The sequence below is a fragment of the Permianibacter fluminis genome (assembly GCF_013179735.1).
GTDB classification, from domain to species: domain Bacteria; phylum Pseudomonadota; class Gammaproteobacteria; order Enterobacterales; family Permianibacteraceae; genus Permianibacter; species Permianibacter fluminis.
This window is the reverse complement of the sequence record NZ_JABMEG010000001.1, coordinates 344,690-402,360: the sequence shown is the minus strand read 5'-3', so window position 1 is coordinate 402,360 and position 57,671 is coordinate 344,690. Positions and strand designations below refer to the sequence as shown.

The 57,671-nt window shown below is 59.8% G+C and carries 42 protein-coding genes, 1 tRNA gene and 2 pseudogenes (2 of these 45 running past the window's edge); 20 read left to right on the top strand and 25 right to left on the bottom strand.

What is annotated here, in order from left to right; translation table 11 throughout:
• Positions 1-85, bottom strand: the 5' end (the start) of a protein-coding gene (locus HPT27_RS01720) for a hypothetical protein (protein ID WP_172238044.1). Its footprint begins 662 nt before the window's first position; the window shows 85 of its 747 coding nt (coding positions 1-85); it begins with the start codon at positions 83-85; the stop codon falls past the left edge of the window.
• Positions 86-428: 343 nt separating this feature from the next.
• Between HPT27_RS01720 and HPT27_RS01715 the strand changes: the two genes are divergently transcribed.
• Positions 429-1,412 (top strand): tetratricopeptide repeat protein, encoded by a 984-nt coding sequence (locus HPT27_RS01715; RefSeq protein WP_172238041.1) that lies wholly within the window; start codon positions 429-431, stop codon positions 1,410-1,412.
• Between the two features lie 95 nt (positions 1,413-1,507).
• Complete coding sequence (locus HPT27_RS01710) at positions 1,508-2,374, top strand: substrate-binding periplasmic protein (protein WP_172238038.1); 867 nt, start codon at positions 1,508-1,510, stop codon at positions 2,372-2,374.
• Between the two features lie 60 nt (positions 2,375-2,434).
• Here the strand turns inward: HPT27_RS01710 and HPT27_RS01705 are convergent, their stop codons facing one another.
• The 7 genes and pseudogenes from HPT27_RS01705 to trxA form a co-directional block, all read right to left on the bottom strand.
• Entirely contained in the window at positions 2,435-3,475 is a 1,041-nt protein-coding gene (locus HPT27_RS01705; RefSeq protein WP_172238035.1) for a 2Fe-2S iron-sulfur cluster-binding protein, read from the bottom strand.
• A gap of 1 nt (position 3,476) precedes the next feature.
• Complete coding sequence (ubiD, locus tag HPT27_RS01700) at positions 3,477-4,943, bottom strand: 4-hydroxy-3-polyprenylbenzoate decarboxylase (protein WP_172238032.1); 1,467 nt, start codon at positions 4,941-4,943, stop codon at positions 3,477-3,479.
• Positions 4,944-5,041: 98 nt separating this feature from the next.
• Positions 5,042-6,592, bottom strand: coding sequence for a sodium:solute symporter family transporter (locus tag HPT27_RS01695; protein WP_172238029.1), 1,551 nt, complete (start codon positions 6,590-6,592; stop codon positions 5,042-5,044).
• Between the two features lie 37 nt (positions 6,593-6,629).
• Positions 6,630-6,713: pseudogene (locus HPT27_RS19685) on the bottom strand (SEC-C metal-binding domain-containing protein); the annotation flags it as partial.
• Between the two features lie 39 nt (positions 6,714-6,752).
• Positions 6,753-7,337, bottom strand: a pseudogene (locus HPT27_RS19200) (UPF0149 family protein); the annotation flags it as partial.
• A 120-nt stretch (positions 7,338-7,457) separates the two neighbouring features.
• The gene (gene rho / locus HPT27_RS01685) at positions 7,458-8,717 is read right to left on the bottom strand and encodes a transcription termination factor Rho (protein ID WP_172238026.1); all 1,260 of its coding nucleotides are present in this window, start codon (positions 8,715-8,717) and stop codon (positions 7,458-7,460) included.
• Between the two features lie 218 nt (positions 8,718-8,935).
• Positions 8,936-9,265, bottom strand: a complete 330-nt coding sequence (gene trxA / locus HPT27_RS01680) for a thioredoxin TrxA (protein WP_172238024.1) — start codon at positions 9,263-9,265, stop codon at positions 8,936-8,938.
• A 148-nt stretch (positions 9,266-9,413) separates the two neighbouring features.
• Here trxA and rhlB point away from each other — a divergent pair, with 148 nt between their 5' ends.
• The gene (gene rhlB / locus HPT27_RS01675; protein WP_172238021.1) at positions 9,414-10,700 is read left to right on the top strand and encodes an ATP-dependent RNA helicase RhlB; all 1,287 of its coding nucleotides are present in this window, start codon (positions 9,414-9,416) and stop codon (positions 10,698-10,700) included.
• A 15-nt stretch (positions 10,701-10,715) separates the two neighbouring features.
• The gene (gene ppx, locus HPT27_RS01670; protein ID WP_172238018.1) at positions 10,716-12,227 is read left to right on the top strand and encodes an exopolyphosphatase; all 1,512 of its coding nucleotides are present in this window, start codon (positions 10,716-10,718) and stop codon (positions 12,225-12,227) included.
• A 59-nt stretch (positions 12,228-12,286) separates the two neighbouring features.
• Here the strand turns inward: ppx and HPT27_RS01665 are convergent, their stop codons facing one another.
• The 4 genes from HPT27_RS01665 to HPT27_RS01650 form a co-directional block, all read right to left on the bottom strand.
• Positions 12,287-12,814, bottom strand: coding sequence for a hypothetical protein (locus HPT27_RS01665; protein ID WP_172238015.1), 528 nt, complete (start codon positions 12,812-12,814; stop codon positions 12,287-12,289).
• Positions 12,815-12,885: 71 nt separating this feature from the next.
• Positions 12,886-15,459 (bottom strand): bifunctional lysylphosphatidylglycerol flippase/synthetase MprF, encoded by a 2,574-nt coding sequence (gene mprF / locus HPT27_RS01660; protein WP_172238012.1) that lies wholly within the window; start codon positions 15,457-15,459, stop codon positions 12,886-12,888.
• A gap of 57 nt (positions 15,460-15,516) precedes the next feature.
• Complete coding sequence (locus tag HPT27_RS01655) at positions 15,517-16,143, bottom strand: SRPBCC family protein (protein ID WP_172238009.1); 627 nt, start codon at positions 16,141-16,143, stop codon at positions 15,517-15,519.
• Between the two features lie 205 nt (positions 16,144-16,348).
• Entirely contained in the window at positions 16,349-17,107 is a 759-nt protein-coding gene (locus HPT27_RS01650) for a tRNA1(Val) (adenine(37)-N6)-methyltransferase (protein WP_172238006.1), read from the bottom strand.
• 129 nt (positions 17,108-17,236) lie between these two features.
• Between HPT27_RS01650 and rmuC the strand changes: the two genes are divergently transcribed.
• From rmuC to HPT27_RS01630, 4 genes are all read left to right on the top strand, one after another.
• A complete protein-coding gene (gene rmuC / locus HPT27_RS01645) occupies positions 17,237-18,712 on the top strand; it encodes a DNA recombination protein RmuC (RefSeq protein ID WP_172238003.1) in 1,476 nt (491 codons plus the stop codon).
• Between the two features lie 364 nt (positions 18,713-19,076).
• Complete coding sequence (locus HPT27_RS01640; protein ID WP_172238000.1) at positions 19,077-19,760, top strand: queuosine precursor transporter; 684 nt, start codon at positions 19,077-19,079, stop codon at positions 19,758-19,760.
• Between the two features lie 105 nt (positions 19,761-19,865).
• Positions 19,866-22,601, top strand: a complete 2,736-nt coding sequence (locus HPT27_RS01635; protein WP_172237997.1) for a M1 family metallopeptidase — start codon at positions 19,866-19,868, stop codon at positions 22,599-22,601.
• A 191-nt stretch (positions 22,602-22,792) separates the two neighbouring features.
• Positions 22,793-22,984: a hypothetical protein gene (locus tag HPT27_RS01630; protein WP_172237994.1), complete on the top strand. Its 192-nt coding sequence runs from the start codon at positions 22,793-22,795 to the stop codon at positions 22,982-22,984.
• 248 nt (positions 22,985-23,232) lie between these two features.
• On the opposite strand, the gene HPT27_RS01625 is transcribed toward HPT27_RS01630, so the two are convergent.
• The 3 genes from HPT27_RS01625 to HPT27_RS19555 all read right to left on the bottom strand — a co-directional run bounded on the left by HPT27_RS01625 (position 23,233) and on the right by HPT27_RS19555 (position 29,896).
• On the bottom strand, positions 23,233-23,718 hold the full coding sequence (locus HPT27_RS01625) for a hypothetical protein (RefSeq protein WP_172237991.1): 486 nt from the start codon (positions 23,716-23,718) through the stop codon (positions 23,233-23,235).
• A gap of 87 nt (positions 23,719-23,805) precedes the next feature.
• Positions 23,806-24,303, bottom strand: a complete 498-nt coding sequence (locus HPT27_RS01620) for a DUF4279 domain-containing protein (protein ID WP_211197812.1) — start codon at positions 24,301-24,303, stop codon at positions 23,806-23,808.
• A 439-nt stretch (positions 24,304-24,742) separates the two neighbouring features.
• Positions 24,743-29,896: a S8 family peptidase gene (locus HPT27_RS19555; protein WP_172237988.1), complete on the bottom strand. Its 5,154-nt coding sequence runs from the start codon at positions 29,894-29,896 to the stop codon at positions 24,743-24,745.
• A 266-nt stretch (positions 29,897-30,162) separates the two neighbouring features.
• Between HPT27_RS19555 and HPT27_RS01610 the strand changes: the two genes are divergently transcribed.
• From HPT27_RS01610 to HPT27_RS01585, 6 genes are all read left to right on the top strand, one after another.
• Positions 30,163-31,227: a MipA/OmpV family protein gene (locus tag HPT27_RS01610; RefSeq protein WP_172237985.1), complete on the top strand. Its 1,065-nt coding sequence runs from the start codon at positions 30,163-30,165 to the stop codon at positions 31,225-31,227.
• On the top strand, positions 31,217-31,663 hold the full coding sequence (locus HPT27_RS01605; protein ID WP_172237982.1) for a DUF3019 domain-containing protein: 447 nt from the start codon (positions 31,217-31,219) through the stop codon (positions 31,661-31,663). The genes HPT27_RS01610 and HPT27_RS01605 overlap by 11 nt, the downstream gene beginning before the upstream one ends.
• Positions 31,663-32,538 carry a MipA/OmpV family protein gene (locus tag HPT27_RS01600; protein WP_172237979.1) on the top strand — a complete coding sequence of 292 codons (876 nt, stop codon included), beginning with the start codon at positions 31,663-31,665 and terminating at the stop codon, positions 32,536-32,538. Before HPT27_RS01605 ends, HPT27_RS01600 begins: the two co-directional genes overlap by 1 nt.
• Before the next feature lie 184 nt (positions 32,539-32,722).
• Positions 32,723-33,097, top strand: a complete 375-nt coding sequence (locus tag HPT27_RS01595) for a DUF3019 domain-containing protein (RefSeq protein WP_172237976.1) — start codon at positions 32,723-32,725, stop codon at positions 33,095-33,097.
• Positions 33,094-33,813 carry a response regulator transcription factor gene (locus HPT27_RS01590; protein WP_211197811.1) on the top strand — a complete coding sequence of 240 codons (720 nt, stop codon included), beginning with the start codon at positions 33,094-33,096 and terminating at the stop codon, positions 33,811-33,813. Before HPT27_RS01595 ends, HPT27_RS01590 begins: the two co-directional genes overlap by 4 nt.
• Before the next feature lie 233 nt (positions 33,814-34,046).
• A complete protein-coding gene (locus HPT27_RS01585; RefSeq protein ID WP_172237973.1) occupies positions 34,047-35,261 on the top strand; it encodes an ATP-binding protein in 1,215 nt (404 codons plus the stop codon).
• Here HPT27_RS01585 and rrtA read toward each other — a convergent pair.
• From rrtA to HPT27_RS01570, 3 genes are all read right to left on the bottom strand, one after another.
• Positions 35,258-35,917: a rhombosortase gene (gene rrtA / locus HPT27_RS01580; RefSeq protein WP_172237970.1), complete on the bottom strand. Its 660-nt coding sequence runs from the start codon at positions 35,915-35,917 to the stop codon at positions 35,258-35,260. The two genes, HPT27_RS01585 and rrtA, sit on opposite strands and share 4 nt — an antisense overlap.
• Positions 35,918-35,938: 21 nt before the next feature.
• Positions 35,939-38,077 carry a VIT and vWA domain-containing protein gene (locus HPT27_RS01575; protein ID WP_211197810.1) on the bottom strand — a complete coding sequence of 713 codons (2,139 nt, stop codon included), beginning with the start codon at positions 38,075-38,077 and terminating at the stop codon, positions 35,939-35,941.
• A gap of 465 nt (positions 38,078-38,542) precedes the next feature.
• Positions 38,543-38,619, bottom strand: a tRNA-Arg gene (locus HPT27_RS01570).
• 378 nt (positions 38,620-38,997) lie between these two features.
• Between HPT27_RS01570 and HPT27_RS01565 the strand changes: the two genes are divergently transcribed.
• Both HPT27_RS01565 and HPT27_RS01560 read left to right on the top strand, forming a co-directional pair.
• The gene (locus tag HPT27_RS01565) at positions 38,998-40,041 is read left to right on the top strand and encodes an efflux RND transporter periplasmic adaptor subunit (RefSeq protein ID WP_172237967.1); all 1,044 of its coding nucleotides are present in this window, start codon (positions 38,998-39,000) and stop codon (positions 40,039-40,041) included.
• Between the two features lie 275 nt (positions 40,042-40,316).
• Entirely contained in the window at positions 40,317-43,382 is a 3,066-nt protein-coding gene (locus tag HPT27_RS01560; RefSeq protein WP_172237964.1) for an efflux RND transporter permease subunit, read from the top strand.
• 157 nt (positions 43,383-43,539) lie between these two features.
• Here HPT27_RS01560 and HPT27_RS01555 read toward each other — a convergent pair whose 3' ends face one another.
• Entirely contained in the window at positions 43,540-47,019 is a 3,480-nt protein-coding gene (locus tag HPT27_RS01555; protein WP_211197809.1) for an efflux RND transporter permease subunit, read from the bottom strand.
• Between the two features lie 3 nt (positions 47,020-47,022).
• Complete coding sequence (locus HPT27_RS01550) at positions 47,023-48,180, bottom strand: efflux RND transporter periplasmic adaptor subunit (RefSeq protein WP_211197808.1); 1,158 nt, start codon at positions 48,178-48,180, stop codon at positions 47,023-47,025.
• A gap of 334 nt (positions 48,181-48,514) precedes the next feature.
• Between HPT27_RS01550 and HPT27_RS01545 the strand changes: the two genes are divergently transcribed.
• Positions 48,515-48,970: a c-type cytochrome gene (locus tag HPT27_RS01545; protein WP_235950837.1), complete on the top strand. Its 456-nt coding sequence runs from the start codon at positions 48,515-48,517 to the stop codon at positions 48,968-48,970.
• A gap of 176 nt (positions 48,971-49,146) precedes the next feature.
• Here HPT27_RS01545 and HPT27_RS01540 read toward each other — a convergent pair whose 3' ends face one another.
• A complete protein-coding gene (locus HPT27_RS01540; protein ID WP_172237961.1) occupies positions 49,147-50,472 on the bottom strand; it encodes an NAD(P)/FAD-dependent oxidoreductase in 1,326 nt (441 codons plus the stop codon).
• Between the two features lie 161 nt (positions 50,473-50,633).
• Between HPT27_RS01540 and HPT27_RS01535 the strand changes: the two genes are divergently transcribed.
• Positions 50,634-52,052, top strand: a complete 1,419-nt coding sequence (locus HPT27_RS01535) for a pyridoxal phosphate-dependent decarboxylase family protein (RefSeq protein ID WP_172237958.1) — start codon at positions 50,634-50,636, stop codon at positions 52,050-52,052.
• Between the two features lie 622 nt (positions 52,053-52,674).
• Here the strand turns inward: HPT27_RS01535 and HPT27_RS01530 are convergent.
• The 4 genes from HPT27_RS01530 to HPT27_RS01515 form a co-directional block, all read right to left on the bottom strand.
• Positions 52,675-53,742, bottom strand: coding sequence for a TIGR00266 family protein (locus HPT27_RS01530; protein ID WP_211197807.1), 1,068 nt, complete (start codon positions 53,740-53,742; stop codon positions 52,675-52,677).
• A gap of 84 nt (positions 53,743-53,826) precedes the next feature.
• Entirely contained in the window at positions 53,827-54,507 is a 681-nt protein-coding gene (locus HPT27_RS01525) for a TIGR00266 family protein (RefSeq protein WP_172237952.1), read from the bottom strand.
• Positions 54,508-54,518: 11 nt separating this feature from the next.
• A complete protein-coding gene (locus HPT27_RS01520) occupies positions 54,519-55,181 on the bottom strand; it encodes a TIGR00266 family protein (RefSeq protein ID WP_172237949.1) in 663 nt (220 codons plus the stop codon).
• A gap of 92 nt (positions 55,182-55,273) precedes the next feature.
• A complete protein-coding gene (locus tag HPT27_RS01515; RefSeq protein ID WP_172237946.1) occupies positions 55,274-56,506 on the bottom strand; it encodes a M48 family metallopeptidase in 1,233 nt (410 codons plus the stop codon).
• Between the two features lie 148 nt (positions 56,507-56,654).
• Here HPT27_RS01515 and HPT27_RS01510 point away from each other — a divergent pair, with 148 nt between their 5' ends.
• Both HPT27_RS01510 and HPT27_RS01505 read left to right on the top strand, forming a co-directional pair.
• Positions 56,655-57,353 carry a penicillin-insensitive murein endopeptidase gene (locus tag HPT27_RS01510; RefSeq protein WP_211197806.1) on the top strand — a complete coding sequence of 233 codons (699 nt, stop codon included), beginning with the start codon at positions 56,655-56,657 and terminating at the stop codon, positions 57,351-57,353.
• A 36-nt stretch (positions 57,354-57,389) separates the two neighbouring features.
• On the top strand, positions 57,390-57,671 hold the 5' portion of the coding sequence (locus tag HPT27_RS01505) for a GNAT family N-acetyltransferase (RefSeq protein WP_172237943.1). The gene runs 246 nt beyond the window's last position; the window shows 282 of its 528 coding nt (coding positions 1-282); it begins with the start codon at positions 57,390-57,392; the stop codon falls past the right edge of the window.

Here is a 57,671-nt window from a genome sequence, read left to right as displayed (position 1 = left end):
CGACGCGACTGCCCCAGCGGGCGCCCGCCAGACTGATCAGCAAAATCAGCGTGGGTACCAGCGTCAGTTTCAGCAGCAGCAACATCAGACTGTCCGGGCGAGAAAAGCGGGCCGCAGTCTAGCCGATGTTTGCCGCTGCCAGACTGACGGAATATGAGGACCGGAAACAATTGCTTACGGCGGCCGTGACTTGTGGCACTAGGATGCCGCCGCGCATTCAGACAGGATTCATGCTGTCCGGGCAGTATGCAGCGGCACCGATGCGCGTGACCGACGCTGCAGACAACCGCAGCGATTGCGCCATTCCAATGAACGGCGCAAATGAACAGCACCGATGAACCGTACCAATGAAAAACACCGATAAACGAAACCACTGGCAATTACCGCCACTGACGAACAACGCCACTGATTCAACAAAGGAAAAGCAAATGAAACGGAACCGGTTAGCTGCGATGACCGTATTGGCAACCCTGATTGGCACCGCCAGTGCCGCCGAAACCCTGAGCAATCGCTTTGCCGGCACCAGCTATCCCGGCGCCGAAGCGGCCAGCAAAATGTTGCTGCAGCCGGATTTGAACGAGAAGGAAGTGTCGTTCTGGTTCGGTCGGCTGGCGGAGCGTCACGATGATCTCGAGACCGCGGTCGATACGCTGGAAGATATCGTTGATGACAAGCCGGACAACGTCATCGCCTTGCTGCGTTTCGCTCAGGCCAGCTGCATGCTGGCGGGTCATCCCGACACCGGCATGTTGAGCAAGGCTGGACTCGCCGGCGATTGCCGCGATTCTTACGAGAAAGTCACCCAGCTCGATCCGAAACAATTGCCGGCCTGGCAAGGCTTGTTCGATTTTTATCGCATGGCGCCCGGCATTGTCGGCGGCGGTGTCGACAAGGCGGAAAAAGTGATTGGCAAAATCGCCGCGCTGGATCCGGCCGAAGGCGAGCTGGCACAGGCCAGTCTGGCCTTGCAGCAGGAGCAGATTGCCGCGATGCGCGACCACTTCAACAAAGCGGCGAGCCTGAACCCGGCCAAGGCCGACAAGTACCGCAGGCAGGAAGCGCTGGCACTCATGAACGCCGAGCAATTTCCGGCGGCTTACGAACTGCTGCTGAAGCTGCGCGACAGCAATGACGATCCGGCGCAGGTGCAATACCAGCTTGGCCGCATTGCGGTATTGGCCAAGCAGGCGGACTGGTATGTCGATGCCGAGCAACAGCTGCAGGCCTATCTGGCCCGCACCGATTTGACCAGTGAACACCCGACCAAGGCCTGGGCCTCGTTCCGACTCGGCCAGCTGTACGAATTGATGGGCAAGGCCGAGCAGGCCAAGGCGAGCTTTCAGGCCGCCGCCCGCCAGCAACCGGATGACCGCCTGAAAGGTGAGCTGAAGAAAAAGGCGATAAAGGTCTAAGCCGCAACGGCCTAAAAATAGGAACGCATGCACCAGAAGAGCGGCAGGGTTTGGACTACGCTTGAGCCACGTCCAAGCCCGCCGAGGCCTGCGTCATGATTGCCCGAACCCTCGCTCTTCGATCACTCCTCCCCAGTTTGCTGCTGCTGCTCGCCGCCTGTTCCGGCGAAGCGCCGCCGGACAAGGCGCCGGTTGGCGCCGAGCCGGCCGGCGATGACGCGGTTGCTCAAGCCGAGTCGACCCCGGCGGTGACCGGCGACTGCCAGCTGGTCATGGGCTGGGACCCGTATGAGCCGTATCAATATGCCGATCAGGACGGCACGGTGCGTGGCCTCGATGTCGAGCTGGTCAGTGAAATGGCCAAGCAGGCCGGTTGCTCGCTCAGTTTCGTCCAGAAGGATTGGTCGGGGCTTATCAGCGATCTGCGGGCCGGCACCGTCAGTGTGCTGGCCGGCGCCTCGAAAGTGGCCGAACGGGAAAGCTTTGCCCTGTTCTCGCAGCCCTACCGGCAGGAAATGTTTGCGCTGTATGTGCGCGCGGGCGAGCAGGACAAGTGGCAGGGCGATTCGCTGGCCGAGTTGGTTGGCCCGGCGAAGAAAATGCGTATCGGCATTACCGACGGTTACGTCTACGGCCCGGACATTGACCAGCTGCTGGACGATGCCGCTCTCGGCAAGCAATTTGTGTCGGCGCCATTCAGCGAGGCGCATGCCGCCAATCTGCTGGACCGGAAAATCGACGGCATGCTGGAAGACCCCTTTGTCGCCACCGCGATGATCCGGCGCAAGAGTTTGTCTGATGACATCAACCGTGCCGATCTGCAAATCAAGACCGGCGATGTCAGTCTGATGTTCAGCAAGGCCAGTGTGGCGCCGGATACGGTCAAGGCGTTTGATGCCGCGCTGGCGGCCATGCGTGCCGACGGTCGCTATCAGCAGATATTGAAACGCTATTTGCCGTGAGCCGACAGGCTTGCGTAGTGAACAAGAAAAAGCCCGCTCAACGCGGGCTTTTTCTTTTGCTCAAAGTGCGCCCTGACCGCGCAGCAAATCGATCCAGTCGCAGTGAAACTGCGCTTCCGGCACGCCGCGCAGCAGGTAGTTCTGGTAGATGGCTCGTGCCATGGCTTCGGAACCGCTGACGAACACTTCAAACGCGTTCAGATCCGGGTGCTCCGCAGCGGCGAGCAGATGCGGGAAGCCGGTCGCGCCGGTCCAGTCGGCATCGGGGTGGCTGAGCACCGGCGTGTACCGCAGCTGCGGATGTTGTGCCGCCAAATTGAGCAATTGCCGATGCCAGTACAAACCGGTGGTGGTTTGCGCGCCCCAATACAGATGCAGTGCCCGCGTTTCGGCGCGCGCCAGTGACGACTCAATCAGCGCCTTCATTGGCGCAAAACCGGTGCCGCCGGCCAGCAGCAGCAAGGGCTTGTCATTGTTCGGCAACCGGCACTGACCAAACGGCAATTCAATGGTGACCACGCTGCGGGTTTGCAGATGGCGTATCACTTCGCGGGCTGAGGTGTGCTCGGCAACCGCGCGGATATGCAGCTCGAGCTGATCGGTCTGCTCCGGCGCGCTGGCAATGGAAAATGCCCGCGCCGTCGTACCCGAACCGGTCGGCTCCGGCATATGCAATTGCAAATACTGGCCGGCATGAAAATCGACCCGCGTGTGTGCCGGCAATTGCAACAGCACCCGCCAGGTATCATCGGTCAGCGCCGTCAACGACTGCACCGCACAACTGATTTTTTTCACGGCAAATTCACCGGGGGCGCGGACATCGTGCCATTCCACGTGGGCGTCACTGGTCGGAATGGCCTGACAGAGCAGGACATAGCCGTCGGCAATTTCCTGCTCAAACAGACCATAAGGTTTTACGTCGTCTTCGTAGATCAGCGTGCCGCTCAGCACGCGACCGCGACATATGCCACAAGCGGCTTGCTGGCAGGCAAACGGTGCGTCATAGCCGAGCCGCAGCGCGGCAGCGAGCACGCTCTCACCGGGCTGCACCGCCAGAACATGGCCGCTCGGCTGCAAGGTGACGCGAAAATGTGTGCTCACCTTATTCAAGACCGAGCTGTGCCCACAGGGCGTCGACTTTTTGTTTCACGTCGGTCGACATCGCAATCGGTGCGCCCCATTCACGGCTGGTTTCGCCCGGCAGTTTGTTGGTCGCATCAATACCCATCTTTGAACCAAGGCCGGACACCGGTGAAGCGAAATCGAGGTAATCGATAGGCGTGTTGTCGACCAGCAAGGTATCGCGACTCGGATCGACCCGGGTGGTCAGCGCCCAGATGACGTCGTTCCAGTCGCGGGCGTTGACATCGTCATCGGTGACGATGATGAATTTGGTGTACATGAATTGGCGCAGGAAACTCCACACGCCCATCATCACCCGCTTGGCGTGGCCGGGATATTGTTTCTTCATCGTCACCACAGCGAGCCGATATGAACAGCCTTCCGGTGGCAGATAGAAGTCGGTGATTTCCGGAAATTGTTTGCGCAGAATCGGCACGAACACTTCGTTCAACGCGACGCCGAGCACGGCCGGCTCATCCGGCGGCCGACCGGTGTAGGTTGAGTGGTAGATCGGATCCTTGCGCATCGTGATCCGCTCAATGGTGAACACCGGAAAACTTTCCACTTCGTTGTAATAACCGGTGTGATCGCCGAACGGGCCTTCCGGCGCCATGTCGTTGTGATAGATAAAACCTTCCAGGACAATCTCGGCCGACGCGGGCACCTGCAATTCACTGCCGAGCGCTTTCACCACTTCGGTTTTCGAGCCGCGCAGCAAACCGGCAAAACCGTATTCACTGAGATTGTCCGGCACCGGTGTGACGGCGCCGAGTATGGTTGCCGGATCGGCGCCGAGTGCGACGCAAACCGGAAACGGTTGGCCCGGATTGGCTTTCTGAAATTCGAGCAGATCAAGCGCGCCGCCGCGATGAGCCAGCCAACGCATGATGACGCGATTCTTGCCAATGACTTGCTGGCGATAAATACCGAGATTCTGCCGCGGCTTGTTCGGGCCGCGAGTGATCACCAGGCCCCAGGTGATCAACGGACCGGCATCTCCGGGCCAGCAGGTTTGCACCGGAATCTTGCTCAGGTCGACCTCATCGCCTTGCCAGACAAGATCCTGACAGGGCGCGCTGCGCACTTCTTTCGGTGCCAGATTCAGCACCTGCTTCCAGACCGGCAGTTGCTCCCAGGCATCGCGCAGGCCTTTCGGTGGTTCCGGCTGGCGCAGAAACGCCAGTGTCTCGCCGACGTCGCGCAGCGCGCTGACGCTGTCCTGACCCATGCCCAGCGCGACCCGTTCTGGTGTGCCAAACAAATTGGTCAGCACCGGCATCCGGTAACCTTTGACGTTTTCGAACAACAGCGCCGGGCCGCCGGCGCGCAGCACCCGATCGCTGATCTCGGTCATTTCCAGGTAGGGATCGACTTCGGTTCGAATGCGCTTGAGCTGGCCTTTCTGTTCCAGCAGATTCAGGAAATCACGCAAATCGCGATACGCCATGGCCACTCCGCCATTCACTACGGTTCAGGGTTTGTCGGCAACGGTTTACGCACCGTTCGGCTTTGCGCCAAGTATACGTGCTGACTGGCGGCGCCGGCTCAGCGAGTCCAGACGGTCAGCCCGGCCAGTTCGCGTTCGCGCCGAGGCTGGCGGCTGGCGACTAGAAAGCTGACGACAAACATCAGGAAATTGGCCAGCAGCATCGTGTAATAGCTGTCGAATGGCGTCCGCCAGTCCGCGCCGAGCCAGCCGCGACTGGAGGCGACGGTCCAGGCGGTAAACGTCAGCGTGCAACCAATGCCAAACCAGGCCGCGCGGGCATCGCCGCGAGTGGTGAAAAAACCGAGCAGATACAGGCTGAGCAGGCCGCCGCCGAGCAGCGAGATCAGCACGGTCGAGGTGTCCTGCAAGGTTTTGGTGGTGGAGCTGTACAAGGCAATGGCGCCGACTATCATCAGCGCCGCCGCGACGACCGAGGTGATTTTGGCGACCCGCAGATGTTCCTGGTCAGTTGCCTGTGGCCGCAGATGGCGCTTGTAGAAATCGACCGAAAACACCGCCGAGATCGCATTGATGCTGGCATCGAGCGAGGACATGGCGGCGGCCAGCGCACAGGCCAGTACCAGACCGATCAAGCCGACCGGTAAATGCTGGGTGATGAACAGCGGCATGATCTGTTCGGCCTTGCGGCTGCCGTCGAGCATTGCCGCAGCGGCCGGATCCGGAAACACCTGATAGAACGCAAACAGCGCAGTGCCGAGGAACATGTAGAACGCCCAAATCGGCAGGCTCGACAGCACACAGACCAGCATGCCGATGCGGGCATCGCGCTCGGATTTGGCGGCGGCAAAACGTTGCACGGTGTTCTGGTTGCCGGTGTATTCGGTCAGCCAGGTGGCGAGCCCAAGCAGCAACAACATGCTGCCGGTTTTCTCACTCAAACTGAGCGACCAGCCGGTCGGTTGCAGGCTGCCGTTTTTCAGATCGGCAATGGCGAGCTTGCCGTGCTCATTGGCAATGGCAAGGATTTGATCGAGTCCGCCGGGCATCTGGTTGATGATGACCGTGAGGCAAATCACGCCTCCAAACGCCAACAACGTGGTCTGGACCACGTCGGTCCAGATCACCGCGTCGATGCCGCCCTGCACGGTGTAAGCGCCGACAAACACGCCGGTGATGATCACACACCAGACCGGATCGATGCCGGTGATTTGCTGCACCAGCAACGCCAGCAGATACAGGATCGTGCTGAGCCGAACCAGCTGCGCCAGAATGAACGTGATGGCGCCGTAGCTGCGTACCGACGGTCCGTAACGCTGCTCCAGATATTCGTAGGCAGTCAGGGTTTTGCCGCGGCGAAAAAAAGGCAACACCACATAAGCGGCGAACAGCACGGCAATCGGCAACATCAGGTTTGGCAGGTAACGCAGCCAGGCCGTTTTGTAGGCATCGGCCGGGTAGGCGACAAAGGTCACCGAACTGATCGAGGCGCCAACCATCGACAAACCAAGAATCCAGCCACGAAAACTGCGACCACCGACGAAATACTCTTCAGTGGTCGTGTTGCGCTTGGAAAAGTACCAGCCCATGGCCTGCATGCCGAGCAGGTAGGCGACGATGATGGCTGCATCGAGCCAGTGCAGGTGCATCGAAAGACTCCGTGATTAAGCGGTTGCCGATGAGCGCTCAGGCGCCGCAGCACTTCTTGTATTTTTTACCGGAGCCGCACGGGCAGGGATCATTGCGACCGATTTTCTCGACCCGGATCGGCTGCTTGCGCCAGCTCGACGGATGTTCGGCAAAATAGTCGCTGGCAGCCTGCAGTTGCATCGGCAAGGACTCGGTAATGACTTTGCGCTGGTCATAACGCAGCGGCGATTCATCCGGATTGTCGCTGCGCAGATCCTTGCCATGACCGAGCGAGAAAATCGCCAACAGCAAATCCTCGATGCCTTCGTTGCTGTCGCCGGCTTTTTCGTAATCGGCAGCCAGGAACTCGACGCCAGCGCTGAAGCCTTCGGCCCAACCGGCGCCATAGCTGGCTTCCAGTTGTTGCTGCATCTCTGCATTCCAGGCTTCGTCGTCACCGGCTTCCATCAGAATCGGCGTGTACAGATATTCGCTGTCACCCCAGAACTGGTTATTGATATCGATCCAGCGCCGCAGCAGCAGATGGAAATACCGTTCGCCGACTGTCTTGTCGGCAAATTCCGGCAGGGCGCCGCCGAAAATCAGCGGCAGAAAATCGCTCGGATCGAGCCGGGCGGCTGCCAGCGCCAGCGCGCACATCAGGCCATCAGTCGCTTCGATGGTCATGCCGTTTTCCGGATAGTGCTCGGAAAAGGTCAGCTGTTCGAGTTCGGCCAGTTCTTCATCGGTAAACGGGGCCAGCATGGCTTCAGTGGTGGTGGTCATCGCAGTCGCTCACACGAAAAATCAGAAAACGGAAACGGGTGGTTCGGCGTCACAAATGCAACAGGCCCCGCAGGGCCTGTGATGCAAAAATAAACGCGCTTACTGACGCTTCATCATGTCGAAGAATTCGTCGTTGGTCTTGGTCAGGCCGAGCTTGTCAGCGAGGAATTCCATGGCGTCGATGTCCTGCATCGGCGCCATGATCTTGCGCAGAATCCACATCTTCTGCAGCTCGACTGGATTGGTGATGAGTTCTTCCCGACGGGTGCCCGAACGGTTGAAGTTGATCGCCGGCCAGATGCGCCGTTCGGCGATCTTGCGGTCGAGATGCAACTCCATGTTGCCAGTGCCTTTGAATTCTTCGTAGATCACTTCGTCCATCTTCGAACCGGTATCAACCAGCGCGGTGGCGATGATGGTCAGGCTGCCACCTTCTTCGATGTTGCGGGCGGCACCGAAGAAACGCTTCGGTTTTTGCAGCGCGTTGGCATCGACACCACCGGTCAGGACTTTGCCGGACGATGGAATGACGGTGTTGTAGGCGCGAGCCAGACGGGTGATCGAGTCGAGCAGAATGACCACGTCTTTTTTGTGCTCGGCGAGCCGCTTGGCTTTTTCGATGACCATTTCAGCGACCTGAACGTGGCGGGTGGCCGGTTCGTCGAAGGTCGAGGCGACCACTTCACCGCGCACGCTGCGCTGCATTTCGGTGACTTCTTCCGGCCGTTCGTCGATCAGCAGCACGATCAGCGTCACTTCCGGATGGTTGGCGGTGATGGCGTGGGCGATGTTCTGCAGCATCATCGTTTTACCGGCTTTCGGCGGCGCGACGATCAGGCCGCGCTGACCTTTGCCGATCGGCGCGCACAAATCGATGATGCGCGCGGTCATGTCTTCGGTGGAGCCGTTGCCGCGCTCCAGCCGCAGCCGCTGGTTCGGGTGCAGCGGCGTCAGGTTCTCAAACAGGATTTTGTTCTTGGCGTTTTCCGGTTTGTCGTAGTTGATGTGGTCAACTTTCAGCAGCGCGAAATAGCGTTCGCCTTCTTTCGGCGAGCGGATTTGGCCAAAAATGGTGTCGCCGGTGTGCAGATTGAAGCGGCGGATTTGGCTTGGCGAAACGTAAATGTCGTCAGGGCCGGCCAGGTAGGAACCGTCAGCGGAGCGCAGAAAACCGAAGCCGTCCGGCAGGATTTCCAGCACGCCATCGCCGTAAATGGCCTCGCCGTTCTTGGCGTGGTTCTTCAGGATGGCGAAGATGATGTCTTGTTTGCGCTGTCGCGCCGTGCCTTCGAGGTTGAAGGTCATGGCGATGTCGCTGAGTTCTTGGGCAGATTTTTTCTTGAGTTCGGTCAGATTCATGGGCGGGCGCTGTTTTCACAGATCGGGGGCGTCGTGCTGACTACGGTGTGCGATGCAAGAAATGATCGGCTACCGGCAGCGAGGCCGAGAAGGTTTCAGTGCGGGATTGTTGTCGTATGGGCGGTGGCTGAAAGTGCCACCGGTGCTCAAAATAGCATCGAACCGGTGGCGCGTCCAGCGCGGAAAACAGCAGTGACGGCCGTGGCCGGCCGTCAGGTTCAGGCCAGATTGCTGTCGAGGAAGGCGGTCAGCTGTGACTTGGACAGCGCGCCGACCTTGGTCGCATGGACCTGGCCGTTCTTGAACAGCATCAGGGTCGGGATGCCGCGGATGCCATACTTCGGCGGTGTCGCGGCATTCTCGTCGATGTTAAGCTTGGCGACCTTGAGCCGACCGGCGTAATCGGTCGAGATCTCGTCCAGGATGGGCGCGATCATGCGGCACGGGCCACACCATTCGGCCCAATAGTCGACCAACACCGGGGTATCCGACTTGAGTACTTCGGCTTCAAAGCTGGCGTCGCTCAGATAGACAATATTCTGGCTCATGGGAAAAACTCTCCTAATCAAGTCGGGAAGTGACCGAATCAATACGTGACAAGGTTGGCGGATCATCCGTCGAAACCCTGTTTTTTGGCAACTGCCACACTGCAATCGACGGCCGCGCAAGCCGCGCCCGTCAGCTAATTTGGATAGTATGAGCACACATCTTACCGATATTCATTTTTCCTCGCTTGGCCTGCACCCTGCCCTGCTGAAAGCCCTGGACGACATGGGCTACGACCGTTGCACCCCCATCCAGGCCGCGACCCTGCCCAAGCTGCTGGCTGGCCACGACATTGCCGGCCAGGCCCAGACCGGCACCGGCAAGACCGCGGCCTTCCTGCTGGCAACCTTCAACGACCTGCTGACGCTGCCGGAAATCCAGGGCCGCCGCCGCAACGAGCCGCGCGCGCTGATCATGGCGCCGACCCGGGAGCTGGCCATCCAGATCTACAACGACGGCCTGAAGCTGGCCGCCCAGACCGAGCTGCGGTTGACCGTGGTCTATGGCGGCGCCGGCTATGAAGAGCAGCGCAAGAGCATCGAGAACGGCGTCGACGTGCTGATTGGCACCACCGGCCGGTTGATCGACTACTACAAGCAGGGCGTCTACGGCCTCGAAGCCATCGACGTGGTCGTGCTCGACGAAGCCGACCGCATGTTTGATCTGGGTTTCATCGCCGACATCCGTTACCTGCTGCGGAAAATGCCGCCACCGGCCGACCGGCTCAACATGCTGTTCTCGGCCACGCTGTCGCAACGGGTGCTGGAGCTCGGTTACGAGCACATGAATGATGCCGAGCACATTCAGGTCGAACGCGATCTGGTGGCCGCCGGCAATATCCGCGAAATGCTCTACTACCCGTCCAACGAAGAGCGCATTCCGCTGTTGCTCGGCCTATTCGATACGCTGACCCCGGACCGGGCGATCGTGTTCACCAATACCCGCCGGGCTGGCGAAGAAGTCTGGGCCTATCTGGCCGCATATGGCTTGAATGCCGGTTTGCTGACCGGTGATGTGCCGCAGAAAAAACGCATCGCCCTGCTCGACGAATTGAAAGACGGCAAGCTGGCCGTGTTGGTCTGCACCGATGTGGCCGGTCGCGGCCTGCACATCGAAGGCGTCAGCCACGTGTTCAATTACGATCTGCCGGACGATCCGGAAGATTACGTCCACCGCATCGGCCGTACCGCCCGCGCTGGCGCCGAAGGCGATGCCATCAGCTTTGCCAGCGAAGAAACGGCGATCAATCTGCCGGCCATTGAAAACTACATCGAGCACAAATTGCCGACCAGCGCGATCACCGCCGATCTGCTGCGCGAGCCGGTCTCGCCGCAACACATGATCCGGATGAGCCCGGCGCATCGCGAAAACAAACCGCATCGACGCGGTGGTCCGCGCGGCGCCCGGCCGAGTGGCAGCCGCCACGGTCGTCGCTGAGCGTTGCGCCGTTAAATGCCGCGCAGCAGTCTGAAGGATGATCCGCCGCGCTTTGATGTGGTTGCGGCGGTCGATCTCGGCTCCAACAGTTTTCACATGAGTGTCGCCCGCGTGGTCGACGGTGGTCTGCAGACCATCGGCCGGATCAAGGAGCGAGTGCAGCTGGCGGCCGGTCTGTACGATGGCAAGCAACTGTCCGAAGATGCCATCCAGCGTGGCGTCGATTGCCTGAAAGTGTTTGGCCAGCGTCTGCACGGCATGCATCCGGAGGCGGTGCGCGCGGTCGGCACCAACACGCTGCGGTTGGCGAAAAACGCCCCGGAATTTCTCCAGCGCGCCGAAGAAGTGCTCGGCTTCCCGATTGAAGTGATCGCCGGCAAAGAAGAAGCCCGGCTGATTTACGCCGGTGTGGCTCACACCCGCGCTGACAAGGAACGGCGGCTGGTGATCGATATCGGTGGCGGTTCCACCGAAATCATCATCGGCACCGGCTTCAACGCCCAGTTGCTTGACTCACTGCAAATGGGCTGCGTGTCGTTTGAGCGCAAATTCTTCCCCGGCGGCGAACTCAGCAAGGCCAAATTCAAGGCGGCCCAGACCCAGTGCTATCTCGAGCTGCAAACCATCGAGCAGCGTTACCGCAAACTCGGTTGGCAGCTGGCCATCGGCAGTTCCGGCACCATCATCAGCATTGCCGAGATCCTGCGCAGCCGGCACGATGACGAATACATCACGCTGTCGCGTCTGCATGCATTGCGCGATGAAATCCTCGAGGCCGGCAGCGTCGAGCGGATCAAATTGCCCGGCCTGAGCGACGATCGCCGGGCGATCTTCGCGCCGGGTCTGGCCATCCTGCTGTCCTGCTTTGAAATTCTCGGTATCGAAAAAATGCAGGCCACCGAAGCGGCCTTGCGCGAAGGCTTGCTTTACGAGCTGGTCGGCCGGTTCAGTCATCTCGATGTGCGCGAGCGCAGCATTTACGGCCTGGTGCACCGCCACCAGCTGGATCGCGAACAAGCCGAACGGGTTCGTGACACCGCCTTGTCGTTATACAAACAGGTCGCCAGCGATTGGCACTTGGACGAGCCGGAATTGCAGGCGCTGTTTGGCTGGGCGGCAATCGTTCACGAAATCGGTTTGATGATCAGCTATGGCCAGATGCACAAGCACGGCGCCTATGTGCTGACCCACAGCGATATCGACGGTTTTTCCCAGCAAGAGAAGCAGTTGCTGGCGCTGCTGGTGCGCGCCCACCGACGCAAATTCCCGGATGAGGAATTTGCCTCTGTTCCGAAATACTGGCGGGTTAAAGCACGCCGGCTGGCGCGGCTGCTACGGTTGGCTGCGCTCTTGCATCACCGCCGTACCGACGAGCCGCTGCCAAAAATCAAACTGGACGTGGAACGGGAAATCCTGCGACTGCAATTTCCGAAAGGCTGGCTGGATACCCATACGCTGATGCGCGCCGATCTGGAACAGGAAAAGATCTACAGCGACGAGGCGAAATTGCCGTTTGAGTTTGGTTGACGCCGATAAACCGAAAAAAAAAATCGCGCCCATGGGCGCGATTTTTTTTGATGTTGCGTTCAGTCGACGATGCTGACGACCTTGCCGTCCTGGAACTGGACGAGCTTGGTGTTGAACTTGTTGTGCCAGTATTTCCAGCTATCGCTGTCGGTATTGAGTGTGCCGATACCCGGCGGGTAACCGCGCGCCACCAACACTTCGGCCTTGGTCATGCCTGGCTTGACGTCACCGAGCTTGATGCCTTGCTGGCCCAGCGCACTGAATTTGCTCAGATCAACCGGGCTGGCACCAAGCAGCCGGCGCTTGATTTCAGCCATCGGTTGCTTGGAATGCTTCTCGATGTTGACGACGGTAAACTTGACATTGCCATCCAGCAAGGTCAGTTCCAGTTCATCGCTGTCTTCATCATCAATCCGGACTTTGCTGTTGACCGGCACCAGCAAGTCAACCGCGTAGTTTGTGGTCGCACTCTTGCCTTTGAACAACCAGATATTGTGCTGGGTGTAGTAAACCGTGTCATCGGCGCTGACCAATGCCGATGCAAAGAGCGTCAGTACGGCGACCATGCTGTTACGTAAGAAATCCATATCCACCTCTGCTAAATGAATGCCGGCCGCGAGCATAACGAGTTTCGGTTGGCAACGGCAATACTGGCCGGCTATTCCACCCGCTGGGCATCCCGCAGCATCAAATCGCTGACATCAGACAGCACCTGTGACAGTGGCACGCTGCCCGGCGCCATCAAATAACGCTCTTCCCAGTGCGGTTCGAATTGCTGTTTGAAGTGACGCACTTCTTCCGGCTTTTCGACACTGCGGCTATGCAGGAACAGGGTCCGGCCGATGCGGCTCCACAGCGCGGCCAGCGGGTGATCGGTCCAATCCTGGACCGGCACCAGACCGAGGCAGAACCGGCGATAGTTTTGCTGTTTGGCCCACTGCATCAATTCGACATACAGCCAGGTGACCCAGTCAGCCGGCAAGTCGCTGCGATGACGCAGCAGATCAATGGCGAGTTCGTTGTGCTGGCCGCTGCACAGCAAGGACGCGAAGGCCACGAGTTGCTCGCCACGACCCGGCTCGCTACGGCCAGGCTCTGTGCGGAAAACCAGCGCGTGCGGCAGTTGCATCAGGTAATTGGCGTCGAAGTGACCGACCGCAAAACCGCGCTCGCCGGTGGCACGGCTGGCCAGCCATTCGTCCGACACTTCTTTCATTTGCGGCAGCCAGGCCGCGACTTCGCGCGCACTCAATACCTGCACCCGCAGGCCACTGCTGGCAACGCTGTGATGCAATGCGGTCACGGCCGGATTCAGGTGCCGACTGTCGTCCAGATTCAGCACGGCCTCTTCGCCGAGTTTGTGCGGAATGAGACCGAGATCAAAATAACGCGGTAGCGCATCCGGCCGGGCCATGAACACCACTGGTCGTGCCCGGTGCTGATCGCAGAGTTCGCGGAATTGCCAGAGTAATTCTTCGTATTCGTCGTCAGCGCCCATCGGGTCGCCGAGCGCAACCAGGCTGCGATCCTGAGCAACGTACATCAGCAGCGCGCTGCGATCGGTGCTGACCACAAAACGCTTGTCGCCGAGCAGCGCCAATTGCGACAGCGCCTGGGCGCTGCCATGCACGATGGCGCGGATCTGTTCGGCGGTGGCGGCGGCAATGGGCACGCGCCGCGCCGGTCGGAACACCCGCGCCAATGCCAGCAGAACAAAACCGAGCGGTATCGTCAGCAGTGCCCGCAGGCTGCGCGCCTGTTCGTTTTGCAAGGCGACTTGCCACCACGGCTCCAGATCGGTCGGGATGTGTCGGTACGAGAAATAGGTCAGCCAGATGCTGATCGCAATGACGCTGCCAATGGCGACCAGCCAGGCATTGCCAAACGGCGAGCGCGAAACCGAACGGCGACGGGTGAAGTGAATGCCGGAAGGCAGCAGCGCCAGCCAAATCAGCAACAGGAAAATCGCCACTTCATATTGCAAACCTTTGGCGACGGCGAGTATGGCAGCGAGCGGCAAAATCTTGGTTGCCAGTTCGAAGCCGTTGCGGCTGTGCCGGAGCAGGCTGCGCGCCAGCAGCAGCAACGATACCGCCGCCAGCGCGGCGAGAAAGTGAGTGGCTTCGAGCAGCCACAGCGGCAACAGCTCGGTCAAGGTCAGCAGCCGCTTGGCACCGGTCGGGGTCGCGCCGGAGAACAGCAAAATGGCGCCGCCGAGAAACACCGCCAGCGCCAGAATGGACGCCATCAAACTGCGCGAGGCCGGCTGCAGACCTTCGCCGGCGCGCTTCAGCACCCGGAACACTTCATGACCACCGAACAGCAGCAGCGCGGTGACAAACGGCAGCAGATAATAGGTGACGCGATAGGCGACCAACGCGCCGAGCAATTGCGGCGTCGGCACGATCGGGCTCAGCAGCGCGGTGACCACCGCCTCGAACACGCCGATACCGCCCGGCACATGCAGCATGACGCCGAGAATATTGCCGGCCATGAAAATGGTCAGCACATGCAGAAAATCCGGCCGGGTATCGGGCGGCAACAAGGCATACAGCACGCTGCAGGCGAGCACCCAGTCGATTCCGGCAATCAGCAGCTGGCCGAGTGACAAACCAAAACCGGGAAAGCGGATTTCGACACCACGGATCAGCAGCGGCCGCCGCCAGAACAGCGGAATCGCCAGATACGCCAGTGCGCAGCCAATGCCAATCCATGCCATCACTTCAAACAGCGCATCACCCAGCTGAGCCGCCCAGGCGTGTTCGGCCAGCATTTCGGCCGGCAGCGTTGGCGGCGCGTACAGCAGCGCGATGCCGCCCATGGCAAACAGGCCGAGAAAAAACGTGATGCTGCAGAACATCACCAGCTGGGCGATTTCGGCCGGCTTCAAGCCCCACATCGAATACAGCCGGTAGCGCACGCTGGAGCCGGTCAGCAGCGCGAAACCGAGATTGTGGCTGAAGGTGTAACCGACAAAGGAGGCGAGCGCGATGCGCCGGTAATGCAATTTGCGCCGCAGATACATCACAGCGAGGCCGTCGTAGCAGGTCAGCAGCAGATAGCTGGCGACCGTCGAGGCCAATGCCATGCCGATCTGCCACCACGGCAGATCGTGCAGATGGGCGACGATTTCTTCGTACTTGTATTGCTGGGCGATGCGCACCAGAAAACTGATTGCAAAGACGAGCAGACCGAGACTGATCAAAGCTCCAAGCAGGGTGCGCCAACGCATCACAGCGACAACATCCTTTCAAATAGGGCAAGGTGCGACCCGGCTCGCCGGGTCGGTTCAGCCGGTCGCTTGCGCAGCCGGTTCAGGGTTTTGTGCGGGTGCTGCGGTCGGCTCCGGGCTGGCGCTGGGTTCGGCGGGCGCGGTGTCGGATTTCTGTTCCAGCAAGGTCTTCAGCTTGCGCAAACCTTTTTCGTAATCGGCGCCCAGCATGGAGTCGAACATCAAAAAGCCAAACCAGCGGCCGACCACATCATTGCCGAACTCGCTGTCGAAGCCCCAAATCACCTGGGTGCCGGCTTCCAGCGCTTCGAGTCGCATAAACGTCACGGCATCACCCTGGCCGGCGAACACCAATTTGTTGCGCACCAGCGTCGGTGGAGTCGACTCGATGATTTCCTGACTGCCGGCACCGACCGATGCGTCGTCGCTGGCCCAGCTCAATTTGGCGCCAACCCCGGTGACCGGGCCGGCAAATTCATAACGGGTATTCGGATCCAGCTCGGCCCACGGTGACCAGTCATTGAACCGCTCGAAGCTGTTGATGACGGTGAACACCTGATCCTGCGGCACGTTGATCACGATGCTGCGTTCCACGTGCGCACTGGACGGCAGCAGAAAGCCGCCGCCGAGCAGCAGCAGCGCCAGCGCGGCCAGCGTGATGGCAATGCGTTTCAGCCACACCATGTTTGCATCCCCCAAGATTCTTGTTGTTGGCGTTGGTTGCACCGGCCAGCGAAACGCCGGATGCCGGCGGCGCGGCGCTAGCGGGACTTTGCTGCGCGGCGCGTCCGGAAACGAACGGACGCTGTCATGGCGACACCCGCAGAGGATAGCGGCCAGCCGTGACCAGCGAAAGTCGGCCGCAGTAATCAGGTGTGTTGGCGCCGAGTCAAAGTGACGAATAATACGGCCGCAACAGCTGCAAGGCCTCGTGACTGTAAGCCGGATACGGGTCGTGGATGCACAGCTCACGCCGCGCCAATGCTGGCGTGGCGGCCGGTTCAGCCGTTGCTGACTTGGCCAGTGCCGGCTTGATCAGAGCAAAAATCCGCCGGGCAACCGGTTTGTCCGGTTTGGCCCGGATGTCGATTTGCTGGCAACACTGCAACGCCGCCATTGCTGCGGCCTCTTGCAGTCGCTGGTCCGCTTCAACCGGCAACAGCAACCAGAGCTGGCCGTCATCGCGCAGCCACGTGCTGGCCAGCTGCAGCAGGCTCTGCAAGGACAGGCTGTCATCGTGCCGAGCCAGATTGCGGGCCTCGTCATCAGCGCGCCAACTGGCGCTGAAAAACGGCGGATTGCTGACGATGCAGTCATAGCCGTCGCCGACGGGCGGGGCAAACTGCTGGATCGCGCCGGCATGCAAGTACAGCCGCTGCGACCACGGGCTGGCGGCGAAATTGCGCGCCGCGTCCTGACAGGCGCCGGCATCGAGTTCCACCGCGTCAATTTGCGCCTCGCTGCGCTGCGCCAGCATCAGACTGAGCAGGCCGGTGCCAGCACCGATATCCAGAATGCGGCGGGCGCCCGCCACCGGCACCAGCGCGCCGAACAGACAGGCATGGGTGGTCACCCGCATGCCGCTGTGCGCCTGCTCGACCCGGAATTGTTTGAACTGGAACCAGTCGTTGTGTTTGCGTTGCCGCATCGTGCTCTCCGCCCGCCGGCATTTTAGCGAGCCGGGCTTGCCGAGGCGAACCCGGGAGCGCACGGCCTGCGCCTGTGCCGTTGCGACAATTCGCGGCATACTGCCGGCAGTGAAAAAAGTGAGGGTGTCATGGAGTTCGTCGTTATCGCGATATTGCTGTTGCTGCTGATTGCCCTGGTGCTCAGCCTGCGACTGCGGCCACCGAGTGGTGGCGCCGACCTGCAATTGGCGCTGCGCGAATTGCAACAGCAACTGAGCCGGCTGGAGTCGGCCGACAGCCAACTGCGCAGCGAATTTGGCCTGCAGGCCGCCAGCCAGCGTCAGGAGTTGGCCGCCCAGCTTGAGTCGATGGCGCGTGGCCAGCGTGAGCAGCACGGCCAGTTCGGCCAGCAATTGACCAATCAGCTGCAGACTTTCGAGCTGCGTCTGGCCGGCATCCAGAGCGATTTGAATGTGCGCGTCGATGCGCTGCGCCAAACGGTCGATGAAAAACTCGGCAAGACCCACGAAGACGCCCGCGCCGGCCGCGAGGAAATGCAGCAGGCGCTGAATCGCTTCCGTGTCGATTTGACCGAGCAACTGAAAGCACTGAGCCAAAGCAGCGAGCAGAAACTGGAAGCGGTGCGCGCAACGGTGCAGCAGCAATTGACCGCGCTGCAAACCGACAATGGCAAAAAGCTCGACGAGATGCGGGCCACCGTTGACGAAAAACTGCAGGCAACGCTGGAAAAACGGCTCGGCGATTCCTTCAAACTGGTCAGCGACCGACTCGAACAAGTGCACAAAGGGCTCGGTGAGATGCAGACGCTGGCGTCCGGCGTTGGTGATCTGAAACGGGTGCTGACCAATGTCAAAACCCGCGGCACCTGGGGCGAGGTGCAGCTCGGCGCTCTGCTGGAACAGATTCTGGCGCCGGAGCAATACGAGGCCAATGTTGCCACCAAACCCCGCGCCAGCGAGCGGGTTGAATACGCCATCAAATTGCCGGGCCGGCAGGATGAGGGGCAGGTCTGGCTGCCGATCGATGCCAAGTTTCCCATCGAAGATTATCAGCGGCTGCTCGATGCCCAGGAGCGCGCCGACGCGGCCGGGGTCGAGGAGGCCAGCAAGCTGCTGGAAAACCGGCTGAAACTGGAGGCACGCACCATCCGGGAAAAATACGTCGCGCCGCCGCACACCACCGATTTTGCAATCCTGTATCTGCCGACCGAGAGCCTGTACGCCGAAGTGCTGCGTCGACCGGGCCTGACTGAACTGCTGCAGCGCGAACACCGTATCACCGTCGCCGGACCGACCACGCTGGCGGCCATGCTGAACTCACTGCAGATGGGTTTCAAAACGCTGGCGATCGAAAAGCGCTCCAGCGAAGTCTGGCAAGTGCTTGGCGCGGTCAAAACCGAGTTCGGCAAATTTGGCGAGGTGCTGGCCCGGACCAAAAAGAAATTGCAGGAAACGGTCAACACCATCGACAACGCCGAGACCCGCACTCGCCAGATCAGCCGAAAACTGAAAAGCGTCGAGGCCTTGCCGGCAGCGGAAGCTGCCAGTGTGCTGGGTGATAGCAGCGAACTGGACGAAGACAGTTTGCCGGAAGATGAAGGCTGAGTTTAGTCAATGACCCATCCGGAGATTGCGGTGCTGCGAAAATTCATTGGCTTCATCTTCGTCATTTGTGGTGGGCTATTAACGTTTAGTCTTGCTCTGTGGCCGTTGACAGGCAATCACGGAGCGACTTGGTTGCCCATTCTTCCTGCCATTGCATTCAGCGTTGGACTATTTGTTTTTGGGCTGTGGTTAATAAGACATCGGGCACCATTAGAGAAGTCGAATCAGTCGAAAAGTGAGTGAGTAAATCAACGTGAATAAATCGTTCATTTTCTCAATCCTCTCCTCACACGGCCAGGCTTCGACATCCAGGCGGATTGCTCGCCTGAGTGGTTTCCTACACAAGCTTCGTTAGGGATATTGAATGCAGAACCAACGCGAATACCGCTACTACGACCTGGTGATGGCCGGTTTTGTCACGGTGCTGCTGTGCTCGAACCTGATCGGTCCGGCCAAGATCGCGCAGGCGTTCGGCATCACCTTTGGTGCTGGCGTGCTGTTCTTTCCGTTCTCCTACATTTTCGGGGACTGCCTGACCGAAGTGTATGGCTACAAGCGCGCCCGGCGCGTGGTCTGGGCCGGTTTCGGGGCGTTGATTTTTGCTTCGGTGATGACCCAGATTGTGCTGGCGTTTCCGCCGGCACCGGGCTGGCCACATCAGGCCGCGTATGAAACAGCGCTCGGATCAACGTGGCGCATTGCGCTGGCCTCGCTGATTGCGTTCTGGGCTGGCGAGTTCGTCAATTCCTATGTGCTGGCCAAAATCAAACTGTGGATGGAAGGCCGGCATCTGTTTGTCCGCACCATCGGCTCAACCATTGCCGGCCAGCTGATTGATTCGCTGCTGTTCTACACACTGGCGTTTTATGGCAACTGGAGCACCGAACAATTGCTGCTGGTCATGGCCAGCAACTACGCCATCAAGGTGCTGTGGGAGGCGCTGATGACGCCCTTCACCTATCTGATCGTCGGCTTCCTGAAAAAGCGCGAGCACGAGGATGTCTACGATCGTGACACCAATTTCACCCCGTTCTCGCTGCGCACCTGAGCAACGGGAAATCAGCCAGCAATCCTGCTAGGTGGCGCCGTTGAGTCATACCATTTAGTCGTACCGTTTAGTCATACGGTCAGTCGCACCGGCACAAAATGCCAAATGATCGATCGCACCATCATGGAAGAGAGCAAACCTATGTGGAAAAAAATACTGTTGGTGCTGATCGTGCTCGCAGTGGCGGCGGGCGGTCGCTATTGGTGGCTGCAGCGCCCGGCCGATTTGCGGGACTCGCCGCAGGGGCAGCTGCCGGATACGGTGACGCCGCTGGCGTATCAGCTGGATCTGAAAATCGATCCGATGCAGGACGGTTTTTCCGGCACGACCAGCATCCGCGTCAAGCTCAATAGCGAAAGCAATCGGATCTGGTTGCATGGTCAGCGGCTGCAGGTGGCAAACGCCACGGTGACCACCGCGGCTGGCGAACGCTTTCCGGTCGATTACGAAGAAATGGCCGACAGCGGTGTCGCGGAGTTGCGCTTCAACCGAACGCTGGCGGCACAGGAGCTGGTGCTGGCATTCGAATACCGCGCGCCGTTTGATCGCACCCTGAATGGTTTGTATCTGGTCGAAGATGGCGACGAGCGTTATGCCTTTACCCAGATGGAATCGCATTTTGCCCGGCGCGCTTTTCCGTCGTTTGACGAGCCCCGGTTCAAGGTGCCGTTCACGGTCAGCTTGACTGTGCCGGCGTCGCTGCAGGCCATCGCCAATACCCCTGAGAGTCAAACCGAAGCACTCGGCGACGGCTGGAAAAAAATCCTTTTTGCCACCAGCAAACCGTTGCCGACCTATCTGCTGGCCTGGGCGGTGGGCAAGCTGGATGTGGTCGAGTGGCAGCCGATACCGAGCAGTGCCATTCGCGATCACGCCATTCCGCTGCGTGGCATTGCCACCCACGGCAAGGGCGGGCAGTTGAAGTACGCGCTCGAACAAACGGCCGGTCTGGTGCAGCAGTTGGAGGCTTACTTCGGTATCGCCTATCCCTACGAAAAACTCGACATTCTGGCCGTGCCGGATTTTGAAGCCGGTGCCATGGAAAACGCCGGCGCCATTGCCTATCGCGAACAACTGTTGCTGATGGATGAGCATGCGGCGATTCAGCAGCGTCGCGACTTCATCGCTACCCATGCGCACGAGCTGGCGCATCAATGGTTCGGCAATCTGGTGACCATGCCGTGGTGGAATGACATCTGGTTGAACGAGTCGTTTGCCACCTGGATGGAAAACAAGATCGTCAAACAGTTTGCCCCGGAAATGGGCTTCGAGCTCGACGATCTGATTTCCGCGAACGAGGCCATGCATCTGGATGCGCTGGCCAGCATGCGGGAAATCCGTCAGCCCATTTTGAACAATGCCGATATCGCCGCCACGTTTGATGGCATCACCTATTCGAAAGGTGCCGCCGTCATCGCGATGTTCGAAAACTTTGTCGGTGAAGCGGTTTTTCGTCGCGCGGTCAACCAGTATCTGAACCGGTACGCCTACGGCAGCGCCACGGCCGAGCAATTTGTTGCCGCCATTGCCGACGCTGCCGGTGATGAACGGATCAATGCCGCGTTCTTCAGTTTTCTGACCCAAGTCGGCGTGCCGGAAATCAGCTTGAGTGGTCACTGCGAGAAGGGGCTGGTCAATGCAACGCTGAGCCAGTCGCGCTTTCTGCCGCTGGGTTCGCAGGCCAGCCGCAACAGTCGCTGGCAAGTGCCGGTTTGTGTCTCGGCCTACGGCAGTTTTGGCAGCCGCAAGCTGTGCACCTTGCTGACCGAAACCGAGCAGTCATGGCAGTTTGAATTGCCGGCTTGCCCCAGCCACATCATGCCCAATGCCAATGGTCGCAATTACTATCGCATCAAGCTTGCGCCCGCTGACCGGCAAGCGCTGCTGAGTAAATTGAACGAGTTGCCGGTGACCGAGGCGTACACGCTGGCCGACAGTTTTGCCTCCGGACTCAGTTCCGGCCAGCTGGATATCAACGAATATCTGGTCACGGTGCCGACGCTGGCCAAACACCCCAACCGGGAAGTCGCCATGATGCCGGTCAGCACGCTGGCTTTCGTACACGACTATCTGGTCACCGGTGCCGATCGGCAAACCCTGGAGCGGTTTTATAGCCGCGTGTACCAACCCAAACTCGACGCCATCGGCCTGACCCCGGTACCGGGCGAATCAGCCGACATTCGCTTGCAACGCAATGCCCTGATCGATTTTCTCAGCAATGTCGCGCACAGCGAACGCGTGCGCACGCCGTTGCGCGATTGGGGCAAGGCCTATATCGGCTTCGACACCGACCATGCTTTGCATCCGGATGCACTGCCAACCGATCTGATACCGCAAGCCCTGATCGTTGCCAGCCAGGATTTCGATGCCCCGTTCTTTGAAGCGCTGATGGCCCAGCTGGATCACACTGACGATGGCGTCGTGCGGGATTACCTGATCGCCGCGCTGGCCAACGCCGATGATCCGACGCTGGCAGCCAACGCGCGCGATCTGGTCACCGGCATCGGTTTGCGCACCAACGAGCGCATGACCATCGTCTATAACCAGATGAGTAACGCCGAGCAGGTGGATGGCTTGTTCCAGTGGTTCAAAAGCAAGTATCGCGTGCTGCGACCGCTGATGCCGGATGGCGTCCAGCAACAAATGCCGATGCTGGCCGACCGCTATTGCACGCCGGAACAGGCGCAGGATGTCCACGACTACTTCCAGCCGTTGATGGAGGACTTGCCCGGCGGTGATCGGGCGCTCGACAACACGCTGGAGAAAATTGCGCTCTGCCACGCTTTTGTCCAGGCCCAGCCAGCGATCCAGTGGGAGCCGCTGAGTCAGGCGCTCAACTGAACCAATCTTTTCACCGCGTCGGTGAAAGAAAAAGCCCGGGCTGGTCCCGGGCTTTTTTTTGCCCCGATTTTGCTCAGCAGCGTTCAGAAACGCTTTGTGATCTTCCGCAGGCGCAGTGAATGCGCCCGAGCCGACGGCAAGATGGCGGCACCTGAGGAGCAGGGGTCGCCTGCCTTGGAAAGGGGAATGCCATGAGTCGCTCTGCTTTGAAGGTCTTCAGTCACGTTTGGCCGGTCGCTGCCCGCAACAGGCGCCCGGCCGCTTTTTTTGCTTCTACCGGTTTTGATCGTGCCACCGAACAACGCCTGCAGCAGGAAGACAAGCTGATCGCGCTGGGATTGGTGATTTGTTTTGCGGTTCAGGCACTGGTCTGGCTTTTTTGAGGAGGATTGGCTGGTCTGGCTAGCCAGGTCGGCACACAAGTCTGGCCTGCAATCACAATCCGCAAACCCGGCAGCGCATTGCGTTGAAATGGAGTAAATCTGGCGTACGGCCCTTTAGGTTGTTGCGCCTTATCGCCGGGCCGAAATCTATGGATAACGCTGAGGTAACCGGCGCGCATCAACGCGTCCAACGTAGGCCCGAAGAGTCGGAGTGTAGTTGACCACCGTGTTAGTGTTTTGGGCATGTTTCATTTAAAGTCAACCCACTCGCCGATGCCCGATGACTGTATTGCCCGAAATTTATTCATGCCATCAATAATAGCGATTTCCCAAATATTCTCACCGTCTGAGCTAATGATAAAGCAAGGTAGCTCATATTCACGCAAGGCCGCGTAATCTGCTGGATCTGGTTTTGGTGACATTTCTGAGTTGTGCACGTGAACGACTACCGCCGTACCTGGAGCTGGCTGAAATGAGCCTCCGTGATCGAAGCCAATGACTGCGTTTTGAACAACAACCTCGCCAGTACTATTTGTTGCAAGCGACATAAATTTAACGCCGTTTTTAACTCGGATTGGAGCCAATGCAGTTGGCTTGGCAATTTCGCGAACGACGTTAATGTATTTGACCTCGCTAACACCAATGTTTTGCCTGAGCTGATCCGTATCGGTTGCGCCGGCGCAAATAGAGGGAAAGGTTGAAATAGCGAGCAGTAAAGACCTGAATCTGTACACAGAAGCACCTGTAACACTAACGCGGAATTGAGCGGCGCGCGTCAGCGCACCCGGGCGGAACAAAGTGGAGCGAGCTCGAATGACTGGTTAGACGGCTTTAGATTCATCAATAGGACCATATATGTCTAAGCCAAGGGAAATGCCACGCTGCCCGATGAGAAATAGTGTTCTAGGTGATAATGAAAGCCCTTCATTACGACAAACCATAAACAAGCCACAAAATAAATCAACCTTGTAGCGTTCACCAATTTCCGACCAGACAGCCAAGTTTTCAGTTAGTTTACTAAGAATTTCGTCGATTTGACCATCAAGGTTTTCAGGAGCGCAATCGGACGCATTCATCTGCCACATTCCAAACTTGGCAACTCGATTGACTCCGGTTTTCTTTCCGACCAATATCTCGCCGAGAGAATGTGAAAATGTTGGTTTTGCACCAAGTAATTTTGAAATTTCATCAGGCGCCAGTGTGTCGCCAATTACGCGAAGACTGACTGCGGAATGGTCAATTTGAGCCATTTTTCTCTTGCCAGCTAACGTGAAGTAGATCCCATAAATGGGGCGTTTTCTACACCAGAAATGGTGCATAACAGCTTTCGCCTGCACCAGACCCGTTGACTGCGATGCTGGTCAGGTCTGTTTATCCAGCTAAAAACCTGAATGGGATTATGGGGGGAGTTTGTCGCCAATGCTATCCATCCGTTGAGCGAGCACAAGGGGCTTACTCAATCAATCTCAATCAAGGCGCTTTCAGGCTGGCGAATCCTTGGGGTCGTGTCTCAGCCCAGGCCGGACTCGACGAACGATTACCCGGAAAAAAAACAGGCGAGTGTGAAACCGGACAGGTTCATAGAAACAGCGGTTTGCTGCCGGCGCGGCGCATCGCAATATGCAGGCAAAGAAAAACGGCGGCCAGATGGCCGCCGTTTTTGTTGTCACCGCACTTGCGGTGACGGGTTACTACCTTAACCAAAGTACTAATTCACTGCATTGGGTCACTTCTTGCCTGCGTTGCCGCAGCAGAACGTCAGTGCCGGCGCCGACGGGCGGCCGCCAGAGCGACCAGACCGAGTGCTGCCAGCAACGGCACGCTACCACCACCACCGCCACCGCCGTCCGACGAGCCATTGCTGGTCGCCTTCAGTGTGACGCTTGCACTGTCGGTGCTGATGCCATCGTCAACGGTGACGGTGAACTGGTATTCACCGGCCGGTACCGAGCTGATGGCCAGCGTCGCCGCATCGGTTGCACCGGTGCTCAGCGCGCTGCCACCGGTTTGCTGCCAGCTGTAGCTCAGCGTGGTACCGGTACGGCCCCAGCTCAAGCTGGCGTCAAGGCTGGCGCTGGCGCCGGCCACAACGCTGATGCTCGGGCCGCGCACTTTCGCCGTGGCAACCGGATTGACCGTCAGCTTGAACGTCTGGCTGTGGCGATCATTTGGCTGCGCGGCGTCGTACACGGTGATGGTGACGTTGGTTTCACCGGCCCAGTCTTGTTCCGGGATCAGATCAAACGTCGAGCCAGCGGTGTTGCCGTGAACATCGGCGGTGACATGCGCGCCACTGACTTCCACCACATTGGCGGTCGGCAAGTTGTCGACGTACATCACGGTCAGGTCTTCGACGGTTTCGTTCTGCATCGTCTCGACATCCGACAAGCCACCGACCACGATGTTGCCAACCACGGTCAGCGTCTTGTTGATCGTGATGGTTTCGGCATCGGCGTACTGGCTGGCGAGCGCAACGTTCAAGCTGCTGCCGACCGCGCCGGCGCCGACCTTGGCGGCAAACTTCAGCGTGATCGCGCTTTGTTCCGGACCGTGGTAGTCACCACAGATCACCAGACCTTTGCGGATCTTGTCGCTGAGGTTGTCATAACCAAAGCTGTCACCCATCCAGCCGAGTTCCGGACCGAACGTGCCGCGCGGACCGTAATAGCCGTGCGTCCCGACCGAACCTTCGTTGTAATCACCGTTCATGTCGCCATAAGCGAACACAACTTCGTAATTGCCCGGTTCGAAATCGAGTTTCTCGCTGATCACCGCCTGATAGTTGTAGCGGGCATCTTCGTCGTACTCGAAACCATTCCACAGCGTCGGGATTTCACCGATACCGGCCCATTGGAAATACTGCAGGCCGGCGCCGCTGTCGCGCGCCACGATCACACCACGCTGGTAGTCCGGCTCGACCCCGGTATCACCACGCCAGTACGGCGCGACGATGATGTCCGGGTAGAACTGTTCGCCAAGCGGATAGTGAATCGGGAAGAATCCGACCATGCCGTCGTACTGGACGAAACCGCCCGGCGACAGACCGATCAGACCCTGGGTGTGCTCGCGTTTGACGCCATACATCGGCACATGTACGTCTTCACCCCAGAACAGCGTGCTGGTGCTGATGTACGCCTGTTGTGACTGGCCACCGACCACGCTGAGCGGGCTGTAGCCCATCATGCGCAGATCCCAGAACTTGCCATCCGGCGAGCCCGGTACCCGGCAGCTGCTGTCGGTGTCACTGGTCGTGAACACGTACTGACGACCGGTGTTGACCGTCGCTTCCTGATTGCCGCTGACACTGACCGACTGTTCGCTGCTGCTCAGGCTGTTGCGACCGTTGTTGCCAACCAGCCGCGCCGTCCCCGGCATCAATTTCAGGCCATTTGGCAACGTGACATCAAGCTTGAAGTTGCGGTCCTGACCAAACAGGTTCGGATCCAGCTGGACGGTGTAATCGACCACATCACCGACTCGCGCGGCCGACTTGCTCGGCACCAGCGTTACGTCCGGACCAACATGCTCCAAGCGCACGCCGACGATGCCAAGGTTGCCGGCGTTGCCCGCATCGGTGCCGACATCAAACGCGCCGTAATACAGCTCGCCTTGTGCCAGCGTCGGGATATTCCACTGCACGCCCAGATCAACCGGCGCCCGGCCATCGCTGCTGCTCGGACCGACCACGCTGAGGTTGTGGCTGTCGTCGCTGCCAATGACCGCATACGACCACTGGATCGGATCGACGGTATCGACTTCACCGCCCCAGGTATCAACGTACTTCTCGTTGCTGACAATGATCCAGTAACGACCTGGCTCCGGATTGTTGATCGCACAGAAGTTGCGACGCAGCCACACCGAGTAGCAGATCGCTTCCTGGCTCCAGTCGACCAGATTGTCGTCGTTCATGTCACGGCCCAGATCGACCGCGGCAGTGGCTTGACCGCCCCACTTGGTAACGACGCTGGTCGGATAGACATCGACCACCAGACGCTTGGTGCCTGCCGGTACATCGACCCATTCGATATGACGACCGGAGTCATTGGCCAGCGCTTCGCCACCTTCCTCGCCGTAATGCTGCGGGCTGGTCAGCTGCGCGGTGCGGATCGCGGCTTTTTGCAAACCGTAGACGCGGCTGGTCAGCTGGCTGAATTCCGGCAGATCAACCGGCTGGGCAATATTGCGGCCCGTGGTCCGGTGGGCATCGGCGCTGATTTCATTCGGCAAACCGTTGGAGCCCCAGCGCACGATCACCGGCAGATGCAGGGTCGGTGAACTGTCGGCCGGCACCAGTTTCATTTCGCCAAACCGATCTTCCGTCGACGAATCGATGTTGGTGTAACCACCGGTCACGCTGACGTCATCGGTCACCGCTTCGAGGAACACCGTTTTGGTTTCGCCGGCGCGCAGCGTGAAGCTGCTTGGCGTCGCCTGCAGCCGCAGCGTCGGTGCACCTTGCGCGGTGATGTCGCGGGTTTCGACGGTCCAGCTGCCATCGCGGGTGGCGCGGAACGTGCGCATCCAGCTGCAGCTGGTCTTGCAGGCACGGTTGACGAAGAACGGCATGTTCAGGTTGCCGGCATTGCCACCTTCGTTCGGATTGGCCGCGCGGAAATTGCTCGCGGTTTCATCCATCACGAGGCCGGCATCAACGGCATGATTGACCCGAATAACGCCCGAACCGGCATCGAAGAAACCGGCCGGTGATGGCGCGCCCCAATAGCTCGGCAGGGTCGCCGGCGCAGCGGTCAGCATCAGCGCCGACTGCACTTCGGCGGGCGTCCAGTCCGGATGCGATTTGCGCACCAGCGCCAGTGCACCGGTCACATGCGGCGTCGCCATCGAGGTGCCGCTCATGATGGTGTAGTCGCCGGAGGTATTGGTCGAGAACGGATGTTCATCGGCGTAGGCCGCGAAGATATCGACACCCGGCGCACCGATGCTCGGGAACATCAGCGTGTTGACGGTTTCCGATGGCCCGCGCGAAGAGAACTCGGCGACTTGATCGGCCTGGTCGGCGTCGTAGCTGACGCTCAGGTTGACGTCGGTAATGGTCGCAGTATGGCCACTGCCCGAGGCCAGCCAGGCGATGACGGTGTCACCGGAATAGCTGTCGAGATGAATCGCCGGCAGCACATGCGGATCGTGACCGATGTCGTACACCGTCGGGGTATCCCACGAGGCATCCGGATCGTCATACAGGATCAAACCGCCAGCACCACCGGCCAGCACGTTTTCGCCTTTCGACAGCCGCGAATTGACGCCGCGTTTGCAGACGACGATTTCGCCGTGGAAGGTACCGGCCGGATACGGCTGCTCGCACAACTCGTCTGCCTGATCGGACACCGGGTTGTCGAAATTGGCGGCGGCAACGACCGGCGCGGTGATGCCACCGCTCAGGCTATAGCCACTCAAGGCCCAGCCCGGCGGGTTGTCACCGCCGCTGAAATCCTGCAGCTTTTTGGTGCCGAGCTCGATCGCGCGACCGTGCGTGGTCGCGGCAATTGCGGCCAGCCACGGCGAGCTGTGATCGCGGTAGAACGGACCGGCGTTGCCGGCCGCAGCAGCGACACTGATACCAGCTTCGCGGGCAGCGAGGAAGGCAAGTTCGGTCGGGCTTTCCCAAGGGAAACGCTCACCGCCACCGATCGAGTAGTTGATCACGTCGACGCCGTCGGCAATCGCGTCATCCACCGCTTTCAGCGTGGCCGTTTCCGGACAGCCGGCAAACTTGTCGCCGCTGTTGCCGTAGTAGCAAACCTGATACGCCACGATGTTGGCATGCGGTGCGACACCGGAGATGCGGGCAAAGGTGTGCGGCAAGGCGTAGCCATCACCGGTTTCGCCGAGGGTTGGCACGCTCAGCGGCACGTTATACATGACGTTGCCGGCGACGGTGCTGGCCGTGTGCGAACCGTGACCGTGATAGTCCTCGCCATTGGCCGGACGTTTCGGTTGGCCGGTGTTCGGGTCCACCAGATCCCAATCCAGATAGGCATTGGTGACTTCCGGATAGGAGTGGATACCGATCAGTTTGTCGTTACACAGCGCGGCAAATTCCGGCTTGGCGCAATCGCCTTTGTAGACGCCACTGCCGTACGGGTTACTGTGGCTGTAGCCATCGCCACCGGTGGCAGCAAATGACGGGTGATCGCTGTTGATGCCGGTGTCGAGAATGCCGGCGATCATGCCTTCGCCGAGCGTCGGGCCGCTGATGCCGGCGGCGCTGCCATCCCAGATTTCGCCGGCGCCGATATGAGTCGGGCCGACATCGGTGTTCAGCTTCAGCAATTGCGAGCGAGTCACGCTGAGCACGCCCGGCAATTTGCTGACGGCTTCCGCCTGATCCTGGCTCAGCCGCAGCGCCATGCCGTTGAATGCGTTCTTGTAGTAATGAAACGGCGTGGCATTGCTTTTCACTTGCGCACGAATGCGATTCAGCGCGCTGGCTTGTTGCTTGCCGAGATAGCTGCTGTAGTTTTTCACAGCGTTGGTTTTCAGATTCAGCTTGCTGCCGATCTTGGCCTTGCCGTTTTTGCCAGCTACTGCTGCGTAGCCAGAGACGCCACCTTGATACAGCGCCAGTGGTTGATCGGCCAGTTGAACGATGTAGGTCTGTTCACCGGTCAAACCTTTTTCGCGCACGAACGGCACGGCATTGCCGACCCCGGCGCGGTGCACGTTGGCCTGGATGACGTTGGTTTGGTCACCGGCGCGCCAGTTCAGCTGCTGGCGCAATTTTTCGCGCCGTTCGGCCTGCTCTTTGCTGTCGAGGGTGCCGACATGCGGTGCTGTCAGTCGGCCTTGCGGTTGGGGCTCGGATCGGCCCAGCAACCAATCCATGACCCCGGCGCTGGCACTGGCTACGTACCCCGCCGCGGCAATGGCTAAAACCACTTGTCGCAGTTTCATTGCTGTCTCCTGATGTGCAGCAACGGCTTCGATCTCCGCTGCGGTTGCTGCTGTTTTTGTTGTTGGTCCCGGCCGGGCCGGGGCGAACGCAGGTGCGTCCGTACCGCTTGGCTGGGAGTCGGTCAAAAACCGGCCGCCCAGCCTAGGAACAGCCGGCCGGTTCAGGTGTCCGGGGTTGTCCGGAATCTGTATGGATTTGTCAGGACGTGGCGGATCCGCCGCAATGACCGTGCTAAGGTCGGGGCCGGTTTTTGGGGTGTGCAGTCATGTGGTGGCGAACAAGTGTCCTGGGCCGGGCCCGCTTGCTGTGCTGTGCCGGCGCGATCGTTCTTGGCACATCGGTTCTGGCGAACGACGGTCTTGATCCAGACACTCTCAACAAAACAGATGTCGACATAACAGATGTCGATAAAACCGGCATCGACAAAACAGACGTCGAAAAAAACAGCGCCGACAAAAACGGCTTCAATAGCGACCCGCTCGACAATGACAGCGCTGCGTCTGCTGCCGATGCCAGTGCCGGCTGTCCGGCCGAGGAAGCGCTGGCCGATGCCTGCATCAGCGTCGGCGAGTGGCAGTTTGGTCTGGCCGTCGGCCGCGGTTTTGCCGAGAACCCGTTGTTCGGCGGCCGCGATGTCCGCTTTCCGTTATTGCCGCGCGTTCGCTATTACGGCGAGCGCTTTTTTCTGGAAACCCAGACACTGGGCTACACCGTCACCGACGAGCCAAGCTGGCGGCTGAACTTCATTGCCTACCCCAATCTCGATTACGCCTATTTTCATGACGGCAACTGGGCTACCGGCGGACTGACGCCACCCACCGTGCTGCCCATTGCGGTGGTCGGCGACTGGGATCCGAATGGCAATACGCTGCCACCGCCGGTGCATGAACTGAACAAGCGCCGGCTGACCTGGCTCGGCGGCATCGAAGCCAGCTGGTTTCATGAGGCCTGGGCCGTGCAACTGCGCGCCGGCCGTGACATCAGCGTCGGTCACGACGGCCGGCAGATCGATTTGTCGATCAAGCGACACGACGAATGGGCGGGCACCAGCATCGACTCGGCCATCGGCTGGCTGTATCGCGATCAAAAACTTTCCGACTATTATTTCGGTCTCGACGCTGACGAATCCGGCCATTGGTTGTTCACCTACACGCCCGCGGCCAGCACCAGTCCGTATCTGCTGTTGACCGTACACCATCCGCTGACCGAGCAACTCGGCCTGCTGGCCTGGCTCGGCGGTCAACGCGCCAGCGACGAAATTGCCAACAGTCCGCTGATGACGCAGCGCTGGTTCACCGCGAGTTTCTTCGGGGTGACCTATGACTTTTAATCGTCATCTGCGGGAGTTCAGTTTGCGGCGCCTGCGCGCGGTGGCGGCGGCGCTGCCATCGCTGCTGGGCTTGCTGATCGCGGCCGTGCCGGTTGTCGCCAGCGCCGAGCAGGAGGCGCCGCTGCTGCAGTTGAATCCGCGCAGTTGCCTGCAGACCGAAGCCGATACGCCCTGCGTCGAGCGTCTGCGCATCCGCTGGTCGGCCGCGACCGCCGATGGCGTTTGCATCTGGCAGCGTGACGGCGAGCAACCGCTGTTCTGCGAAAGCCGCAATGAAGGCGAACGCGAACTGCTGCTGCCCATTTTGCTGACCACCCGGTTCGAATTGAAGGCGCGCAACGGTGGCCCGGTGCTGGCGTCGGTCGAGCTGCTGGTGATGACGCCACCGGCCGACGGCAAACGCCGGCGCTATCAGCATCCGTGGAGCATTTTCTGATGCCGCGGTTTGCTATTTTCTTGTCGGCGGTTGCGGCCTTGCTGTTGCTGGCGTTGCCGGTTCGATCTGTTTCTGCTGAGTCGGTCTCGGCTGATTCGGCCTCTGCTGATACGTTGGCGGCCGACGACAGCGATTGCGAGCCGGAATGCGTGCGTACCGGCGAATGGGAAATCGGCATCGCGCTCGGTTACGGTTACGCGCCGAATCCGCTCGCCGATGCCGATGACATTCTGCTGCCGGTGTTGCCGCGCATCAGCTATTACGGCGAACGTTTCTTCATCGAGACCAGCACCATCGGCTACACGCTGGCCGAGTCGGCGCAGCAGCGGCTGAACCTGATCGCGCGGCCCAATCTGGATTATTTTTATTTTGCCGACAGCGGCACGTTTTACTCGGTGCTGACCCATCCGTTTCGCTACGGCTTGCCCGGCGAGCTCAGCAAACGCGAACTGACCTGGCTCGGTGGTCTGGAATACAGTTGGTTCCGTGGTCCCTGGCAACTGCAGATCAGCGCCGGCGCCGACATCAGCGTCGGTCACGACGGTTACGAAGCCACACTCGGCGGCAAATACCACTGGCAGCATGATGACAACAGCCTGCAGCTGTCGCTCGGGTTGCTGTATCGCGATGACCGGCTGACCGATTATTACTACGGCGTCACCGAGGAAGAAACCAGCTGGCTGGAAAAGCGCTACGCGCCCGGCAGTTCGCTCAGCCCGTATTTCAGCCTCACGGATGAGCACCAACTCAGCGAGCATTTGTCGCTGCTGATGATGCTGGCGGTACAACGCCCCGACTCGGTGATCAGCGACAGCCCGCTGGTTACCGAACGCTGGTTCACCGCCAGTTTCTTCGGACTGAGCTATGTTTTCTGACGGGCGCTTGCCGCGCGTGGCGATGCCGGTGGCGGGTTTGCTGCTGGCGGCCGCATCGGCAGCACCGCTGGCTGCGGCCGAGTCTGAATTGGCTGAAGCTAATTTCATCGAGCCTGTTTTGAATGAACCGGTTTTGATTGAAAAAATCTTTACGGCGTCCGTTTCGATCGAAGCCGGAGCAAACGTGGCGGTTTTAATCGAAGCTGCAGTAACCGATCCGGCCGCCGGCTTGTCTGACTCCGCCGAGCTCTGGCTGCTACCGCGCAGCTGCATTCCGCGCGATCCGGCACTGCCTTGCGTCGAGCGGGTGCGGGTGCGTTGGCACTTGCCGGCGGCAACGCCGGTTTGTCTGCGCCAGCGTGGTGTCGAGCAACCGTTGTTTTGCGACAGCGGCGCCGAAGGCGAACGCGAATTGCAAATGCCGGTCCGGGTCAGCACCCGCTTCGAGCTGTGGCAGCAAACCGGGCTGGCGCTGCTTGCCAGTGCCGAGTTGGTCGTAATCAGCGTGCCGACAACGGCCCAGCGTCGGCGTTACCAACATCCGTGGAGCCTCTTTTGAGCGACACTGCTGAAACCATTCTGCTGGTCGAAGACGACGCCAAGCTGGCCCAGCTGGTCACCTCATACCTGCTGCAACACGGCTACGATCCGGTCTGGGTCAGCAGCGGCGCCGATGTTGCTGCCCGGCTGCGCCAACAGCACATTGCCTTGATCCTGCTCGACATCAACCTGCCCGGCAAAAACGGCTTCGAGATTTGCCGCAATATCCGCAGCGACTTCAACGGTCCCATCCTGATGCTCACCGCTCGCCGCGGTGAACTCGATCATGTCCAGGGTCTGGAAATCGGCGCCGACGATTACCTGTGCAAACCGATCGAACCACTGCTGCTCTTGGCGCGCATACGCGCGCATCTGAACCGGCAATCGCGACTCAATGCCCGCAGCGATCGCAGCGGCGTCAGCAAACTGCTGGAATTCGGTCAGCTGAAAATCAACGCCGCCACCCGGCAAGTGACACTGCAGCAACAGGCCGTGCATTTGACCAACGGTGAATACGAACTGCTGGCCATGCTGGTGCAGAACGCCGGCGAGCTGGTGACCCGCGAACGCCTGTACGAAGCGCTGCTGAACCGGCCCTACGGTGGCGTCGATCGCGCCATCGATGGCCGCGTCAGTCAGTTGCGACGCAAACTCGGTGACAATCCCGATGATCCGAAACGGATTCTGACCATCTGGGGCGCCGGCTACATGTTCGTGCCAGCAGCGTGGGAATAAGCGCCAGTTGGATAATTTTTTTGCTCTGCACACGCAAACCGTGCGCTAGCGCTGGGAACACTCTCATTCCACTCATCAAATGGCCCCTCGCCCCTTGTGGGAGAGGGGTTGGGGCGATGGGTTGGGGAGAGAGGGCGAATTACGCACTCCTGCTATATTCACGGTAACGCTATCAATCAAACGCACAGCAGCCAATCACGCTCCGCACAAATCAGGCTCACCACGGACCCAGCATGAACACGCTTTTTCTGCGCCTGTATCTCGCGTTGTTTCTGTCGCTGGTGGTCAGCGCCATCGGGCTCGACTACCTGTACTCGCTCTATCGCCCGGATGACGAGCCAAACAGCGCCTTGCGCGCGCTCTGGCAAACCCATCCGCGCGCCAGCATCGGTAGCCAGCAAGCCGGTGTGACCAACACCGAGGAAGCCGGCCTCTGGCTGCTCCGTGACGAACTGCATTGGCCACCGGAAAGCTGGCGTGCGCTCGAGCAGCAACGCACGCTGACGCTGACCGACGGCACCGGCAAAACCTATTTCTACGGTCTCGACAGCAGTGGCGAACAGGTGTTTGTGGTGCCGCTGCCGGGCAATAGTGAGGATCGGCACTGGTTCTGGTTGTTGGCTTATTACGGCACGCTGGCGCTGGTGGTGTTTCTGTGGCTGCAACCCTTGGTGCGCGACATCGACAAACTTCGCAGCTCGGTGCAAGCGCTGGATTTACCGACCACCGAATTGTCATTGCCACTGCGTCAGCGCAGCGCGCTGACGCCGGTCGCCACCGCGCTGCGCGATCTGCGTCGCCACACTGCTGGCTTGATGGCACTGCAACGCGATATCGCCAACGCGGTTTCCCACGACATTCGCACGCCGCTGGCGCGTATCCGTTTTGCTCTCGCCATGCTGCCGGTCGACGCCGACGCCAAACTGACCCGCGGCATTCAGGCTGACCTGAGTGAAATCGAGCAACTGGTTGACGAGATGCTGCAATACGCCGAATTCGAACACCGCTTACCGGTATTGAACAAACGCCGGATCCCGCTCCAGCCATTTGTCACCGAGCTCATCGCCCGTTACCAACACCACCATTCCGTCCAGATTGAGCTGAGCATCGCCGACACCGCTGAATTGAGTTTCGATGCCGCCTGTCTGCAACGCGCCCTGCAAAACCTGCTCGACAATGCCCTGCGCTACGCCCGCAACAAAATTCAGGTCCGCTGGCAAACCGATGCCGATTCCCGGCAACTGATCGTCGAAGACGACGGCCCCGGTCTGCCAGACAATACCGATCGGGATTTGAGCGCCGAATTCAGCAGCGACGGCGATGCCGCCGGTTATGGTCTTGGCCTTGCCATCGTCAAGAAGATTTGCCTGTGGCACGGCGGTCAATTGTTGCTGGAACGTTCATCGGAACTGGGTGGCGCCCGGGTCGTGCTGCGATTCAACAGTTAGTTGGCGTGAAACTGTTTGTGTGAAGTGGGTGAAGTGGGTGAAGTCGGTGAAGTTGATGTAGTGAATCGGGAGACATGAGACCGGTGGTGCACTACGGCAATCAGTATCAGGCCGGCAACAGATCCAGCCAGGTGCGCGGGCGGATAAGGCGGCCAGCTGAAGTGAGTGAACAGTGACTGCTGCGCCGTCAGTTCAACGACAATCTTGGCCAACGCCAGCAAACCGGTCAGCACTGGCAGCCATTGTTTGTGACGTCGCCACTCTTGCCAGAGCAGCAGCACCAACACACTGTTCAATACCCCGGACAGGCCGCAGTAGCGGCTGACGCCCGCCAGCGGACTCAGCAACCAGATATCAATGACGAATACACCGCCCACCAGTGCGGCCAGCATCAGGGTTCGGCTGTGCTGTTCAAGCAAAAGGCCAAGCAGCAGCAGCGCGACCAGATTCCAGCGCAGATGCGCATTGTCGGCGTGAATGAAGTGACCGGTCAGCAAGCGCCAGTAGTCGCCGTTGCTGATGGCGGTCTGATCAAAATAGAACTGGCTGTGATCACGGACAAGGTATTGCAGCGCCAGCATCAGCGCGACACAGGCCAGTGTGACTACCGGCACGCGAAGGCGTGCCGGTAGGGTGGTCGAGGTGAGTTTGATCATGGTGTTTGTCTGATCGCAGTATTAGCCAAGGCGACGACGACCGCGCAGGACGTTTAACAACAGCGGCAACAGCGGCAACAGCAGCAGGACGCCGAGCGGGCCGGTATCGCCACCGCCGCCACCGCCACCACTACTTCCACCACTGCTGTGACTCGGCGCCGGCGTGCTGTACATCGGCTGCGGCGCATCGACGCGGTGATCGCGTACCGGTGCCGCTTGCCGCTGCTGGCGGGCGTCGTGTTCCTGCGTGATGCGCTGGGCGTTGTTGCGGGCGATGCCGCGACGGGCAAACTCTTCTTCACGCAGCACGATCATCGAGGTGTAGTCGGTGACCAGACCGTGATCGATGGCCAGATCGGTAACCGCTTGCTCGGTATCGGCATCTGCGCCGAAGTAATCCATCTTGGCTTGCAGATCCTCAATTGCGGCGAAGGCCCACAGCCGCTCCAGCTCCGGATAGCGGCTGTCATCTTTCGGGAAGGCAAATTTTGTCGCGTAGGTTTTGGCCTGGCCGGAGATCTTGCCGCCGACCTTGACTTCGGCATTGCCGCTACCGCTGTAGTGACCAAAGACGATCAACTGCTGACCGCGATACAGGCTGCCGATTTGCACCGGCGTCAGATCGCTGGTGCGGATGTCACCAGCAATCTTCAGCTCGACATCGTGAAAGGCTTCGTGGCTCAGCTTTGACGTGGCTTCCAGCAATTTACCGACGATGTCATCGCTGTTCGACACATTGATGGCAAAACCATGCGAGACCTTGGCCATGCCTTCCAGCAACGGTCGGTTGGCGCTGTTGCCCATGACAAAGGTAAACAAGCGAACATCGCGCTGTTCCAGCAGCTTCAGGAATTGCTTTTTCTCGGTGACGCCGACGTTGGCAACGCCGTCGGTAACCAGAATGATGGCAGAGCTGCGGTCCGCTTCCAGCGAACGCATGCCAAGGTCGATGGCGCTATACAGATCGGTGCCGCCATTTGGTGCAATGCTCTGCAATTGCTGGATAATCTGCAAAACGGCTTCCGGCGTGGCATTGACATAACCGGAGGTCAGCTCACGGGCGCTGTCGTTGAACAGTACAATCCGGAACCGGTCATTGGCTTGCAGCTTTTGCAGACCTTTGCTGACCCCTTCGAGCAGGCTCTGGTATTTGCCCTGCATCGAGCCGGAATAATCCAGCACGAAAACAAAGTCGCGACCTTCGCTGATAGCGCGCAGATCATCACCCGGTGTCACCGTCATCATGAATGTGCCCAGCGCGCTGCCCGGCGCCTTGTAGGTGACCAGATCCACCGAACCCGGCAGGCCCGGTCGCAAGCGCCAGTACACCATGATGTCCTGATCCAGGACATGCGCCGGAGCCGGCCCGGTGCTGTTGGCTTCTGCGATCACCGGCGTGGCGGTACCGGCGGCATTTAGGTCGGTGTCGCCATTAGTGGCACTCGCACTGGCGGCGTTGCTGCCCCGCGAGGCGATGCTGACCGACCATTCCTGCTCGGACAATTGTTTGACCACGGCATTCGGGTGCTTCGGCAAACGCAGTTGATCAATCGGATAGGATGAGCGCAGCAGCAAATTGAAACTGAACTCGTCGGTGACTTTTTCATTGGCGGTCCAGAACGACAGCTTTTCTTCATCCACGCCGCCTTCTTCCAGCGGGTAGTTGTAGCGACCGATGCCGGTATCGACATGGGCCGGCTGAATGTAAGCCAGCCGGATTTTCACATCCTGCTGCGCCCGCACCGGATACACCGAAATATCAAAGGTCTTGTAGCTGTCCTGTTCGGTCAGCGCCACTTCATGACCGGCTTGTTTCTCTTCTTGATAAATCTGTTTGGCAGCGGCTTTTTTCATGACCTCGCCGTGCACCGGCTTGCCGTCGATCCAGTAGGTGAATTCACCAACGGCGGCTTTTTCCGGAATCGGAAACGAATAGATCGCTTCCAGATCGCTTTGCTGAGCATTGTGGAACACCTGCTCAATGGTGGTGACGGCGTAACCGTCTTCAATGACCACGTTGACGTGATGCGAGCGGATATCGAGCGCCGGCAGGCTGCCATCTTTTGGTGTTAACAAACCGGCGGCATCGGACGTGGCTGACCATAACGTGGCGACACCGAATGCAGCTGCACTCAGGTACTTCACGATGGATGCGTTCACTTGCGTTCTCCTGTTCCCTATGGGTTGCGAACACAACGGCAAGACGCCGCAGCGTTGGCGGCGCTACCTTGGTGGCGCGGTACCGGGGCTGACAAGAAAAACGGCCAGAGTGGAGCGGGCTAGGGCCGGCGGTATTACCGGCTGCGACTTTGCTTACGGTGGTGCGGAGGGCGGAACTGCCGGTGCGGGTGCTCTGGTAACGACGAGTCAGGGACTTGTGTCTCGGAAAAATGTGGTCTTGCGTGTGGGTGTGAACAACAGAAACGCAAAATAAAAAAGCCAGGCAGAGATAACTGGCTTGATCAGGAGGGAGCCCGAGACGATGCATGCGGCGCGTCCTGCGCCGCACCCTGCGGGCGCCTGCGGCGTGCAAATTCGCTCCCGGCGAATTTGTCGAACGGGGGACGCTCTCACGCTCGAGCGCCACAAAATAAAAAAGCCACCGTAAAGGTGGCTTTTTTATTTTGGCGCGCCCGAGACGATTCGAACGTCCGACCCCAGCCTTCGGAGGGCTGTACTCTATCCAACTGAGCTACGGGCGCAAAACTCTGGCTGCATGAGCAAGCTGCCGGTGACATCTGTCGGGTTACGCGCTAACCCAACCTACATTACGGGCAAACAGCCGAAATCGCAGTGCGATTAAGGGCGCAGTGACCTGTCGTCCGCAGACGAGGTATCACTGCCACGGTACCGGCCACGAGGGTCGATACCGCCCGTGCGGACCCAAGGGTCTGCGCGGGGTCGCCATGATAGCGGCAAGCTCGGGCAGCGTCCATGCGCGCCGGCAGGCAATTTTATCGGCGGCCAGTCTGGTCCGCGGGTGGATGCCGGGTCGGGCTGGCAGTTGCGCCGATCGCTGCCACCGCGCCGGTCGGCATGTGCTTTAATCCAACTTCAGCCCCTGCCAAGGTGCCCGGTTCATGGATGCCAACCGCCTTGTTTGCCTGTTCACGCTCAGCTTGCTGGCCTTGCCACTGCGGGCGGCGGATGCGCCACCACCGATGCCGCCCATGCCGGTCGAGGGGGTCACGGTGCAGCCGCAGCCGTTGCAACAGACGGTGGAGGCGGTTGGCAGCCTGGTCGCCAATGAGACGGTGGTGATCCGGCCGGAGGTGGCCGGGCGGATCAGCCGGTTCGGCTTTACCGAAGGCCAGCCGGTCAAGGCCGGCGCGGTGCTGGTCCAGCTCGACGACTCGGTGCAGGCGGCGCAATTGCAGCGCGCCAAGGCGACGCTGGATCTGGCCCAGGCCGACTATCAGCGCCGCGTCGATCTGCTGCAGAAGCAGTTAATCAGCCAGACCGAGTTCGACCAAACCGCCTCGCAATTGAAAGTGGCCCAAGCCGATGTCGCGCTCGCCGATGCCCAGCTCGGCAAGATGCGGGTGCGGGCGCCGTTTGATGCCGTGATCGGCGTCCGTTCGGTCAGCCCCGGCGCGATGGTGCAGGCCGGTCAGGATCTGGTGACGCTGGTCGACGTTCATCCCATCAAAATCGATTTCCGCATTCCCGAACGCTATCTCGCCAGCGTGCAGCCGCAACAGGATATGCAGCTGACGCTGGATGCACTGCCCGGTCGTCGCTTCACCGGCAAAGTGTTCGCGATTGATCCGCAAGTCGATGAGAAAGGCCGCTCGCTGGTGTTGCGGGCGCAGGTGCCGAACCCGAAAGCCGAATTGAAGCCGGGCCTGTTTGCCCGCGTACTGCTGGTGCTGGCGAGCAAACCGGCAGCGCTGCTGGTGCCGGAACAGGCGCTGGTACCGAATGCCGATGGCAGCCGCACCTTGTTCAAGGTGGTCGATGGCAAAGTCACCGTCACACCGGTCACGGTTGGTGTGCGCCGTAATGGCGAGGTGGAAATCACCGAAGGCCTCGCGGCCGGCGATGTCGTGATCACGGCCGGCCACATGAAGATTCAACCGGGCGCCGCTGTGACCGTGATTCCGCCAACGCCGGCGCGCAGTTAGCCGTGCCGATCCCCCTCCTTTTTAAGGGCCGAGTGGGAACCAGGAACGACGCCAATGCGTCGTTCTCCCGCGAAGCGCCAACGGCTCAGCCGTTGGCCGGGCGGGGCTAGGGGTGGTTGCGGAGCTTGAAATCGAGACGCTCATTTAACACGCGACATTGCGCGCTGAGCTGAACCACCCCCAACCCCTCCTTGACAAGGAGGGGAGCTTTCAGGGCCTAAGACAAACTATTTTGTCGCGCATTGTTGCGCTGAACTGAACCAAGGAATGGCGACATGGTTCTTTCCGATCTCAGTATCAAACGGCCCGTGCTGGCTACCGTGCTCAATCTGGTGCTGGTGCTGCTCGGCGTAATTGCTTACGAGCGCTTGAGTGTGCGCGAGTATCCGAATATCGATGAACCGGTGGTGACGGTCAGCACCAGCTATCCGGGCGCCAACGCCGAGATTATCGAAACCCAGGTGACCAAGCCGCTGGAAGATTCGCTGTCCGGTATCGAGGGCATTGATTTCATCACCTCGGTCAATCGCGCCGAGAGTTCGCAGATTTCCGTGCGCTTCAAACTGGGTCGTGATGTCGACGCCGCCACCTCCGATGTTCGCGATCGTGTGGCGCGCGCCCGTGGCGCGCTGCCGGATGAAATTGAAGAACCGATTGTCGCGAAAACCGAAGCCGATGCCGAACCGATCATCTGGATTGCCTTTCTCTCCGACCGGCACAACCTGCTGACCATCACCGAAATCGCCGACACGCTGATCAAGGATCGCTTGCAAACGTTGACCGGCGTCGCCGATGTCATGGTGTTTGGTCGGCGCTATGCCATGCGTATCTGGCTGCAGCCGGAGCGGCTCGCCGGTTATGGCGTCACCGCGCAGGATGTTGAAGCGGCGCTGCGCGCCCAGAATGTCGAAATCCCGGCCGGACGGGTCGAAAGTCAGGATGCTGAATTCACCGTGCGGGCGCAGACCGATCTGAATACCCCGGATGAATTCCGCAATATCGTGCTGAAAGACGAAGGCGGTTATCTGGTGCGGCTGGGTGATGTCGCCCATATCGAGCTCGGTCCGGAAACCGAACGCGATTATCTGCGTTACCGCGGCAACAACGCGGCAGCGCTTGGCGTCATCAAACAGTCGGTCGCCAACCCACTCGATATTTCCACGGCGGTGCGGGCGCTGTTGCCCGAGATCCAGAAAGCGCTGCCGGAAGGCATGACCGCGGTCATTGCTTACGACTCGGCCATCTTCATCGACAATTCCATTCACGCGGTTTACACGACCATCGGCGAAGCCATTGTGTTGGTGGTGCTGGTGATCTTTGTCTTTCTGCGCTCGCTGCGTTCGACCTTGATCCCGCTGGTGACGATACCGGTCAGCCTGATTGGTGCGTTCGCGCTGATGGCGCTGTTCGGTTTTACCATCAACACGCTGACGCTGTTGGCCATGGTGCTGGCGATCGGTCTGGTGGTCGATGACGCGATCGTGGTGCTGGAAAACATCCAGCGTCATATCGAGAACGGCATGACGCCGGTTGCCGCGGCCTTTCGTGGTTCAAAAGAAATCGGCTTCGCCGTCATCGCCATGACTCTGACGCTGGCCGCCGTGTTCGCGCCGATTGCGTTTTCCACCGGCCGCACCGGCAAACTGTTCACCGAATTTGCCCTGACCCTGGCCGGCGCGGTGCTGGTGTCCGGCTTCATTGCGCTGACGCTGACACCGATGATGTGTTCGAAAATGCTGCGCAGTCATCAGCAGCATGGTCAGCTCTATCTGCGCTTTGAACGCGCGCTGCATTGGTTGACCAGCGGCTATCACGGTCTGTTGGCGCATGCGCTGCGGCTCCGGCTGGTGGTGGTGTTGCTGGCGCTGGCGCTCGGTGGCAGCGCGGCGTTTCTGTACACCACGTTAAAAAGCGAACTGGCGCCGACCGAAGATCGCGGCTTCTTTCTCGGTTTTGGTATGGGGCCGGAAGGCGTGACGCCGGATTACGTCAACAAATACGCCTATCAAATGGAAGAGCAGTTCAAACAGCTGCCGGAAGTCAAAAGCTGGTTCACAGTAGTCGGTTGGCCAACCGGCACCCAAACCATTTCCTTCATCATGATCGCCGACTGGAAAGAACGGCAGCGCGGCGTTACCGAGATCACCGGTCAGTTGGGTGGTGCATTGTGGATGGGCGTGCCGGGCCTGATGTCGTTTCCGGTGGTGCCGCCATCACTCGGCGGCGATTTCATCGGCAAGCCGGTGGAAGTGGTGATTCAAACCAGCGGCAGCTATGCCGATCTGAAACAGCTGGTCGATACGGTGACGCAGAAAGCCCAGCAAAATTCCGGGCTCGCCAACGTCGATAGCGATCTGCGCTTGAACAAACCGGAACTGCAGGTGCAGGTCAATCGCGACAAAGCCCAGCTGGCGGGCGCCAGTGTTGCGCAAATCGGCCGGACCATGGAAACCATGCTCGGTGGTCGCAAGGTCACCCGGTTCAAGATTGGCGCCGAGCAATATGATGTCTGGGTGCAAGTCGAACGCCAGGATCGGGCCAATCCCGACGATCTGGCGCGACTTTATGTTCGCACCGCCAACAACGACATGCTGCCGCTGTCGAATTTTGTTGAAGTAACCGAGACCGTCAGCCCGCGCGAGCTGAACCATTTCAACAAGCTGCGCTCGGCGACGATCAGTGCGACGCTGCAAGGCAACTACTCGCTGGGTGAGGCGCTGCAGTTTTTCGAGCAAACCATTGCCGATGTTCAGGATGTTCGCGCCCAGATTGATTACGCCGGCAATTCACGCGAATTCAAGGTCTCCAGCGGCACCATCTACACGACCTTCCTGCTGGCGCTGATCTTCATTTATCTGGTGCTGGCGGCGCAGTTCGAAAGTTTCATTGACCCGTTCGTGATTCTGTTTTCGGTGCCGCTGGCGATCGCCGGTGCGCTGTTCGCGCTGAAAGTCACCGGCGGCACACTGAACATCTATTCCCAGATTGGTTTGATCACGCTGGTTGGTCTCATCACCAAGCACGGCATTCTGATCGTCGAATTCTCTAATCAGCTGCGCGCCGAAGGCCGCGAACTGTATGACGCGGTAACGGAGGCGGCGACGCTGCGGCTGCGGCCCATCCTGATGACCACCGGTGCGATGGTGCTCGGCGCGCTGCCACTGGCGACCGCCACCGGCGCCGGCGCCGAAAGCCGGCATCCAATCGGCTGGGTCATCGTAGGCGGCATGGTGATCGGCACGTTCTTTACCTTGTTTGTGGTGCCGGTGATGTACACGCTGCTGTCACCGGCGCGAGCGCATAAAACGCAAGCTGAGATCGCCGCTGCGGCGTCCAACTAGCGGCAGTTGCTGCAAACGGGGTATCGAACGCATCAGAATTCAGACGAACAAAAGGGGCGCATTGCGCCCCTTTTGTTTCACTTCAAACTGCTTCTGCTTCTGCTTCTGCTTCTGCTTCTGCTTCTGCTTCTGCTTCTGCTTCTGCTTCTGCTTGGCTTCAGGCGCCAGCTTGTTGGGCCGGACGTAAACCCGAGAACAACATTGTCAGCAGCAGATAGAACGGCCGGGCCAGCAACCACAGCACCATGCTGACCAGCCGCCAGGCCGCGTGGACCAGCGTCGCCAGCAAGAAGCCCAGACTGCCGGAGATCACCGCAAGCAGCGTCAGCGGGGCGAGCACCACATTGGCGGCTATCGACAATGGATGCAGTTCTGTCAGCAAGCGGGCAATCGACTGACCGACCACGCGCCACAACCGAGCCACAATTTGCAAACGACCGCCGACAACGGTCGGGAAGACGCGGAATTTCACCAGCGCATCGCGGACCTGACGATAGACCCAGCGCAGCAGCACGAAGAACATGAGCAATTCAAGCGTGCAGGAAATTATCGCCAGAACCGAGCCAAAGCGAGCAACGCGGGAATGGAACTTCGCAACCAGACTTTCCTGACGCAATTCGATGCTGTCGTAGAAGGTTGGCACAATCAGCAGCGTCAGAATGGTCGAGGTAATCGTGCCACCGATAATCGCAATCGCCAGCGGTTGGTAGAACTCGCCACCTTCGCCCATGCCGATTGCCACTGGCATCATGCCGGCGATCAGCGCGAACGTGGTCATCAGAATCGGCCGTAGACGGGCACGACCGGCTTCCATCAGCGCTTCTTCCCGATCCAGACCTTCCGCTTCCTTCTTGCGAGCGCAATCCAGCAACAGAATCGCGTTCTTGGCTACCAAACCCATCAGCATGATTACGCCGATCAGCGACATCAGGTTGATGGTGTTCTGCGCGACGATCAGGCTGACGACAACGCCGATCAAGCTCAGCGGCAGGCTCAACATGATTGCCACCGGTGCCAGGAAGGAGCCGAACTGAATGACCAGAATCAGGTACATCAGCGCGACGCCCATCAGCAGCGCAATGCCCATCGCCGAAAACACTTCGTTCTGATCGCGGCCGGCACCGCCCAACTGGATACCGAAGCCATCCGGGAAGTTGATTTGTCTGGCCAGCTTCATCGCTTCGCCAATCACTTCACCTTGCGAACGGCCCTGAACGTTGGCTTGCACAGCCACCATGCGTTTGCCATCAAAGTGACGGATTTGCGACGGACCCTTGCCCATGGTGATGGTTGCGATATGTTCCAGCGGCAACACCGAGTTGCCGGCACCCGGCACCAGCGGCAAGCGCTCCAGATCCTGGGCACTGCGACGGTCATCCTGATGCAGGCGCACCTGCACGTCGCGAGTCTCACCGCTCGGGTCCACCCAGTCACCGACCTCCACACCGGCGAATGCCACGCGCAGTGCGTTGGCAGCATCGCTGATGGAAATACCGAGGCTATTGGCCAGACCGCGGTTCATTTCTATCTGCAGTTCCGGTTTTGGATCTTGTTCGCTGAGGCTGATATCGACCGCGCCCGGCACAGCACGCAACTGATCCATATAGGCGTTGGTGATCTCCATCAGCTTGCGCGAGTCCGGGCCGTAGAACTGAATATACACCGGCTTGCCGCCGCCGTTGGCGAGGTTGTCCTGCACCGCGTATTCGGCGCCAACCAAACGGTTCAGGCGTACACGCAAATCCGCAGCAATCTCGCGGGCATCGCGATCGCGCTTGCGCCGATCACCGATATCGATATACAGGTTGCCGCCGCTGGCGTTGACATAGCCATCAGTGGACTTGGTTTCCGGCATTTCTTCGGCAATGCGGCCGGCCTGAATCATTTTCAGACGTGCGTATTCGAGACTGGTGCCAGACGGCGTCCGCAAATTGACCGCGATCATGCCGAAGTCGGACGGCGGCATGAAGCTCATGCCACCCTTAGTGGCTTGCAGGCCAATGGCGCCAACCAAGGTGACAACAGCGATCATGCCCATTGCCCAGCGATGACCCAGTGCCCACTGAATGACTTTGCTGTAACGCTCGGCCTGATGATCAAACCAGTGGTTGAATCCTTGCAGCACTTTACTGATGCCGGTTTTCTTTTCTTTGTGATAGCCAACCGGGTCACCCCAGTACGCCGACATCATCGGGTCCAGCGAGAACGAGATGAACAGCGAGACCATCACCGAAGCTGCCACCGTCAGCGCGAACGGACGGAACCATTCGCCAGCAACACCCGGCATGAAGGCGACCGGAATAAACACGGCGATAATCGAGAACGTGGTCGCGGCAACGGCCAGACCGATTTCGCGGGTGCCTTCGCGGGCGGCGGTCAATTTGTCCTTGCCCATTTCCATGTGCCGGACAATATTTTCCCGCACCACAATCGCGTCATCGATCAGCACGCCGATGGCCAGCGACAAACCGAGCAACGTCATGAAGTTCAGCGTGAAGCCGCAAACCCAGACCGCGATGAACGCCGTTAGCACCGAGGTCGGCAAGGCCAGCGAGGTGATCAGAGTCGAGCGCCAGCTGTTCAGGAAAGCATAGACCACCAGAATGGTCAGGCCGGCACCAAGCACCAGCGCTTCGATGACGTTATCCAGACTGTTCTGGGCATCTTCGCCACCATCCTGGGTGATGTTCAGTTCAGTGCCGGCGGGCAAGGTCTTGCGAATTTCATCCAGTTTGGCCCGCACGTCCTTGGCCACCGACACGGCGCTGGCTTCACGGGCGCGGATCACGCTGATGCCGACATCCGGGCGACCGTTGTGGATCGAGTAGGAACCCGGCTCGGCATAGCCATCGGTCACTTCGGCCAAATCGCCCAAGCGCACCTGCTCATCGCCGCGGCGCTTGACCACAATCTGGTTGAATTCATCCGGGTTGATGATGCGACCAATCAGGCGAATGCTTTGCTCTTCCATCTCGCCTTTGATTTTGCCGACCGGCGCAGTCATGTTCTGGTTGCGCAGTGCCGCCAGCACTTCCGTGACCGAGACATTGTGCTCACGCAGTTTTTCACTGCGCAGCAGCACGCTCAGTTCGCGTTGCAGTGCGCCGTTGACGTTGACGATGGCAACGCCGTTGATGGCACGCAGTTCTTCGGCGATCTTGTCTTCCGCCAGCCGGGAAATTTCCAGGTGTGACTGGGTTGTCGAGCCGAGCGAAACCTCCAGCACCGGTTGCGTGCTCGGGTCGGCCTTGCGAATTTGCGGCTCGCGCATTTCGGTCGGCAGCTTGTAGCGCACGGCGGCGATGGCGTTGCGGACTTCTTCGGCCGCCTCGATCATGTTCTTGTCGAAGTTGAACCGAATCTGGAAGTTGCCGGAGCCTTCATTGGCGTTGGCGCGCAGCTCATAAACGCCGGAAATGCTCTGCATCTGCTTTTCGATGCGATCGATGATTTCCCGTTCGACGGTCTCCGGTGAGGCGCCCGGATATGGAATGTTGACGAACAGCATCGGCATTTCGACGTCGGGATTCTGGTTGACCCGCAACTTGCTCATCGCAAGCCAGCCCAGGAACATCAGAGCGATGGTGACGACGATGGTCACCGTCGGCCGTTTGATACTGAAATCGGACAAAAACATGACTTAGCCTCCCGCTTTGGCGACAGCGGTGGTTTCCAGTTCGACGGCGCCGCCGTCGCTCAGCGCACCTTGCGGGTGCCGCAGAATCTGATCGCCGGCGACCACGCCGGATTTCACTTCGAAGTCGCCGCGACGCTCGTCACGACCACCCAGCTGAATCGGCGTCTTGAGCAGTTTCTGGTCCTGTACTTTCCAGATGTACACCGTGTCGCCATCACGCACCAGCGCCGACTCCGGGACCATCAGCGTGCTGCGGCTGATCGTTTGTACGCGACCTTCAGCGAACAGACCGGCCACCATCGGGGTGCCGCTGCCCTGGATACGAACGCCGACTTCCACTTGCCGGGTGGCGCTGTTGGCCATCGGGCTGACGCGCTCGACGCTGCCGGCAAATTGTTGCTCGCCGTAACCGTTGACGCTGAACAGCACCGCATTGCCAACCTTGACCTGATTGACTTGCTCGGCGGCGATGAAACCTTCAAAGCGCAAGCTGGACGGGTCGATGACCTTCAGCAACGCTTTGCCAACCTGTGCGGTGTCGCCATTGGAGACGGCACGCTCACTGACGATGCCGGCGAACGGCGCCCGCACTTCGGTTTTTTCCATTTGCTGACGCGACTGCACGACGCGGGCGCGGGCAGCGGCCAGATCGCTCTGGGCATTGTTGCGGCGGATTTCCGCGTCTTCCAGATTCTGGGTTGAGACCGCACCCGACGACGACAGCGTCTTCAAACGCTCGAACTGGCGCTGGGCTTGATCAAACGCCTGCTGCGCTGCGCGCTCGGCTTCTTGCGACGAGGACAGATTCTCGCGCAGCGAGGTGTCATCGAGCCGGACCAGCAGATCACCTTTCTGGACCTTGTCGCCGTTGTTCTTGAATACCTGCAGCACGATGGCCGAGACCTCGGCCCGCAGATCGGCTTGCCGTTCCGGTTGCAGCGAGCCCGAGATGACCGGGCCGGTGGCGAATTCACCGGTGTCCACGGCCAGCAGGTCGGCGCGGTTCAGCAGCAGCGTTTGCGTGGGGGCAGCGTCGGCTGCCGCATCCGGGCCACCCGGTTGGCCGCAACCGGTCAGGCCGGCGGCCAGGCCAAGCACGACGCTGGCGGCAAGAACGGTGTGGCGCAGCTTGGCTGAGTGAAAGCGGCTGTGGCGCATCATGATGGTATCCCTTAAAAAAAAGAAAAAAGTGGCCCTATTTGGATGGCGCCATTGTCAACGTCCAGCCGTTGCCACGTTCGCGGCAAACGTATCTGATTGTTAACAAGGTGGACGCGGGGCGGGGCTTAAGTCAGCTGATACGTTCGAAGGCCCATTTTCCGCCACTTACCGCAAGTATGGTCCGCCAGCCACAGCGGCATTAGTGCCGGAAGTCATAGCCCGGCCGGGCTGACTGGCAATACCGGTAAAACCTTCATCCGGGCGGGGCCTTCCGCTATACTTCGCGACCGTTGCTCCGGGGTTGTCGGGGCGTTGGTTTTTGACGAGGTTGGGCATGAGTTTGCTGCGCCAGATGACCGTGATGGCAACGGTCGCAATGCTGACAGGTTTGACGGTAGCGACGGTTCAGGCGGCGACAGCCGACCAGACCGGCAAGAGCTGGCGCTCGGAAGCGTCCCAGCGGGAACGCACGGCGCCGGTCGGCAAGGTCTATGTCGAAGGCGACGATATTCCGAACCCGGCTCCGGCTGTGGTCGCCAGCAGCGGCCCGCGCACCGGCGAAGCCGTGTTCAACGGCGCTTGTGGCGCCTGCCATACCGCTGGCGTGGCCGGCGCGCCGAAGTACGGCGACAAGGAGGCCTGGGCGCCGCGGGTCAAACAGGGCGAAGCCGCGCTGTGGACCAGCCTGACCAACGGCAAGAACGCCATGCCGCCGAAAGGCATGTGCATGGACTGCTCGGAAGACGAGCTGAAAGCCGTGCTGGCCTACATGATCGCCCCGGTCAAATAAGCGGGCAGGTCGGTAGTAGAAGCAATCGGGGTGTAATAGAAAGGGCTGCGTAGCAGCCCTTTTTGCTGCCCGCCATTTGCCGAACCGCGCAAATCGACGTGCCGATAAGCCAAGCCCGGTGCTGGCGCCAGCCGGCTATTTTTCAGCGCTGGCGCGGCTTAGCGCCCAGCCCTGCTTCAGTCGTGGCGATCAGCCGGACCGATTTCCGGCAGTTCCGGTCGCTCGCCGGTGATCAGCCGGGCGCCGCGCTGAAAGGTCAGCCACTGCCAGCCCCAGTTCAGAAAGGCGCTGGTCCGGCTGCGAAAGCCGATGAGGCCGTAAATGTGCAGCGCCCACCAGAACAGCCAGGCAAAGAAGCCGCTTTGCTTCCAGCGGCCGATTTCGGCAATCGCCGAGGCCCGGCCGATGGTCGCCATCGAACCGAGATTGCGGTAGCGGAACGGGCTGCGGGCATTCGGCTCGCCGCGCAGTTCGGCCAGAATCTGGCGGGCGGCATGACGGCCAGACTGGCTGGCGCCCTGAGCCATGCCCGGGACTTCCTTGCCGGCGCTGAGCATCTTGGCGGTATCGCCAACGACAAACACTTCCGGATGGTCCGGCAGGCTCAAATCGGCCTGCACCTCGACCCGGCCGGCGCGGTCGCGGTTTGCGGCCAGGCTCTGGGTCAACGCCGAGGCCTGCACGCCAGCGGCCCACAACACCGTCCGGGCCGGTAGCCGCTCCCCGCTGGCCAGCGTGACCTCCTGATCGGTGACCTCGGTAACCCGTTCGTTGGTGCGCACTTCGACCCCGAGCTTTTCCAGCGCGCGCCGGGCATCGGCTGACAGTTGCGGATCAAAGGCGGCCAGCAGGCGCTCGCGGCCTTCGATGAGCAACACCCGCACTGACCGCGGATCGATGTGGCGAAAATCGTCTTTTAGTGTGTGCCGGCCAATTTCGGCCAGCGCGCCGGCCAGTTCAACGCCGGTCGGGCCACCGCCGATCACGACAAAACTCTGCCAGGCTTTTTGCGCAAGGGCATCGCGCTCCCGCTCGGCCGCTTCATAGGCCAGAAACACCCGTCGGCGGATATCAAGCGCGTCTTCAATGGTCTTCAAACCGGGTGCGACCGTCGCCCAGTGTTCGTTGCCGAAATAGGAATGGCTAGCGCCGCTCGCCACGATCAAATAATCGTAAGCCAGCGCGCCGTTATCGAGCTCGACCCGGCGCTGGGCCAGATCAATCCGGCGCGCTTCGGCGAGCAGAACCTGGGTGTTGCGCTGATCGCGCAAAATGGCGCGAATGGGATAGGCGACATCGCTGGGATTCAGCGCCGCCATCGCCACCTGATACAGCAACGGCTGAAACAGATGGTGGTTGCGCCGGTCGATCAAGGTCACCCGTGCTGGCGCATTGGCCAGCGCGCGCGCCGCCGACAAGCCAGCAAAACCGCCGCCGATTATCAGCACATGCGGCAGCGCGGTGGGCGCCGTTACGTTGCGCTCGTTGCTCACTGAGCTCATTTATTCACTCCTGCAACAACCGGTGCGGACGGTGCCGATCCTACGCCGTCGCTGCATGGCGCGCTAACACGGGCAGCGCATAAGCATTCAGTCGATTTGGCAGCGTCCGGCAAACCCCGTAAGCTCAGCGCTGCATGCGTTTGTGCGCACTAGGAGCCGCCATGAGCCCGGAAGAATTTCGTCACTACGGCCACCAATTGATCGACTGGCTGGCCGACCAGCGTCAGTACATTCAGGACGGTGTGCCGCCGGTGATGGCACCGGTCAGTCCCGGTGCGCTGCGCAGCAAGTTGCCGAGCACACCACCGCAACAAGCCGAACCGTTTTCGGCGCTGCTGAAAGATTTGAATGCGTTGGTGGCGCCGCACTGCTCGCATTTTTTGCATCCGTCATTCTTTGGCTATTTTCCTTCCAACGGCGAGCTCAGCAGCGTGCTCGCCGATCTCGCCTCGACCGGTCTCGGCCAACTCGGCTTGAACTGGCAATCCAGCCCGGCGCTAACCGAAGTCGAAGAAGTCGCCACCGACTGGCTGCGGCAATTGCTCGGTCTGTCCGAACACTGGCACGGCGTCATTCAAGACACCGCTTCAACCTCCACGCTCGTTGCCCTGCTCAGCGCGCGCGAACGCAGCAGTGATTACGGGGCGACATGCGGCGGTTTGCAGCAAGTGCACAAGCCGTTGGTGATTTACACCTCGGCGCAGGCACACAGCTCGGTGCACAAAGCGGTGTTGCTGGCCGGTTTTGGCAAACAGCACATGCGACTGATTGAAACCGATACCGATTACGCCATTCGACCGGCCGCCTTGGAGCGCGCGATACGTGCTGATCTCGAGCAAGGTTTGCAACCCTGCGCGATCATCGCCAGCGTCGGCACCACTGGAACCACCGCCATTGATCCGCTGGAACCGATCGCGGCCTTGGCCGAGCAATTCAACCTGTGGCTGCATGTTGACGCAGCCTTGGCCGGTTCGGCGATGATTCTGCCGGAATGTCGGCAGCTGTTTGCCGGTATCGAGCGTGCCGATTCGCTGGTGCTCAATCCGCACAAATGGCTCGGCGTCGCGTTTGATTGCTCCACTTATTACGTGCGCGATCCGCAACATCTCATTCGGGTCATGTCATCCAACCCGAGCTATCTGCAAACCGCTGCCGATGGCAGCGCCAAAAATTATCGCGATTGGGGCATTCCGCTCGGCCGCCGTTTCCGCGCACTCAAACTGTGGTTTTTATTGCGCGAGCAAGGCGTGGATGGGTTGCAGGCACGCCTGCGTCGTGATCTCGCCAATGCTCAGTGGCTCGCCGACCAAATCCGGCAAACCGAGGATTGGAAAATTTTGGCGCCAGTGCCCTTGCAGACATTGTGCGTGCGGCACGAACCTGCAGGCCTCAGCGGTGACGCGCTCGACCAGCACACGCTGGGCTGGGTCAATCGGATCAATGCTTCCGGGCGTGCCTATCTGACGCCATCGCAGCTTGATGGCCGCTGGATGGTACGGGTGTCGATCGGCGCGTTGCCGACCGAGCGGCAGCATGTGGAAGCGCTGTGGGCTTTGATGCTGAAGGAAGCGGTAAGTTGAGGGCGTAGGTTGGGCTTTGAAACCCAACCTACCGAGTTAACTATCACCGGATAAATCGTTTGGTCAAAAAATACCCAGCAGCAAATCCGCAGGCTGCAAGCGCGGCTCCGAATGCTCTGAGACCACTGGCTGAGCCAACATTGAAATGACCTATCAAGTATACATTCGCGGCAAGTAGCAGCATAAACGTCGACCACCTAAACCAAGGCCCCAATTGCGGTAAGAGTTGTCTATTGGGAATGAACACAACCCCACAACCAGATGTCGCTCCGAGAACGAAATGAAGGGCGAGATAAACAATAAGCAGCGTCTCTTCCATGGTTAGTTACACGCTCTGCGCCGGTTTGCCGGGGCCATTCCACCATACGGAGTAGTGATGAACGCATTCAACAAAGTGTTAAACATGCTGGATGCAACGTCCGCTTCCAGCAAACCCTTCTCCGCAGAAATTGCCACGCCCTCACATGCCAATAAGCTTCCCAAATCGGAGCCAAACTCGTCGTAGGGTGGCTCCGCGAAGCAAGCCACCGTTTTTCCCGTCGTGCGGTGCCAAATCCCGGTTCAGTTTATGGTGCGCGATGGCGGTTCATCACTACACTCCGAATCCTTCCTGCAAGCAAGCTCAACTCCGTTTCGGCAGCGGTCGGAATGGATGCGCCCAAGCCGCGAAGGCGCCGACGGCACGAGTCTGGATCCAGACTTTGCCTTTGCCGGAGAAGCGGCAGACCAGGCCTTCGCCGGAGAAGAACAGCGATTTGTAGCCGCCGACTTTGCTGATCTTGTAATCCAGCCCTTCGGTGAACGCGACGATATTGCCGGTGTCGACCACGTAGTCGCCGTCAACATCCAGATCGATGACGCCGCCATACGAGTTGAACCACAGATCGCCGGTGCCTTGGGCGCGGATCAGGAACAGGCTTTCGCCGGAGAAAAAGCCTTTGGTGAAACCCTGCCACTGGCTTTCGATGGTGACGCCCATGTCGGCGGCAACGAAGGCCGAGTTCTGCAGGTAAATCGTTTCGCCATTCAGATAAACGTGACGCAGGTCGCCGGGTGAGGGCGGCGCAATGCCGATTTCACCGGGCATGTTCGCTGCCGTGAATTCATTCATCACAATGGATTCACCGGTCAGGAAGCGGCCGAGGCCGCCACGCAGCTTCGACTTCATCTGGATATGGCTGTCCATGGTTGCCATCGCCGACGCTTCGACTTTCAGGGTCTTGTTGGCTGGCAGCTTGACCGTCAGGAAACTGAAATCGGGCCGGCCTTCGATGCGGAATTTGAAACCGGGCAGGGCGTCATCGCTGAATCCGGAATCGCGCGCCAGTTGTTGACTGCCACCGCCACCGTTTCCGCCACTTGCCACCTGCGTCGTGCTGTCGGCGCTTGTGCGCTCAGTATGTGCGGCGACCGAGCGGGCCACGGCGGCGCTGCTCATGACTGTGGTGGCGTTGGCGTTGCTGTCGTCGGTGCTGACCGCCATGCGTTTGACTTCACACTGGATGTCGGCGCGGCCAAGCGCGATGCGGTATTTCTCGGCGCCATCGGCGTCGAGGTTGGCTTTCAGCACCATCGGCGCGCGGGCAAAGCAGGCACGGGCTTTTTCTTCATCGGATTTGAACAGCTTGGCGAAGGCGGCAACGCGTTCGGCGCTGGCGTCCTGCGGCAACAGGATGACTTGATAATTCATCGTGGGCATTCCTTGTAAATTCGGGTGGCTGGCATTGCGACAGTGGCCGGTGCGTGGTCACGGCCTGTCGACTGACGCCATCGGTTACCGGCGTGGCCGCAGTTTCGGACCAAACGCTTTGCCAAACGCACTCGGGTTGTGCGACTGGCACCAGACCGTGCCGCGGCCCTTGAATTTGCAGACCAGCCCTTCACCACCCAGCATGGAATGAATCCAGCTCTTGCCGGCCTTGGTCAGGCTGAAGTCCAGCGTTTCGTTGAACGCAACGATGTGGCCGGTATCGACGATGTATTCGCCGTTGACCTGCACCGGATAAATCGCGCCGAAGCTGCTCAGCACCACTTTGCCTTTGCCTTTCAGGTTCAGCCAGAACACGCTTTCACCGGATAGCAGCGATTTGAAACCCTGCCAACCGAGATCGATTTCAATGCCGCTTTCGCAGGCGAGAAATGAACCCGACTGGACAATCAGGCTCTCGTTGTTCAGTTGATACTCCATCATGTCGCCGGCCAGCGTCGATCCGAGCCAGACTTCGCCATTGCCACTGCGCGGTTCAAAATGGTTCAGGAACAGCGATTCGCCGGACAGCAGCCGTTTCACCGCCTTCATGACACTGCCACTGCCCTTTTTGTGCGTGGTCGTGGTGATGTCCATATTGCCGCTCATCGCGATCATGGCGCCGGATTCGGCTGTGCAGCTTTCACCTTGCGCCAGCTGGATGCGCGCCGCCGTGTTGCCCGGTTGATGTGAAAATTCAATATGCATGACGCGCTTCCTTACGGCAATTTCGGGTTGAGCCAGCCAACGAGGCCGGAAATGCTGCGAGTTTGAATGATGATCTTGCCTTTGCCCTGCAGGCGGGTGACCAGACCTTCGCCGCCGAACAGGCTGGAGAAAATGCCGCCGGCCAGTTGCAGCTTCAATTGCATCTGCGGCTCGTAGCCAACCAGATGGCCGCTGTCGACGATGAATTCGCCATCGACCTCGCGCTCGAGCAATTCGCCGTAGGCGCCATACCAGACCTGACCGGTACCGGACACTTCCAGCTTGAACAAACCTTCACGGGCCAGCAGCGAGACAAAACCGGCCCAGCGCAGGCTGATCGTGACGCCCGGTGTGCAGGCCAGGAACGCACCCGGTTGCAAGCAAAAACTGTTGCCCTGCAAGTCGATGCAGCGCAGGGCGCCGGGCGTTGGTTGCACCACGGTAAGCGTGCGCGGCCCATTGGTGTTGTTGCTGAAGTGATTGATGAACAGGCTTTCCCCTCCGAGGTATTTGCGCAGCAGACCCTTGATGAAACCGCCGTTGAACTTGGCGTCCAGATCCAGATCAGCGGCCATGCTGGCCATCGCGTCCGGCTCGGTGATCAGTGTTTCGCCGGGCGCGAGCTCGACGTCCAGATAGGAAAAGGCAGCGCTGCCTTTCAGATCAATTTTCACAGCAGGGTCTCCAGAGCATGTCTTAAGTGACGAGTATTAAGTGACGAGTATTAAGTGACGAATATTAAGTGACGAATATTAAGTGGCGAGTATCAACGTGCGAGTTCGGTTTGGCTTTCGGTGGCAGCTGATTGGTTTTCCGATTCCGGATCAGCGTCGGGTTTGGCGTCATCGGCTTTGCTGACCAGTTCGGCAACACGGGCTTTCAAGGCTTGGAATGCATCTTCACGATTGGGGTCACGCGAATAGTGCCGGGCTGCCAAGGCTTTCAAGGCGCTGATGCGATCTTCGGTGGCCGGATGGGTGCCGAGCAGATTGGCAGTGGCCTTCAAGGCTTCGCGCGCATTCTCATCGGTGATTTCGGCCAGCCGCTTCTCTTCCAGCGCCTGCATTTTCTCAAAGAAGCTGACCAGACCGCCGATATCGCCGTGAATTTGCGTCATCAGCTTGGCGCCTTCGGCATCGGCTTCGGTTTCAAAATAGCGTGAATAGGATTGGCTCAGCAGCATCGGCGAGGCGCTGGCAACGACCGCCATGACGCCGCTGGCATCACCAATCAGCGCGGACACAATCAGGTAGATGCCACTGGAACTGATGATCTGGCGCACGCCATGCTGATGGCGAACATGGGACACCTCGTGCGCCAGCACGCCGAGCACTTCGTCGGCGTGGTCGGCGGCCAGAATCAGACCGGCGTTGAGCACCACGGTGCCGTCCGGCAGGGCAAAGGCATTGAGTTCGCTGTCGGTATTGATATGCAGCGTGAAGCTGTAGCGTTCGCTGTGCGCCGCCTGGATCAGGTCGCCGGTCAGTTGCGCCAGGGCGCGGTTGGCCTCGGCGTCATCGAGCAGGGTGTTGCTGAGTTTGTACTGGGCAAACACAGTCTCGCCGAGCTTGTGCTCCCAATCGGCCGGAATGCTCGGTGCGACCCAGGCGCTGGCGCGATCCAGATTGCTGACCAGCCACAATGGCAGCGCAACAAATAGCGTCAGCAGAAACGCAAAAATGCCCCAGCCAACCATGCGGGCGCCGCGCGCCTCATTGACCTGATCACGGGCCTCGGGGTGGCTGGCCAGATGCGGATTGGCCAGCACCGTGCGATCGCTGCTGTAGACCACCCAGTCGCGGATCTGCGGGTGCTCAAAAAACACCAGCCGGTTGCTGGCACCGCCGAGCTTGATGTGCAGGCCCTGCAACGGCAAGGTGACTTGAGCGTCGGGGCTTTGGAAGTGCACCGCAGTCGCCGTCACGGTCAGCTCGCCACTCAGCTTGGTCTCGCCGTGGTCAGGGCTGTATGCTTGGGCAGAATACGAAACGGCAGTCATCGACAGATCCCTGTTCCGGTGCGTGCCGGTCCTTGTTTTGGCGGGGCTCATACTAACGAGTTGCAGTGGGCGGCTCAAGCGAGCAGACATGCGCAGACGTGCCCAGAGTTAAACGGGATGATACCGAGCATTGGTTGAACGAGAACGCATGACAAAACGAATCTTGACCGGAATGTGCTGCGGAAGTCTGCTGATACTGACGGCCATGCCGGCAATTGCGGTTGACGCTACCAGTGTCTGTCATGGCAGCGCCGAACACGGCCGACTCGAGCGCGGTTGGCAGCTGCCCCGCTCTGGCGACAATTTTTCAGCGTACAGCGGTATCGGCGCGATGCTCGGCCGCAACTATGTGCACAGTCAGGTCTATGCGGTCGTGCTGGCCGCGTACGCCAGTCTGGCGAGTCAGCAGCCGACCATACAGTTCGTTTACGGAGAAACCGGCAAGCGTGAAGGCGGTGAATTTTCGCCGCATAAGACTCACCAGAACGGCTTGTCGGTTGATTTCATGGTGCCTGTGCGTGATGAAAAAGGCCGGTCAGTGCCACTGCCGACCGGTGTGTCCAATCAGTTCGGCTACAAAATCGAATTCAGCAAAGCTGGCAAGTACGAGGACCTGAGCATCGATTTTGACGCCATGGCCGAACATCTGCTGGCCATCAAGCAGGCGGCGGCCGAGCGTGGTGTTGGCATTCGCCGGGTCATTTTCGACAATGATCTGCAAGCGCTGCTGTTTCGCAGTGCGCGTGGCAAAGGGTTGGCGCAGCAGCTGCCATTTTCCAAGAAGAAACCTTGGGTCAGGCACGACGAGCACTACCATATCGACTTTGAACTGCCCTGTGCAAAATGACGGTGACCTGCTGATATGCATACGAGTGACGAGCAGATGAATCTATTGCAAACCACACGGCTGAGCATGCGCCGGATGACCGGCGCCGATGCCAGCTTTCTGGTGCAGTTGCTGAATCAGGATTCGTTTCTGCGTTTTATCGGCGACAAACAGGTTCGCAATGAGCTGGATGCGCTGCGCTATTTGCGTGATGGTCCGGATGCCATGTACGAGCGTTACGGTTTTTGTTTGCATCGGGTCGCGCTCAAAGACAGTGACCAACCGATTGGCATGTGCGGGCTGCTCAAGCGTGAGCAACTCGAGGGGCCCGATATCGGT

Bases quoted from the DNA above. Each gene is read 5' to 3' on its own strand.
- HPT27_RS01715 (WP_172238041.1), top strand. From the start codon at position 429: ATGAAACGGAACCGGTTAGCTGCGATGACCGTATTGGCAACCCTGATT.
- HPT27_RS01710 (WP_172238038.1), top strand. From the start codon at position 1,508: ATGATTGCCCGAACCCTCGCTCTTCGATCACTCCTCCCCAGTTTGCTG.
- ubiD (WP_172238032.1), bottom strand. From the start codon at position 4,943: ATGGCGTATCGCGATTTGCGTGATTTCCTGAATCTGCTGGAACAGAAA.
- HPT27_RS01695 (WP_172238029.1), bottom strand. From the start codon at position 6,592: ATGCACCTGCACTGGCTCGATGCAGCCATCATCGTCGCCTACCTGCTC.
- rho (WP_172238026.1), bottom strand. From the start codon at position 8,717: ATGAATCTGACCGAACTCAAGAAAAAATCTGCCCAAGAACTCAGCGAC.
- trxA (WP_172238024.1), bottom strand. From the start codon at position 9,265: ATGAGCCAGAATATTGTCTATCTGAGCGACGCCAGCTTTGAAGCCGAA.
- rhlB (WP_172238021.1), top strand. From the start codon at position 9,414: ATGAGCACACATCTTACCGATATTCATTTTTCCTCGCTTGGCCTGCAC.
- ppx (WP_172238018.1), top strand. From the start codon at position 10,716: ATGCCGCGCAGCAGTCTGAAGGATGATCCGCCGCGCTTTGATGTGGTT.
- HPT27_RS01665 (WP_172238015.1), bottom strand. From the start codon at position 12,814: ATGGATTTCTTACGTAACAGCATGGTCGCCGTACTGACGCTCTTTGCA.
- mprF (WP_172238012.1), bottom strand. From the start codon at position 15,459: ATGCGTTGGCGCACCCTGCTTGGAGCTTTGATCAGTCTCGGTCTGCTC.
- HPT27_RS01655 (WP_172238009.1), bottom strand. From the start codon at position 16,143: ATGGTGTGGCTGAAACGCATTGCCATCACGCTGGCCGCGCTGGCGCTG.
- HPT27_RS01650 (WP_172238006.1), bottom strand. From the start codon at position 17,107: ATGCGGCAACGCAAACACAACGACTGGTTCCAGTTCAAACAATTCCGG.
- rmuC (WP_172238003.1), top strand. From the start codon at position 17,237: ATGGAGTTCGTCGTTATCGCGATATTGCTGTTGCTGCTGATTGCCCTG.
- HPT27_RS01640 (WP_172238000.1), top strand. From the start codon at position 19,077: ATGCAGAACCAACGCGAATACCGCTACTACGACCTGGTGATGGCCGGT.
- HPT27_RS01635 (WP_172237997.1), top strand. From the start codon at position 19,866: ATGATCGATCGCACCATCATGGAAGAGAGCAAACCTATGTGGAAAAAA.
- HPT27_RS01630 (WP_172237994.1), top strand. From the start codon at position 22,793: ATGAGTCGCTCTGCTTTGAAGGTCTTCAGTCACGTTTGGCCGGTCGCT.
- HPT27_RS01620 (WP_211197812.1), bottom strand. From the start codon at position 24,303: ATGCACCATTTCTGGTGTAGAAAACGCCCCATTTATGGGATCTACTTC.
- HPT27_RS19555 (WP_172237988.1), bottom strand. From the start codon at position 29,896: ATGAAACTGCGACAAGTGGTTTTAGCCATTGCCGCGGCGGGGTACGTA.
- HPT27_RS01610 (WP_172237985.1), top strand. From the start codon at position 30,163: ATGTGGTGGCGAACAAGTGTCCTGGGCCGGGCCCGCTTGCTGTGCTGT.
- HPT27_RS01605 (WP_172237982.1), top strand. From the start codon at position 31,217: ATGACTTTTAATCGTCATCTGCGGGAGTTCAGTTTGCGGCGCCTGCGC.
- HPT27_RS01600 (WP_172237979.1), top strand. From the start codon at position 31,663: ATGCCGCGGTTTGCTATTTTCTTGTCGGCGGTTGCGGCCTTGCTGTTG.
- HPT27_RS01585 (WP_172237973.1), top strand. From the start codon at position 34,047: ATGAACACGCTTTTTCTGCGCCTGTATCTCGCGTTGTTTCTGTCGCTG.
- rrtA (WP_172237970.1), bottom strand. From the start codon at position 35,917: ATGATCAAACTCACCTCGACCACCCTACCGGCACGCCTTCGCGTGCCG.
- HPT27_RS01565 (WP_172237967.1), top strand. From the start codon at position 38,998: ATGGATGCCAACCGCCTTGTTTGCCTGTTCACGCTCAGCTTGCTGGCC.
- HPT27_RS01560 (WP_172237964.1), top strand. From the start codon at position 40,317: ATGGTTCTTTCCGATCTCAGTATCAAACGGCCCGTGCTGGCTACCGTG.
- HPT27_RS01555 (WP_211197809.1), bottom strand. From the start codon at position 47,019: ATGTTTTTGTCCGATTTCAGTATCAAACGGCCGACGGTGACCATCGTC.
- HPT27_RS01550 (WP_211197808.1), bottom strand. From the start codon at position 48,180: ATGATGCGCCACAGCCGCTTTCACTCAGCCAAGCTGCGCCACACCGTT.
- HPT27_RS01545 (WP_235950837.1), top strand. From the start codon at position 48,515: ATGAGTTTGCTGCGCCAGATGACCGTGATGGCAACGGTCGCAATGCTG.
- HPT27_RS01540 (WP_172237961.1), bottom strand. From the start codon at position 50,472: ATGAGCTCAGTGAGCAACGAGCGCAACGTAACGGCGCCCACCGCGCTG.
- HPT27_RS01535 (WP_172237958.1), top strand. From the start codon at position 50,634: ATGAGCCCGGAAGAATTTCGTCACTACGGCCACCAATTGATCGACTGG.
- HPT27_RS01530 (WP_211197807.1), bottom strand. From the start codon at position 53,742: ATGAATTATCAAGTCATCCTGTTGCCGCAGGACGCCAGCGCCGAACGC.
- HPT27_RS01525 (WP_172237952.1), bottom strand. From the start codon at position 54,507: ATGCATATTGAATTTTCACATCAACCGGGCAACACGGCGGCGCGCATC.
- HPT27_RS01515 (WP_172237946.1), bottom strand. From the start codon at position 56,506: ATGACTGCCGTTTCGTATTCTGCCCAAGCATACAGCCCTGACCACGGC.
- HPT27_RS01510 (WP_211197806.1), top strand. From the start codon at position 56,655: ATGACAAAACGAATCTTGACCGGAATGTGCTGCGGAAGTCTGCTGATA.